Origin of the sequence: Aeromicrobium sp. REDSEA-S38_B2, assembly GCF_001628525.1 — a bacterium.
GTDB classification, from domain to species: Bacteria; Actinomycetota; Actinomycetes; order Propionibacteriales; family Nocardioidaceae; genus Aeromicrobium; species Aeromicrobium erythreum.
Genome location: NZ_LUNH01000029.1, coordinates 1 through 46,009 on the forward strand (window position 1 = coordinate 1; position 46,009 = coordinate 46,009).

The 46,009-nt window shown below is 71.7% G+C and carries 36 protein-coding genes and 1 tRNA gene; 20 read left to right on the forward strand and 17 right to left on the reverse strand.

The genetic code is table 11. The features are described 5' to 3' along the window. The 4 genes from gltB to A6Q81_RS07565 form a co-directional block, all read left to right on the forward strand. Positions 1-3,166 (forward strand): glutamate synthase large subunit (gene gltB / locus A6Q81_RS07550; protein WP_353681412.1); only part of this gene is annotated, 3,166 nt, incomplete at its 5' end. Then, entirely contained in the window at positions 3,159-4,628 is a 1,470-nt protein-coding gene (locus A6Q81_RS07555; RefSeq protein ID WP_286690057.1) for a glutamate synthase subunit beta, read from the forward strand. The genes gltB and A6Q81_RS07555, both read left to right, overlap by 8 nt. 193 nt (positions 4,629-4,821) lie before the next feature. Then, on the forward strand, positions 4,822-6,279 hold the full coding sequence (pyk, locus tag A6Q81_RS07560; protein WP_286690058.1) for a pyruvate kinase: 1,458 nt from the start codon (positions 4,822-4,824) through the stop codon (positions 6,277-6,279). Between the two features lie 55 nt (positions 6,280-6,334). After that, positions 6,335-6,610: a DUF3072 domain-containing protein gene (locus tag A6Q81_RS07565; protein WP_286690059.1), complete on the forward strand. Its 276-nt coding sequence runs from the start codon at positions 6,335-6,337 to the stop codon at positions 6,608-6,610. 16 nt (positions 6,611-6,626) lie between these two features. On the opposite strand, the gene A6Q81_RS07570 is transcribed toward A6Q81_RS07565, so the two are convergent. Next, positions 6,627-6,712 (reverse strand) — tRNA-Leu (locus A6Q81_RS07570). A gap of 74 nt (positions 6,713-6,786) precedes the next feature. Between A6Q81_RS07570 and A6Q81_RS07575 the strand changes: the two genes are divergently transcribed. Together A6Q81_RS07575 and A6Q81_RS07580 are read left to right on the forward strand one after the other, a co-directional pair. After that, positions 6,787-7,398: an ANTAR domain-containing response regulator gene (locus A6Q81_RS07575; RefSeq protein WP_286690078.1), complete on the forward strand. Its 612-nt coding sequence runs from the start codon at positions 6,787-6,789 to the stop codon at positions 7,396-7,398. A gap of 130 nt (positions 7,399-7,528) precedes the next feature. Beyond that, positions 7,529-8,803 carry an ABC transporter substrate-binding protein gene (locus A6Q81_RS07580; RefSeq protein WP_286690060.1) on the forward strand — a complete coding sequence of 425 codons (1,275 nt, stop codon included), beginning with the start codon at positions 7,529-7,531 and terminating at the stop codon, positions 8,801-8,803. A gap of 617 nt (positions 8,804-9,420) precedes the next feature. Here A6Q81_RS07580 and A6Q81_RS07585 read toward each other — a convergent pair. From A6Q81_RS07585 to A6Q81_RS07605, 5 genes are all read right to left on the reverse strand, one after another. Next, the gene (locus A6Q81_RS07585; RefSeq protein WP_083516390.1) at positions 9,421-10,245 is read right to left on the reverse strand and encodes an ABC transporter ATP-binding protein; all 825 of its coding nucleotides are present in this window, start codon (positions 10,243-10,245) and stop codon (positions 9,421-9,423) included. A 1-nt stretch (position 10,246) separates the two neighbouring features. Beyond that, positions 10,247-11,149: an ABC transporter ATP-binding protein gene (locus A6Q81_RS07590; RefSeq protein WP_286690061.1), complete on the reverse strand. Its 903-nt coding sequence runs from the start codon at positions 11,147-11,149 to the stop codon at positions 10,247-10,249. Next, positions 11,139-12,134 carry a branched-chain amino acid ABC transporter permease gene (locus A6Q81_RS07595; protein WP_286690062.1) on the reverse strand — a complete coding sequence of 332 codons (996 nt, stop codon included), beginning with the start codon at positions 12,132-12,134 and terminating at the stop codon, positions 11,139-11,141. Before A6Q81_RS07595 ends, A6Q81_RS07590 begins: the two co-directional genes overlap by 11 nt. Before the next feature lie 11 nt (positions 12,135-12,145). After that, complete coding sequence (locus A6Q81_RS07600) at positions 12,146-13,486, reverse strand: branched-chain amino acid ABC transporter permease (RefSeq protein ID WP_144433749.1); 1,341 nt, start codon at positions 13,484-13,486, stop codon at positions 12,146-12,148. A 120-nt stretch (positions 13,487-13,606) separates the two neighbouring features. Next, a complete protein-coding gene (locus tag A6Q81_RS07605; RefSeq protein ID WP_067858135.1) occupies positions 13,607-14,350 on the reverse strand; it encodes a DUF554 domain-containing protein in 744 nt (247 codons plus the stop codon). A gap of 96 nt (positions 14,351-14,446) precedes the next feature. Between A6Q81_RS07605 and A6Q81_RS07610 the strand changes: the two genes are divergently transcribed. Together A6Q81_RS07610 and polA are read left to right on the forward strand one after the other, a co-directional pair. Then, complete coding sequence (locus tag A6Q81_RS07610) at positions 14,447-15,058, forward strand: GNAT family N-acetyltransferase (RefSeq protein ID WP_067858134.1); 612 nt, start codon at positions 14,447-14,449, stop codon at positions 15,056-15,058. A 685-nt stretch (positions 15,059-15,743) separates the two neighbouring features. Next, positions 15,744-18,407, forward strand: a complete 2,664-nt coding sequence (polA, locus tag A6Q81_RS07615) for a DNA polymerase I (protein WP_286690063.1) — start codon at positions 15,744-15,746, stop codon at positions 18,405-18,407. Between the two features lie 594 nt (positions 18,408-19,001). On the opposite strand, the gene A6Q81_RS07620 is transcribed toward polA, so the two are convergent. Next, positions 19,002-20,201, reverse strand: coding sequence for a hypothetical protein (locus tag A6Q81_RS07620; protein WP_067858128.1), 1,200 nt, complete (start codon positions 20,199-20,201; stop codon positions 19,002-19,004). Positions 20,202-20,297: 96 nt separating this feature from the next. Here A6Q81_RS07620 and A6Q81_RS07625 point away from each other — a divergent pair, with 96 nt between their 5' ends. Then, on the forward strand, positions 20,298-21,977 hold the full coding sequence (locus A6Q81_RS07625) for an MmpA family trehalose lipid delivery protein (protein WP_286690064.1): 1,680 nt from the start codon (positions 20,298-20,300) through the stop codon (positions 21,975-21,977). A gap of 96 nt (positions 21,978-22,073) precedes the next feature. Continuing rightward, a complete protein-coding gene (locus A6Q81_RS07630) occupies positions 22,074-22,217 on the forward strand; it encodes a hypothetical protein (RefSeq protein WP_158509204.1) in 144 nt (47 codons plus the stop codon). Between the two features lie 109 nt (positions 22,218-22,326). On the opposite strand, the gene A6Q81_RS07635 is transcribed toward A6Q81_RS07630, so the two are convergent. Then, the gene (locus A6Q81_RS07635) at positions 22,327-23,412 is read right to left on the reverse strand and encodes a glycosyltransferase family 4 protein (protein ID WP_236749713.1); all 1,086 of its coding nucleotides are present in this window, start codon (positions 23,410-23,412) and stop codon (positions 22,327-22,329) included. Positions 23,413-23,556: 144 nt separating this feature from the next. On the opposite strand from A6Q81_RS07635, the gene A6Q81_RS07640 reads away from it, so the two are divergent. Both A6Q81_RS07640 and A6Q81_RS07645 read left to right on the forward strand, forming a co-directional pair. Continuing rightward, positions 23,557-24,288 carry a class I SAM-dependent methyltransferase gene (locus tag A6Q81_RS07640; protein WP_236749712.1) on the forward strand — a complete coding sequence of 244 codons (732 nt, stop codon included), beginning with the start codon at positions 23,557-23,559 and terminating at the stop codon, positions 24,286-24,288. Beyond that, on the forward strand, positions 24,255-28,286 hold the full coding sequence (locus tag A6Q81_RS07645; protein WP_286690065.1) for an alpha-(1->3)-arabinofuranosyltransferase domain-containing protein: 4,032 nt from the start codon (positions 24,255-24,257) through the stop codon (positions 28,284-28,286). Before A6Q81_RS07640 ends, A6Q81_RS07645 begins: the two co-directional genes overlap by 34 nt. Here A6Q81_RS07645 and A6Q81_RS07650 read toward each other — a convergent pair. Both A6Q81_RS07650 and A6Q81_RS07655 read right to left on the reverse strand, forming a co-directional pair. Beyond that, positions 28,187-29,449 carry an acyltransferase family protein gene (locus A6Q81_RS07650; protein WP_286690066.1) on the reverse strand — a complete coding sequence of 421 codons (1,263 nt, stop codon included), beginning with the start codon at positions 29,447-29,449 and terminating at the stop codon, positions 28,187-28,189. The two genes, A6Q81_RS07645 and A6Q81_RS07650, sit on opposite strands and share 100 nt — an antisense overlap. Then, positions 29,446-31,272 carry a hypothetical protein gene (locus tag A6Q81_RS07655; RefSeq protein WP_286690067.1) on the reverse strand — a complete coding sequence of 609 codons (1,827 nt, stop codon included), beginning with the start codon at positions 31,270-31,272 and terminating at the stop codon, positions 29,446-29,448. The genes A6Q81_RS07650 and A6Q81_RS07655 overlap by 4 nt, the downstream gene beginning before the upstream one ends. A gap of 89 nt (positions 31,273-31,361) precedes the next feature. Here A6Q81_RS07655 and pgfA point away from each other — a divergent pair, with 89 nt between their 5' ends. From pgfA to rpsA, 3 genes are all read left to right on the forward strand, one after another. Then, positions 31,362-32,366 carry a cell envelope lipid trafficking protein PgfA gene (gene pgfA, locus A6Q81_RS07660; RefSeq protein ID WP_286690068.1) on the forward strand — a complete coding sequence of 335 codons (1,005 nt, stop codon included), beginning with the start codon at positions 31,362-31,364 and terminating at the stop codon, positions 32,364-32,366. 78 nt (positions 32,367-32,444) lie between these two features. Then, a complete protein-coding gene (locus A6Q81_RS07665; RefSeq protein ID WP_286690069.1) occupies positions 32,445-33,710 on the forward strand; it encodes a M18 family aminopeptidase in 1,266 nt (421 codons plus the stop codon). Between the two features lie 196 nt (positions 33,711-33,906). Next, positions 33,907-35,352: a 30S ribosomal protein S1 gene (gene rpsA, locus A6Q81_RS07670; RefSeq protein WP_067858104.1), complete on the forward strand. Its 1,446-nt coding sequence runs from the start codon at positions 33,907-33,909 to the stop codon at positions 35,350-35,352. Positions 35,353-35,432: 80 nt separating this feature from the next. Here rpsA and A6Q81_RS07675 read toward each other — a convergent pair whose 3' ends face one another. Then, complete coding sequence (locus A6Q81_RS07675; protein WP_286690070.1) at positions 35,433-35,594, reverse strand: hypothetical protein; 162 nt, start codon at positions 35,592-35,594, stop codon at positions 35,433-35,435. Positions 35,595-35,687: 93 nt separating this feature from the next. Between A6Q81_RS07675 and A6Q81_RS07680 the strand changes: the two genes are divergently transcribed. Beyond that, entirely contained in the window at positions 35,688-36,641 is a 954-nt protein-coding gene (locus A6Q81_RS07680; RefSeq protein ID WP_286690071.1) for a GlxA family transcriptional regulator, read from the forward strand. A 147-nt stretch (positions 36,642-36,788) separates the two neighbouring features. Here the strand turns inward: A6Q81_RS07680 and A6Q81_RS07685 are convergent, their stop codons facing one another. Further along, positions 36,789-38,003: a class I adenylate-forming enzyme family protein gene (locus tag A6Q81_RS07685; protein ID WP_286690072.1), complete on the reverse strand. Its 1,215-nt coding sequence runs from the start codon at positions 38,001-38,003 to the stop codon at positions 36,789-36,791. Between the two features lie 72 nt (positions 38,004-38,075). Here A6Q81_RS07685 and A6Q81_RS07690 point away from each other — a divergent pair, with 72 nt between their 5' ends. After that, positions 38,076-38,984: a VldE C-terminal domain-containing protein gene (locus tag A6Q81_RS07690; RefSeq protein ID WP_286690073.1), complete on the forward strand. Its 909-nt coding sequence runs from the start codon at positions 38,076-38,078 to the stop codon at positions 38,982-38,984. A gap of 1 nt (position 38,985) precedes the next feature. Then, the gene (gene coaE, locus A6Q81_RS07695; RefSeq protein ID WP_286690074.1) at positions 38,986-39,582 is read left to right on the forward strand and encodes a dephospho-CoA kinase; all 597 of its coding nucleotides are present in this window, start codon (positions 38,986-38,988) and stop codon (positions 39,580-39,582) included. Positions 39,583-39,680: 98 nt separating this feature from the next. On the opposite strand, the gene A6Q81_RS07700 is transcribed toward coaE, so the two are convergent. Then, positions 39,681-40,625 carry a sigma-70 family RNA polymerase sigma factor gene (locus tag A6Q81_RS07700; protein ID WP_067858091.1) on the reverse strand — a complete coding sequence of 315 codons (945 nt, stop codon included), beginning with the start codon at positions 40,623-40,625 and terminating at the stop codon, positions 39,681-39,683. Between the two features lie 259 nt (positions 40,626-40,884). Between A6Q81_RS07700 and A6Q81_RS07705 the strand changes: the two genes are divergently transcribed. After that, positions 40,885-41,388: a hypothetical protein gene (locus tag A6Q81_RS07705; RefSeq protein WP_067858089.1), complete on the forward strand. Its 504-nt coding sequence runs from the start codon at positions 40,885-40,887 to the stop codon at positions 41,386-41,388. Positions 41,389-41,397: 9 nt separating this feature from the next. Here A6Q81_RS07705 and A6Q81_RS07710 read toward each other — a convergent pair whose 3' ends face one another. Continuing rightward, positions 41,398-42,693 (reverse strand): geranylgeranyl reductase family protein, encoded by a 1,296-nt coding sequence (locus tag A6Q81_RS07710; protein WP_067858086.1) that lies wholly within the window; start codon positions 42,691-42,693, stop codon positions 41,398-41,400. Positions 42,694-42,729: 36 nt separating this feature from the next. Here A6Q81_RS07710 and A6Q81_RS07715 point away from each other — a divergent pair, with 36 nt between their 5' ends. Then, positions 42,730-43,455, forward strand: a complete 726-nt coding sequence (locus A6Q81_RS07715) for a queuosine precursor transporter (RefSeq protein WP_067858083.1) — start codon at positions 42,730-42,732, stop codon at positions 43,453-43,455. Positions 43,456-43,482: 27 nt separating this feature from the next. Here the strand turns inward: A6Q81_RS07715 and A6Q81_RS07720 are convergent, their stop codons facing one another. Genes A6Q81_RS07720 through A6Q81_RS07730 form a run of 3 tightly spaced genes read right to left on the reverse strand, consistent with a single transcriptional unit; the run spans position 43,483 to position 45,911 of the window. Then, positions 43,483-44,790 carry a tRNA guanosine(34) transglycosylase Tgt gene (locus A6Q81_RS07720; protein ID WP_286690075.1) on the reverse strand — a complete coding sequence of 436 codons (1,308 nt, stop codon included), beginning with the start codon at positions 44,788-44,790 and terminating at the stop codon, positions 43,483-43,485. A gap of 31 nt (positions 44,791-44,821) precedes the next feature. After that, on the reverse strand, positions 44,822-45,481 hold the full coding sequence (locus A6Q81_RS07725) for a M50 family metallopeptidase (RefSeq protein ID WP_286690076.1): 660 nt from the start codon (positions 45,479-45,481) through the stop codon (positions 44,822-44,824). Between the two features lie 25 nt (positions 45,482-45,506). Further along, positions 45,507-45,911 (reverse strand): tetratricopeptide repeat protein, encoded by a 405-nt coding sequence (locus A6Q81_RS07730; RefSeq protein WP_067858074.1) that lies wholly within the window; start codon positions 45,909-45,911, stop codon positions 45,507-45,509. Between the last annotated feature and the right edge of the window lie 98 nt (positions 45,912-46,009).

Consider the following 46,009-nt stretch of genomic DNA (forward strand, 5'->3'; position numbering starts at 1 on the left):
GGCGGAGTTGCTTGCCAGAATGTGTTCTTTTGGTTACACCACTGAAACTTTAGAATTTATGTTGATGCCCATGGTTCATGATTTGCGTGATCCTTTAGGTTCTATGGGTGACGATTCAGCGTTGGCTGTTTTAAGTGACAAACCAAGAATGCTTTACGATTATTTCAAGCAGAACTTCGCCCAGGTCACCAATCCGCCGATCGATCCGATCCGCGAGGAATTGGTGATGAGCCTGATGTCGATGATCGGCCCACGCCCCAATCTGCTCGGGCGCGAGGCGGGATCGCACAAGCGCCTCGAAATCGCGCAGCCGATCCTGACCAACGAGGATCTGGCCAAGATCCGCTCGGTCGAAGTCGCGCTGGACGGTGCCTTCCGCACGGCGACCATCGACACCACCTGGGATGCCAGCACCGGGGCCGACGGCCTCGCCATGGCGATCAAGGAAATGTGCTGGGCCGCGACCGAAGCGGTGTTGCAGGACCACACGATCCTGATCCTGTCGGACCGCGAACAGGGGCCGGACCGGATCCCGATGCCTGCCCTGCTGGCGACCTCTGCCGTGCACCATCAGCTGGTGCGCCAGGGCTTGCGCATGCAGACCGGCCTGGTGGTCGAGACCGGCGAAGCGCGCGAAGTGCATCATTTCTGCGCGCTTGCGGGCTACGGCGCGGAAGCGATCAATCCTTACGTCGCTTTCGAGACGCTTGAGAATCTGCGCGCCACCAAGCTGCCGCAGCTCGATGCGAAAAAGGTCGAGGCGAATTTCGTCAAGGCCGTCGGCAAGGGCATTTTGAAGGTCATGTCCAAGATGGGCATTTCGACCTACCAGTCCTATTGCGGCGCGCAGATCTTCGACGCGGTCGGCCTCGCGCAGGATTTCGTCGACGATTTCTTCACCGGCACCGCCACCACGATCGGCGGCGCGGGGCTTGCCGAGATCGCGGAAGAAGCGGTGCTGCGCCACGGCCAGGCCTATGGCGACAGCCCGCTTTACGAAGGCATGCTCGATGTCGGCGGCATCTACCAGTATCGCCTGCGCGGCGAGGATCACGCCTGGACGCCCGAATCCGTCGCCAATCTCCAGCACGCGGTGCGGGGCGACAAGCCCGACAATTACGCCGCCTATGCCAAGGCGATCAACGAACAGTCCGAACGCCTGCTGACCATTCGCGGGCTGATGGAGCTGAAACCGGCGGACCAGCCGATCCCCCTGGACGAGGTCGAACCCGCCGCCGAGATCGTCAAACGCTTCAGCACCGGGGCGATGAGCTACGGCTCCATCAGCCGCGAGGCGCACACCACGCTCGCCATCGCGATGAACCGCCTCGGCGGCAAGTCCAACACCGGCGAGGGTGGCGAGGACCCCGAGCGGCTCTACGACCCGGAGCGTCGCTCGTCGATCAAGCAGGTCGCGTCGGGACGCTTCGGCGTCACCAGCGAGTACCTGAGCAACGCCGACGACATCCAGATCAAGATGGCGCAGGGCGCGAAGCCCGGCGAGGGCGGCCAGCTGCCCGGACCGAAGGTGTACCCGTGGGTGGCCAAGACGCGTCACTCGACGCCGGGTGTCGGCCTCATCTCGCCGCCGCCGCACCACGACATCTACTCGATCGAGGACCTCAAGCAGCTCATCCACGACCTGAAGAACGCCAACCCGTCGGCCCGCGTGCACGTCAAGCTGGTCTCCGAGGTCGGCGTCGGCACGGTCGCGGCGGGCGTCTCGAAGGCCAAGGCCGACGTCGTGCTGATCTCCGGCCACGACGGCGGCACGGGCGCCTCGCCCCTCACGTCGCTCAAGCACGCGGGCGGTCCGTGGGAGCTCGGCCTCGCCGAGACCCAGCAGACGCTGCTCGTCAACGGCCTGCGTGACCGCATCGTCGTGCAGTGCGACGGCCAGCTCAAGACCGGACGCGACGTCGTCGTGGCGGCGCTGCTCGGGGCCGAGGAGTTCGGCTTCGCGACCGCACCGCTCGTCGTCAGCGGCTGCATCATGATGCGCGTCTGCCACCTCGACACCTGCCCGGTCGGCGTCGCGACCCAGAACCGCCAGCTGCGCGAGAAGTTCTCGGGCAAGGCGGAGTACGTCGTGAACTTCTTCGAGTTCCTGGCGCAGGAGGTGCGCGAGTACCTCGCGGAGCTGGGCTTCCGCTCGATCGACGAGGCCGTGGGCCACGCCGAGGTGCTCGACGTCCGCCAGGCCGTCGACCACTGGAAGGCCCAGCACCTCGACCTCTCGCCGATCCTGTACGTGCCCGAGCTGCCGGAGGGTGCGTCGCTGCGCAACACCAGTGGCCAGGAGCACGGGCTCGACGTGGCGCTCGACGCGGAGCTCATCCGGATCAGCGCGGACGCGCTCGAGCGGGGCGAGCCGGTGCGTGCGCAGCTGCCCATCCGCAACGTCAACCGCACGGTCGGCACCATGCTCGGCCACGAGCTGACGAAGCGGTACCGCGGCGAGGGCCTGCCGGAGAACACCATCGACCTGACCTTCCTCGGGTCGGCGGGCCAGTCCTTCGGCGCGTTCGTGCCGCGCGGCATCACGCTGCGCCTCGAGGGCGACGGCAACGACTACGTCGGCAAGGGTCTCTCCGGTGGACGGCTCGTCGTGCGACCCCCGCGCGACGCGACGTTCGCGGCGGAGGCGCAGATCGTGGCCGGCAACGTCATCGGCTTCGGCGCGACCAGCGGCGAGATCTTCCTGCGCGGCAAGGTCGGCGAGCGGTTCTGCGTGCGCAACTCCGGTGCGTCGGCCGTCGTCGAGGGCGTGGGCGACCACGCACTCGAGTACATGACCGGAGGCACCGTGGTGATCCTCGGACCGACCGGCCGCAACGTCGCGGCCGGCATGAGCGGCGGTCAGGCCTATGTCCTGGACCTCGACCACTCGCTCGTCAACCCCGAGATGGTCGCGCTGAACACCGTCGAGGCGGGGTCGGAGGCGGCCGAGGCGCTGCACGCCCTCGTGGTCAAGCACCACGAGGAGACCGGGTCCGCCGTGGCCGAGCAGCTGCTCGGCGCGTGGGAGCAGTCGCTCGCACGCTTCACCGAGGTCATGCCCGTCAACTACCGCAAGGTGCTCGACGCCAAGGCCGAGGCCGAGGCCGAGGGCCTGTCCGAGGACGACACGACCGCACGCATGATGGAGGTGGCCGCACGTGGCTGATCCCCGAGGTTTCATCACGACCCCCCGCCAGGTGGCCCCGCGCCGCCCCGTCGAGGAGCGGGTGAACGACTGGAACGAGGTCTACCCCGGTGGACCGGGCAAGGCGCTGCTCCCGATCATCACGGAGCAGGCCGGACGCTGCATGGACTGCGGCATCCCGTTCTGCCACCAGGGCTGCCCGCTGGGCAACCTGATTCCCGAGTGGAACGACCTGGTCTGGCGCGACGACTGGATCGAGGCGATCGACCGGCTGCACGCGACCAACAACTTCCCGGAGTTCACGGGTCGGCTCTGCCCGGCCCCGTGCGAGACGGCGTGCGTCGTCGGCATCAACCGCGAGCCGGTGACCATCAAGAACGTCGAGGTCTCGATCATCGACCGCGCGTGGGAGTGGCGGAACGTGCGCCCCGAGCCGCCGGAGTACCTCACGGGCAAGACCGTGGCCGTCGTCGGCTCGGGTCCGGCCGGCCTCGCCGTCGCGCAGCAGCTGACCCGCGCCGGTCACACCGTCGCGGTGTACGAGCGCGACGACAAGGCGGGCGGCCTGCTCCGGTACGGCATCCCGGAGTTCAAGATGGAGAAGGTGCACGTCGACCGTCGCGTCGAACAGATGCAGCGCGAGGGCACCGTGTTCCGCACCGGCGTGCAGGTGGGCGACACGCTCACCGGCAGCCAGCTGCGCGACCGCTACGACGCCGTCGTGCTCGCCATCGGCTCGACCGTGCGCCGCGACCTCCCCGCCCCGGGGCGTGAGCTCGCCGGCATCCACCAGGCGATGGAGTTCCTGCCGCAGGCCAACCGCGTCGCGGTCGGCGAGGAGGTGCAGGACCAGATCCTGGCCACCGACAAGGACGTCGTCATCATCGGCGGCGGCGACACCGGTGCCGACTGCCTCGGCACGTCGATCCGCCAGGGCGCTCGCTCGGTGACCAGCCTGGAGATCATGCCGCAGCCCGGCGACGACCGGCCCGAGACGCAGCCGTGGCCGACCTACCCGATGGTCTACCGCGTCGCGTCCGCGCACGAGGAGGGCGGCGAGCGCAAGTACGCCGTCTCCACGAAGGAGTTCGTCGGCGACGACGACGGCAACGTCGCCGGCCTGCGCATCGTCGAGGTCGAGATGAAGGACGGCCGCTTCGAGGAGGTGCCCGGCTCGGAGAAGGTGATCCCCGCGCAGCTCGTGCTGTTCGCGATGGGCTTCACCGGCCCCCAGCGCGAGGGTCTCGTCGAGCAGCTCGGCGTCGACCTCGACGAGCGCGGCAACATCGTCCGCGACCGCGACTTCATGTCGTCGGTCCCGGGCGTGTTCGTGGCCGGCGACGCCGGCCGTGGCCAGTCGCTCATCGTCTGGGCCATCGCCGAGGGACGCTCCGCGGCCGCCGGGGTCGACGCCTACCTGACCGGCGGGCGCAGCCCGCTGCCGCGGCCGATCAAGCCGAACGACCGTCCGCTGATGGTCTGAGCGACGCGTGGGTGCCGGCGGCCCAGGTCGCCGCACGAAGGGGTCGGGAGCCGCAGCTCCCGACCCCTTCGTCGTCGTGTCCTGCAGGGGGATGCGCCGGGGGTCGCGGGCCCGGTGAACTCTCAGCGTCTTTTGTTGCGCGGGCCCACCAAGTGACTCGCCGGTACACCCCGGGTGTCGATAGGGTCGTGGGGTGCGTAGAGCCAAGATCGTCTGCACGCTCGGACCGGCCGTCGCGACCGCCGAGCGTATCCTCCAGCTGGCCGAGGCGGGCATGGACGTCGCCCGCCTCAACATGAGCCACGGCGACCATGCCGACCACGAGGCCAACCTCGGCTACGTGCGTGCCGCCGCCGAGCGCACCGGCAAGGCGATCGCCGTGCTCGCCGACCTCCAGGGTCCGAAGATCCGGCTCGGCCGCTTCGCCGACGGCCCCGTCGACCTCGCCGTCGGCGACCGCTTCACCATCACCACCGACGACGTCCCCGGCGACGCCGAGCGTGCGTCGACTACATACTCGGGGCTGCCGGGCGACGTCTCGCCCGGCGACGAGATCCTCATCGACGACGGCCGCGTGCGGCTGCGGGCCCTCGAGGTCACCGGGCACGACGTCGTCACCATCTGCGAGACCGCGGGACGCCTCAGCAACAACAAGGGCATCAACCTGCCCGGCGTCGCGGTCAGCGTCCCCGCCATGAGCGAGAAGGACGTCGAGGACCTGCGGTTCGCGCTGCGCCAGGGCGTCGACTTCGTCGCGCTCTCGTTCGTGCGCAACGCCCGCGACGCCGACGACGTCCGTCGGGTCATGCACGAGCTCGACATCCACCGTCCCGTCATCGCCAAGATCGAGAAGCCGCAGGCCGTCGACAACCTCGACGAGATCATGGACTCCTTCGACGGCTTCATGGTCGCGCGCGGCGACCTCGGCGTGGAGCTGCCGCTGGAGGACGTGCCGATCGTGCAGAAGCTGATCGTCGAGAAGGCCCGGCGCAACGCCAAGCCGGTGATCGTCGCCACCCAGATGCTCGAGTCGATGATCTCGGCCCCGCGCCCGACCCGCGCGGAGGCGTCCGACGTCGCCAACGCGGTGCTCGACGGCGCCGACGCGGTGATGCTGTCCGGCGAGACGAGCGTGGGGGAGTACCCGATCCAGACAGTGCGCACGATGGCGCGCATCATCGAGTCCACCGAGGACCACGGCCTGCCGCGCATGGCCGCCTACACGTGGCAGGCGAAGACCCGCACCGGCATCATCTGCCGCGGTGCCTCGCAGGTGGCCGAGGCGATCGACGCACGCTACGTCGTCGCGTTCACGACGATCGGCGGGTCCGCCCGCCGCATGTCGCGCTACCGCTCGCACATCCCGGTCATCGCGTTCACGCCCGACCCCATGACCCGCAACCAGCTCGCGCTCACGTGGGGCGTCGAGACGTTCCTCGTGCCCGAGGTCAAGCACACCGACGAGATGGTGCTGCAGGTCGACAAGCGTCTGCTCGAGGTCGCACGGTGCTCGCACGGCGACGAGGTCGTCATCGTCGCCGGCGCCCCGCCCGGCATCCCCGGCTCCACGAACGCGCTGCGGATCCACCGCATGGGCGACGCGATCAACCGCGTCGTGCCTGCCTACGAGCACCCCGCCGAGGAGGGCTGAGCCCGGCGCCGACGCTCGACGGGCGGGTGTCGGCGTCCGGACGTACGGTGGGGACATGACTGAATCGAACACGTCGTCGAACACGTCCCCTGGCCCCACGGCAGGCTCCACGCCCGACTCCGACGTCCTCGGCGCGGACGCTGGCGGCACCACCGAGAAGGACCCGCAGGACTGGGTCACCGGCGACGAGCCGATGACCGGCGCGCAGCGCTCCTATCTCGACACGCTCGCCCGCGACGCTGGCGAGACGCTCTCGGCCGACCTCACGAAGGCGGAGGCCTCGGAGCACATCGAGCGGCTGCAGGAGCAGACGGGGCGCGGGTCGGACTGACGGTCCGCGGTCGCGCTGGTGCCGACTGCGGGACTCGAACCCGCACGCCCTCTCGGACAACGGTTTTTGAGACCGTCGCGTCTACCATTCCGCCAAGTCGGCGCGCCGCACGTGCCCGCTAACCTTCTCACGTGACCAGCCGACCGACCGAGACGCCCCGCACCGACGACCCCTCTGTGACGGGCGAGCCCGCCGACCGTCCCCGCGTCGTCATCGCCGAGGACGAGGCGCTCATCCGGCTCGACCTCGCCGAGATGCTCGCCGAGGAGGGCTACGACGTCGTCGGGCAGGCTGCGGACGGTGTCGAGGCGGTCGAGCTCGCCACGGCCCTGCGGCCCGACCTGGTCGTCATGGACGTCAAGATGCCGCGCCTCGACGGCATCGCCGCGGCCAGCCGCATCGCGGGGGAGCGGATCGCGCCCGTCGTCATGCTGACCGCGTTCAGCCAGCGCGACCTCGTCGACCGGGCCCGCGAGTCCGGCGCGATGGCCTACCTGGTCAAGCCGTTCACGGCCTCCGACCTCGTCCCCGCCATCGAGATGGCCCGCAGCCGCTTCGCGGAGCTCGCCGCCCTGGAGGCGGAGGTCGAGGACCTCACCGACCAGCTCGCCACCCGCAAGGTCGTCGAGCGCGCCAAGGCGCAGCTCCAGGCTGCCCTGGGACTCAGTGAGCCGGAGGCGTTCGGCTGGATCCAGCGGACGGCGATGGACCTGCGCATGTCCATGCGCACGGTCGCCGAACGGGTCGTGGAGCACGGTGTGCCGGGCGCCGATCCCTCACCCGAGTGAGCGATCCGTATTACAAGTTGACTACGAAACAGGACTTTCACACGAGCCCGACCTGCGCGACCCCCGCGGCGACTAGTTTCGTCCTACGGCTCGACCCGTCGGGGGTCGGACCAGAGTTCCCGGAGGATCAATGAAGCGCAGTACCAGGACCATGCGGCTCGCCGCGGTCGCCGCGGCCGGCGCGCTCGTGCTCGCCGCCTGTGGTGGAGGCAGCGGCAGCGACGACGAGAGCAGCGACAGCGGCGACAAGGCCTCGGCCTCGAAGGCCGACGGCACGCTCACGATCGGTACCCTGCTCCCGCAGACCGGCAGCCTCGCGTTCCTCGGCCCGCCGGAGTTCGCGGGCGTCGACCTCGCGATCAAGGACATCAACGCCGACGGCGGCGTGCTGGGCAAGGACGTCAAGGGCGTCAAGGGCGACTCGGGCGACACCGACTCGGGCATCGCCCCGGCCGAGACCGACAAGCTGCTCGACGCCGGTTCCGACGTCATCGTCGGTGCTGCGTCCTCGGGCGTCTCGATGACGGTCATCGACAAGATCATGTCGGCCGGCACCGTGATGTTCTCGCCCGCCAACACGTCGACCGACTTCGACAAGGGCGACTACGCCAAGCCCGACCTGTACTTCCGCACCGCGCCCTCGGACATCCTCCAGGGTGCCGTGATGTCGAACCTGCTCGTCCAGGACGGTCGCCAGAACGTCGCGATCCTGGCCCGTCAGGACGCCTACGGCGAGACGCTGGCCTCGGAGATCAAGAAGGGCCTCGAGAACGCCGGCTCCAAGGTCGCCGCGACGGTCTTCTACGGCGAGAACGCGCAGTCCTACGACTCGCAGGTCCAGGAGATCGCCGACAGCAAGCCGGACGCGATCGTGCTCGTCGCCTTCGAGGAGACCACCACGATCATCCCGCAGCTGGTGCAGGCCGACGTCGGCCCGCAGAAGGTCCCGACCTACTTCGTCGACGGCAACACGGCCGACTACAGCGGCAAGCTGCCCGAGGGCACGCTCAAGGGCACGAAGGGCACCATCCCCGGCGCCGAGACGTCCGGTGACTTCAAGAAGCGCCTCCTCGAGGTCGACCCGAAGCTGAAGGACTACTCCTACGCGGCCGAGTCCTACGACGCGGTCATCGTGTCGGCGCTCGCGGCCATCAAGGCCGACAGCGACGCGGGCGACAAGATCGCCAAGGAGATCCCGGGCATCACCAAGGACGGCGAGAAGTGCACGACGTTCAAGGACTGCGCCGCGCTCCTGAAGGACGGCAAGGACATCGACTACGACGGTGTCTCCGGCCCCATCGAGCTGGGTGAGACGGGCAGCCCGACGGCCGCCTCCATCGGCATCTACGAGTACGGCGCCGACAACACCTACAAGGCGGTCGACTACATCAGCGGCACGATCTGAGCCACTGACGTCGAGCACGTCCCGCACGAGGCCCCCGGGTTCCCCCCGGGGGCCTCGTCATGTCTGGCGGTACCGCTGGTTCTCCTGACGTGAGGGGATTCCACTCACCTGCGGATGACACCAACGGTGAGCGAGATTCCCAGGTCGACCTGGGAATCTCTGCGACGCACGACGCTCGGATGTTCCCAGGAGGAGCGGCGCGGGCACCAGGCACGATTTCCTCAGGCAGGCACGGAAAGCTCTCCGTGCGTGGGTGAGAGAACCGTGCCTCGTGGGAGGAACCAGCGACCCAGGGTCGTTTGCTTCGACCACCGGCCGACTCCAGGGGCGGGTCGACGAGATTCCCAGGTCGAGCTGGGAATCTCGTCGACCCAGGACCGTAGGACGCCTCGTAGGCGGCGCGGCGCGAGCTCCAGGCACGATTTCCTCAGCCACGCACGGAAAGCTCTCCGTGCGTGGCTGAGAGAACCGTGCCTTGTGGAAGGAAACCGGGCAGCCAGGCAGCGAACCGTGCCTCGCGGGAGATTCCCAGGTCGACCTGGGAATCTCACCCCGCACACGTGGAAGGCCCCCGACGCTCGCGTCGGGGGCCTCCGGGGTCGAGCTGGGCGGAGCGGTCAGCTCGCCTTCTTGCCCAGCGTGCCGAGGTAGAGCTCGATGACCTTCGGGTCGTTGCCGAGCGAGCGGCCGGTGCCCGAGTAGGCGGAGCGGCCCTGGTCAAGGACGTAGCCGCGGTCGCAGATCTGCAGGCATCGCTTGGCGTTCTGCTCGACCATGATGACCGAGACGCCGGCCTTGTTGATGTTGCGCGTCTGCACGAACACCTCGTCCTGCAGGACGGGGGAGAGGCCGGCGGACGGCTCGTCGAGCAGCAGCACCTGAGGGTCCATCATCAGGGCGCGACCCATGGCGACCATCTGACGCTCACCACCGGACAGCGACCCGGCGCGCTGCTTGCGGCGCTCGCCGAGACGCGGGAACAGGTCGGTGACGAACGCGAAGCGCTCCGTGAACGTCTTCGGCGCCTGGTAGCAGCCCATCTCGAGGTTCTCCTCGATGGTCAAACTCGGGAACACGTTGTTCGTCTGGGGGACGAACCCGATGCCCTTGGTGACCAGCTGGTCCGCGCGCTGGTTGGTGATCTCCTCACCCTTCAGCGTCACGCTGCCCTCGTGGATCGTCACCAGGCCGAACAGCGACTTGAGCAGCGTCGACTTGCCGGCTCCGTTCGGGCCGATGATGCCGACGAGCTCGCCGGGCTGGCAGTACAGGTCGGCGCTGTTGAGGATGTTCACGCCGGGCAGGTAGCCGGCGATGAGACCGTCGGCGCGCAGGATGGCCCCGTCGGCGCCCTTCTGGTGCTTCGCGCGCTCCTCGGCGAAGTTCGCGTCGCGTGCGGCCTCGCGTCCGGCGTCCTGGCCGGGCTCGTGGATCTCTGCCATGTCAGGCCTCCTGGTCGAGCTCGGCCTCGGTGGCCTGCTCGAGCTCGGTCTCGTCCAGCTCGGTGATGTCGGTGTCGTGGTGCGCGCCCAGGTAGGCGTCGATGACGGCCTGGTCGGACATCACCTGGTCGGGGGTGCCCTCGGCGACGATCTTGCCCTGCGCCATGACGATGACCCAGTCGGAGATGTCGCGCACCATGTCCATGTCGTGCTCGACGAACAGCACCGTGCGGCCCTCGTCGCGCAGCGACTTCACGTGGCCGAGCAGCGACTGCTTGAGGGCCGGGTTCACGCCGGCCATGGGCTCGTCGAGCATGATCAGCTCGGGGTCCACCATGAGCGAGCGGGCCATCTCCAGCAGCTTGCGCTGGCCGCCCGAGAGGGAGCCGGCGAAGTCCTCGCGCTTGGCGTCGAGCTTGAACCGCGCGAGCAGCTCGTCGGCACGTGTCGTGATCGAGTCCTCCTGGCCGGACCACAGGGCACGGAAGGGGGCGGACCAGAAGCGCTCGCCGCGCTGGCCCGTGGCCCCGAGCCGCATGTTCTCGATGACGGTGAGGCGCGACAGCACCTTCGTCAGCTGGAACGTGCGCACCATGCCACGGCGAGCGACCTTGTAGGCCGGCACCTTCTGCAGCGACTGGCCGTTGAACGACCACTCGCCGGTGTCCGGTGCGTCGAAGCCCGTCAGCAGGTTGAACAGCGTCGTCTTGCCGGCACCGTTGGGGCCGATCAGCGCCGTGATGACACCGCGCTGGATCTCGACGTGCTCGACGTCGACGGCCTTCAGGCCGCCGAACTGCCGCGTGATGGAGGAGCCGACGAGGATCGCGTCGGGCTTCTTCACACCGGGCGTGTTCGCGACCCCGGCGAGCGGGTCGGTGGTGGGGGTGGTGTCAGCGGGCATCGATCGCCAGCTCCTTCCGGTCGCCGAAGATCCCCTGCGGTCGGTAGATCATCAGGAGCATGAGGCCCAGGCCGACGAGGATGAGTCGGACCAGGCTGGCCTGGATGTCGCTCATCGCCCAGTCGGGGATGAGCGGGTTCGAGCCGGACGTGGCCTGGCTGAAGAACGAGCCGATGCCGCCCATGAGGAGCCAGAAGATCATGGCGCCGATGACGGGACCGAGCACGCGGGCCGCGCCGCCGATGAGCAGCGCGGTGTAGGCGAAGAACGTCACGTTCGTGGAGTAGTCGCTCGGCACGACCGACGCCTGCTTCAGTGCGAGGAAGAGGCCGGCGAGACCACCGAAGACACCACCCAGCACGAGCGCCTGCATCTTGTAGGCGAACACGTTCTTGCCCAGCGAGCGGACGGCGTCCTCGTCCTCGCGGATCGAGCGCAGCACGCGTCCCCACGGGCTGCGCATGAGCAGCCACACGAAGAGGCAGCCGAGCGCGACCAGGACCCAGCCGACGGTCAGCGACCACAGGTCGTCCTGGCGGAACCGGACGACGCCGAGGTCGACGCCGCCGGAGTAGGGGTTGAGGTCCTGGAAGGTCTTGGCGAAGCCGGTGAGGCCGTTCGAGCCGCCGAAGACGTCCTTGGTCTCCACGGCGCCGAACACCAGACGCAGGATCTCCGCCGTCGCGATGGTGGCGATGGCGAGGTAGTCCGCCCGAAGGCGCAGCGTCGGCACACCGAGGACGAGCGCCAGCACCACGGGGGCGAGGAGCGCGACCACGACGCCGAGCCAGAACGACTGGTCGTAGGTGACGACCGTGACGGCGAGGCCGTAGGCGCCGACGGCCATGAAGCCGGCCTGGCCGAAGTTCAGCAGGCCGGTGTAGCCGAAGTGGATGTTGAGGCCGATGGCCGCGAGGGCGAAGACGATCGCCTGCGGTCCGAGGGCCTGCGACAGTGCGGCGTTGAGGATGGTTCCGAAGTCCATGGGAATCCCTTTCAGCCGATCCGCTCGGCGCGGCCCAGGATGCCCTGGGGCCTGATCAGCAGGATGAGGATGAGCACCACGAGGGCGCCGACCTCCTTGATGGACGACGGGACACCAGGCCAGATGCCGATCTGCAGCGTGCCGACCTCGACCATGATGCCGATGATCATCGACCCGACCAGCGCGCCCCAGATGGTGCCGAGGCCGCCGAGGGTCACGGCCGCGAACACGAGCAGCAGCAGCTTGAAGCCCATGAGGAAGTTGACCTGGCTGTTGACCGCCAGCAGGCCGCCGGCCAGACCCGTCAGGGCGCAGCCGAGGACCCAGACCGACCGCACGACGCCGTCGACGCGCAGGCCGGACGACGCCGACAGTGCCGGGTTGTCGGCGACGGCGCGCATCGACTTGCCGAGGCGGGTCTTCATGAGGACCACGCACGTGACCGTCAGCACGACGATCGAGACGAGGATGATCGCGATCTCCTTGTCGGCCAGCGCGAACGGACCATAGGACTTGCGCGTCTGGTTGACGTACTGCGAGAGCGACTCGCGCGAGCCGCCGAACGTGTACTGGAAGACGTTGCGCAGCAGCAGACCGAAGCCGATCGAGACGATCATCATCGCGATGATGCCGATGCCCTTGCTGCGCAGCGGCTTCCACAGGAACTTGTCCTGGAGCCAGCCGAAGGCCGCCGAGGCGAGGACCGCCACGACGATCGCGAGGATGACCGGCAGCCCGAAGGCGCGGTTGGCGACGTAGGTGGCGATCGCGCCGAAGGTGATGATCTCGCCGTGCGCGAAGTTGGTGAGCTTCGTGGTGCCGAAGATCAGCGACAGGCCGAGGGCGGCGAGCGCGATGATCAGGCCGAACTTCACGCCGTTGACCATGGCGCCCGCGAAGCGCTCACCGAGCGAGGGCCCGGCCTGCTCGACGACGCCGATCTGGAACTGGGCGAAGTTGCCGCCGTCCAGGAGCGCGTCGACGGTGCGCTTGTTGCTGCCGGCGAACTGGATCCCCGACGGCAGCGTGTCGGTGTCGAGGGTGACGACGTAGCTGCCCCGTTCCGGGATGGCGATGAAGGCGCGTCCGTTCGGGTCGGTCACCGCCTCGCCGACCTCGGTGCCGGAGGAGGAGGCGACGCTCAGCGTCGCTCCGGGGATCGGGGCCTTGTCGTCACCGCTGTTCTGCAGCGTGACGCCGATGTAGGCGCCGTCCGGCGGGGTGGCCGGCGCCGTGGGCGCCGTCGGGCTCGCGCTGGGCGTGGGCGTGCTGGTGGCCGAGGCGCCGAGTGGCACCAGGACGACCAGACACGCCAGGAACGCCGACACGAGGACCTTGGATGTCAGTCGCACGCAGGACTCCTGGAGTTCGGGCAGCGCTTGTGGCGCCGTCGTCCCGGGGACTATATCCCCGCCGGGGTCCGAGGTGGCCCCTTCGCGAAAGTCCACAGGTAACAGTTCTGTGAAGTCCGCTCAGGCCAGCGAGACGGCCAGCTGGGTGAGCAGCGGCGCCACGAGGAGTGCCGGCAGCAGGTCGGCGACCGGCAGGGCCTTCAGGTCGAGCAGACGCAGCGCCACCCCGACGAGGACCAGTCCGCCCGTGGCGCCCAACGCGTCGAGGTGGGCCGCCGGCAGCGCCTCGCCGAGGGCCAGCCCGACGAGCGTCAGCGATCCCTGCACGACCAGCACGGCCACGGCGGATGCCATCACCCCGACACCGAGCGCGGCGGCGAAGGCGAGCGACGCGAAGCCGTCGAGCGCCGACTTCAGGAGCAGCTGCTCCGCCCCACGGCCGAGGCCCTCGTTGATCGAGCCGAGGATCGTGAGGGGGCCGACGCAGAAGACGAGCGAGGCGACCACGAAGCCCTGGACGAAGCGGTCGCGGTCGCCGCCGTCGCCCCGCGACAGGGCTCGCTGCAGGACACCGCCGAACGACTCGAGCCGGTCCTCCAAGCGCAGGAGCGAGCCGACGACGCCACCCACGAGCAGCGAGCCGAGGACGATCAGCGTCGGCGCGCCCCGTGGCGTCGCGTCGACCAGGGCGTCGCTGCGGACCGCGAGGGCGGCGTCGGCGGCGATGAGTAGCGTCACGAGACCGAGCGCGGAGGTGACGGTCGTGCGCACCCGTTCGGGCAGCCGCTGGCCGACCAGCAGGCCGAGCCCGGACCCGACGAGCACGGTGGCCACGTTGGTGAGCGTGCCGCTACCCACGAACATGTAGGCTCCTCTCGCTCGTTGAAGATCGCACGACCCGACCGGGCCATGGTGACAGCCGTCCGTCCGGGGTCGCGCCCGACACCCGCCGAGGACGTCATGGCCACTCGCTCGCCGATCGTGATGCGCGACGCGGTGCCCGAGGACGCGGCCGAGCTCGTGGCCCTGTGGGCCGAGTCGGCCGCGGTGAGCGACGAGGAGGGCGCGGAGGCGTTCTCCTACCAGTCGCTGTTCCGCGAGCCGACCGCGACGGAGGCGGAGTCGGCGATCGAGCAGACCCTCGCCAAGCCCGGCAAGCGCATCATCGTCGCCCTCGTCGAGGACGAGATCGTCGGCGCGACGGTGTGCGACCTGAGCACCTTGACACCGATCACGCTCACCCCCATCCTCATCGTCACCGACATCCAGGTCTCCCCGCGCCACCGTCGCCGCAACGTCGCCGCGACGCTGCTGTCGGCCGCCGCGACGTACGGCGAGGAGAACGCCTGCGAGATCGTCGTCGCGGCCATCCCGCTCATGGCCCGCGAGCCGCACCGCTACCTGACGAAGATCGGGTTCACCCAGGTCGCAGCCGTCCGCGCCATCCAGGCCAGCCGCCTGCGCTCCCGGCTCAGCTCGAAGGCCACCCACTCCCGCGACACCGGCAAGCTCATCGCCGTCCGCCGCACGCTGCGCCGCCGCCAGGACGACCGCCGCTCCGGCCGGGTCTGAGGTCGGGGGCTCCTTCGTCCCTGCGCGTCGTGATTGTCCGGTGCGGTGGCAACGGGTCTTGGGCTGCTGGTGCGTTGCCTGCGTTCGTCGTGACCGTGCTGGTGCGCTGCCTCGGCCTTCGCTGGGGGCGGTCTTCGAAGGGGCCTCGACCGGCAGGGGGCCTGGGGCTGGCCTCGGGTCTCGGGGTCTGGCTGGGCCCGCCCTTGGATCCACGATTCTTCGATTCTGCGTTCAGGGGCCAAGGTTCTGCGTTCGTGCGTCCTGTCGGTGGATCTGCAACCGCAGGAGCGCTCCTGTGGTTGGAAATCCACCGATGGCGGGCTGAGCGGCGGAAGGATTCTTCCTTCGCGTGGAACGGTCCACACCACGGAAGAATCGTTCGTCACCCCCACGCAAAGTGCACCCACGATTCTTCATCCACGCGTGCGAGGCCGAACGCTTCTGCGTTCACGACGGGATTCCGTAGCAAACGCAGCATCGTTGGCCTTCACCCCTGCGGCAGCGCAGCAGCACGACGAGACCCCCTGCGGCAGCGCACCACCGAGCACACCGCTCCCGCGGCAGCGCACCAGCAGGTCCGAGGCGTCCGACGACAGCGCACCATCACGACGAGACCACCCCACGACCACGCACACGAGGCACACGCCGCAGGCCAGTGTCCGCCGGTGCGTCTAGAGTCGACGACGTGGATCGACTGCTGCTGATCGACGGTCACTCCGTCGCCTACCGTGCCTTCTTCGCCCTGCCCGTCGAGAACTTCTCCACGACCACCGGACAGCACACCAACGCGGTGTTCGGCTTCACCTCGATGCTCATCAACGTGCTGCGCGACGAGCGTCCGACGCACGTCGGCGTGGCGTTCGACGTGTCGCGGCAGACGTTCCGCGTGCAGGAGTACGCGGAGTACAAGGGCAACCGCAGCAAGAGCCCCGACGAGTTCAAGGGCCAGGTCGGCCTGATCAAGGACGTCGTCGCCGCGCTCGGCATCACCGCGTTCGAGAAGGACGGCTTCGAGGCCGACGACGTGATCGGCACGCTCACCACCCAGGCGCAGGAAGCCGGGATGGAGGTGCTGATCTGCACCGGCGACCGCGACGCGCTCCAGCTGGTCACCGACACCACCACCGTGCTCTACCCCCGCAAGGGAGTCTCCGACCTCGCGCGGATGACACCGGCCGCGGTCGAGGAGAAGTACGGGGTCACGCCCGAGCACTACCCCGAGATCGCCGCGCTCGTCGGCGAGACGAGCGACAACCTGCCCGGAGTCCCCGGGGTCGGGCCGAAGACGGCGGCCAAGTGGATCAACCAGTACGGCTCGCTCGAGGCCCTCGTCGCCGACGTCGACGCCGTGAAGGGCAAGGCGGGGGAGTCGTTGCGGGCCCACCTCGACGACGTGCTCCGCAACCGGCGCATCAACGCGCTCGTGCGCGACCTCGACCTCCCGGCCAAGCCCACCGACCTCGCGTTCAGCACCGAGTGGAACCGCGACGCCATCCACGAGGTGTTCGACGCCCTCGAGTTCGCGGCGCTGCGCACCCGCCTGTTCGAGTACCTGGGCGGTGGTGACGAGTCGAGCAGCGACGAGGCGGCCGTCGAGGTGGTCGTCGACCGTCCCGCCGCCGGAGCGCTGGCCGCGTGGCTCGACGAGCACACCGATCGCGAGCCGGTCGGCGTGGAGGTCACGGGCGTGCTGCGACCCGTCGGCGCACGCGTCGACATGCTCACCGTCGCCACGGCCGCTGGCCGTGCCGTGAGTCTCGCGCCGGAGTCGCTCGACCCGGCCGACGAGAAGGTGCTCGCCTCGTGGCTGGCCGACGCGGACCGCCCGAAGGTCATGCACGACGCGAAGGGTCAGCGGCATGCCCTGGCGGCGCAGGGCTGGTCGCTGGACGGGTTGGCGGCCGACACCGCGCTCGCCGCCTACCTGGTGCGTCCGGACCAGCGCTCCTACGACCTCGCCGACCTCGCGCTGCGCGCGCTGAAGCGCGACCTGAGCCCCGCCGACGACTCCGGCCAGCTGGCCTTCGACGACGACACCGCGGGCGTCGAGGGCGCCGCCCAGCGGGCCCGCGCCGCGCTCGACCTGTGGGGCGTGCTCGCGGAGGAGCTGGAGCAGCAGGAGGCGCTCACGCTGCTGCGCGACGTCGAGCTGCCGCTGGTGCACGTGCTCGCCGCCGCCGAGACCGCCGGCATCGCCGTCGACTCCGAGCACCTCGACGCGTTGCACGAGGAGTTCACCGGTCGCATGACGGCAGCGGCGGAGGAGGCCTACGAGGCGATCGGTCGCGAGGTGAACCTCGGGTCGCCCAAGCAGCTGCAGGAGGTGCTCTTCGAGCAGCTGGACATGCCGAGGACCAAGCGCACGAAGACCGGCTACACGACCGACGCCGAGGCGTTGCAGCAGCTGTTCGTCAAGACCGGCCACCCGTTCCTGGAGCACCTGCTCGCGCACCGCGACGTGACGCGTCTGCGGCAGACCGTCGAGGGCCTGCAGAAGACGGTGCAGCCCGACGGCCGGATCCACACGACCTACTACCAGACCATCGCGGCGACCGGCCGGCTCAGCTCGGCCGACCCGAACCTGCAGAACATCCCCATCCGCACCGAGTCGGGACGCCGGATCCGTGAGGCGTTCGTCGTCGGCGAGGGGTACGAGACCCTGCTGACCGCGGACTACAGCCAGATCGAGATGCGCATCATGGCCGACCTGTCCGAGGACGCCGACCTCATCGAGGCGTTCCGCTCCGGGCACGACTTCCACACCGTGATGGCGACGAAGGTCTTCGAGCGCGAGCCCACCGACATCGACGGGGGACTGCGGGCCCGGATCAAGGCCATGAACTACGGACTGGCGTACGGGTTGTCGGCGTACGGGCTCAGCCAGCAGCTGCAGATCTCCACGGGTGAGGCGCAGGGCCTCATGGACGACTACTTCGAGACCTTCGGCGGCGTGCGCACCTACCTGCACGGCGTGGTCGAGGAGGCCCGCCAGACCGGGTTCACCGCGACGATCCTCGGCCGCCGCCGCTACCTGCCGGACCTGCTCAGCGACAACCGCCAGCGACGCGAGATGGCCGAGCGGATGGCGCTGAACGCCCCCATCCAGGGCTCCGCCGCCGACATCATCAAGGTGGCGATGCTGGGCGTCGACGCAGCCCTGCGCGACCAGGGACTGACGTCGCGGCTGCTCCTGCAGGTCCACGACGAGCTCGTCCTCGAGGTCGCCGAGGGCGAGCGCGACGTCCTCGAGACCCTCGTGCGCGAGCAGATGGCGTCCGCGGCGCAGCTCTCCGTCCCCCTCGACGTCTCCGTCGGCACCGGCCGCACCTGGCACGAGGCCGCCCACTGAGCCGGAGCCGCCGACGTCGCTGAGCGCTCGCTCGACCTGCGGCTGCGCTGGCGCGGCGTCGACTCGTCCTGCGCTCCGCAAGGGCCTCGACCGGGCGGCTGGGCGGTCGCTGGTCTGGGGTCCCGGGCTGCGGGTTGCGCTCGGGGTGGACGCAGGATTCTGCGTTTCGCCCCCTGAGCGGTGGATCTGCCACCGCATCGCCCTCGGCGGTGGATCTGCCACCTTCTCAGCGCTGTACACGTGGAGAATCCACCGCCGACGGGGTCAGACGGGGCAGAGATTCTCCCTTCTCGTGGACCGTGCCACGAGAAGGGAGAAGCACTGCCCACCCCACCCCCAAGTGCACCCACGCTTCTTCCCTCGCGCGCGCGATGCCGAACGCTTCTGCGTTGGTGACGGGATCCCGTAGCCAACGCAGAAGCCTCGAGTCCCACGCACGAACGCAGATTCTTGAGTCCCACGCGAGCCACAGCCCGAGACCCCAGACCAGCGGGCCACCCAGCCGCCCGGTCGAGGCCCTTGCGGAGACCACACCAGCGCCAGCCGCGGCAGCGCACCAGCAAGCCCACGAAGGGCCGACCCGAGGACCGACCCTCAGCGTGGCGCGGTGGTGCGGCCCGGGACGAACCAGACGACCAGGGCGAGGGCAGCGGAGACGGTGGCGACGGTGGTGACGAGGCCGGTGAGGTGGACGTCGAAGCCGTAGGCGACGGCGACGACGAGGGCGGCGGCGATCCACACCAGGACGACGACGCCGTGGGCGTGGCGGGCGAGCGCGTCGAAGACCAGCAGGTGGACGACGGCGAGACAGGACCCGGCGAGGGCGAACAGCCAGAGCCGCCCGGCGATCTCCTCGTACTGCGCGCCGCCGACGAGCACGAGGGCGAGGCGGGGGAGCAGGGCCGTGGCGGCGACGGCGACCGCACCGAGGCCGGCGACCGCGAGCACCGCCTGCGCGCGGGCGCGGCGGGTCTCGTCGCGGGCGAGGTCGGGGAAGAGCACGACGCTGACGAACTGGGGCGCGAACAACGCGGCCTTCGACAGGATGAGTCCTGCCGCGTACAGGCCCGCCTCGTGCGCCTCGAACCGGTTGCGGGCCACGAGCGCGTCGAGGCTGCTCAGCACGAAGTAGGCGAGCAGGGCGTGCGAGCCGAGCACCGTCTCGCGGACGAGCGGGCGACGGCTCACCCCCTGCGCCGGCCGCAGGTGTCCGCGCAGCAGGGGCATCCCGACGAGCACGGGAGCCCACGCGCCGACGGCGATCCCGACCATCGCCGACGTCGCCGACGGGACGACGAGCACCGCGATGGTGCCGCACAGCAGCCGCCCGAAGCCGTTGGCGAGGTAGATGCCGGTGAGGGTGCGCCAGCGCTCCGACCCCTGCGCGATGCCCGCCTGCGCGCCCATGACGGTCAGGGGGACGAGGGTCGCGCCCGCGAGCACGACGGGCCAGGCCGAGTCGAGTCGCAGCAGCGGCACCAGCGCCACCGACGCCAGGGCGACGACGGCACCCACGGCGAGCGCGGCGGCGGCCGTCACCCGCAGCACCACGCCGATCACGTCGGCGCTGTCCTGCGGCGCCACGGCGATCCGTCGCGCGGTGACCGCCTGGATGCCGAGCGAGACGACGTTGCCCATGAGCAGGACGCCGAGCAGGGCCACGAGAGCACCGAGCTCCGCCGGCACCATGGTCCGCGCGGCCGCCACGGTGAACCCGTAGATGGCGACGTTCATGCCGACCATGCCGAGCGCGACCGTCGAGCCGCTCGAGAGGCGGTGGCTGGTGCTCGTCACCGGGTCACCCTAGCCAGCCCCTGGTCCCGTCGCCCGACGGAAGCATCGGCGCGGGGCACCCTCGACCTCTAGGGTGAGGCTCGAACGAGGAGGACCATGAGCCGGTGGCGCGACGCGATCGTCCTGCAGTGGAGCGCCCTGCTGGCGGTGCTGGTCGGCCTGCCCTGGTTCCGTCCCGGCTACGTCCTCTCCTACGACATGGTCTGGGTGCCGCACCTCGCGCTCGACCGCGACGACCTGTGGGGCCTCGGCAGTGCACTGCCGCGCGCCGTCCCGTCCGACGCGGTGGTGGCGTTGCTCGGTGCCGCGATCGACCCGCAGGTGGTGCAACGGCTCGTGCTGCTCGGTGCGCTCGTGCTGGCCGGTGTCGGTGGCGCGCGACTCGTCCCGACGCTCGGAACGACCGGTCGGCTCGCCGCAGCGGCCTTGGCCGTCTGGAACCCGTACGTCCTGGAGCGCCTCGCGATCGGGCAGTGGCCGATGCTGCTCGGCTACGCGGGGCTGCTCTGGCTCGTCGGCGAGCTGCGACGCGACGACCCCCGCCCGCGCGTGGTGGTGCTCGCGCTGGCCGGCGCCGCCCTCACGCCGGCCGGGGGAGTGATGGGCCTGGTCGCGGGTCTGCTCGCCGGACGTCGGTTCGGCTACCTGCGGGTCGTCGTGCTGGCGGTGGTCCTCAACGCGCCGTGGGTGGTCACGTCGGTGCTGCGTGGTCCGGTCGACGCCGACCCGCTCGGAGTCACCGCGTTCGCCCTGCGGGCCGAGGGGGCACTCGGGCACGTCGGCACGGCGCTGTCGCTCGGCGGCATCTGGAACGGCGACGTCGTGCCCGACGGCCGCGGGACGGGCCTCTCGCTCGTGCTCACCGTGGTGCTCTGGGCGGTCGCCCTCGGGGGGTTGGTCGTCCTCGCGCGGACCGACCGCCCGACGCTCGTCACGCTCGCGCCGGTCGCGGTGGTCGGCCTCGTGGTCGCCCTCCTCGGCTGGGCCGCGCCGGAGCTCGTCGAGGACCTGGTGCGACGCGCGGGCGCCGTGGCCCTGCTCCGCGACGGCTCGCGGTACCTCGCCCTCGTCGCTCCGCTGCTCGTGGCGGCGTTCGCGGTCGGTGTCGACGCGCTCGTGCGGGTCGCCGCCCGACGTCGCCTCGCCGCGGTCCCGGCCGTCGCGGGGGTCCTGCTGCCGCTCGCGCTGCTGCCCGCCCTCGCGAACGGGATCGGCGGTCGGCTGGAGCCCGTCCGCTACCCGGCGTCCTGGGAGACGGCGCGCGAGCTCGTCGCCCGGTCGCAGGTGCGGGGCGACCTGCTGGTGCTCCCGTTCACCGCCTACCGCGCACCGGCGTGGAACGACGGACGTCCCGTCCTCGACCCGGCCGGCCGCTACTTCGACCGCACCACCCTGACCGACGACCGGCTCGTCGTCGGCGGGCGGACGGTGGCGGGGGAGGACCGCAAGGCGGCGCAGGTCCGTCAGGCGCTGCGCTCGCGCGACGTCCCGCGTGCGCTCGCGCGCCTGGGCGTCGGGCTCGTGGTGCTCGACACCACCGCGCCCGACGCCGACCGGGCGGCGCGGCAGGTACGGGGTCTGCAGCGGGTCGGCGGCACCGACCTGCGCGTCCTGGCGGTCCGAGACGCGCGCGTGCGCCAGGTCGACGACACCGACCGACTCGCGACCACGGCCGCCTGGGGCGTGTGGGGCGTCGCGGTCGTCGTGGCGCTCGCCGCCACGGCCGGCGCGGCCGTCGGTGCGGTGCGCGTGCGCCGCCCCCGACCACGCGCCTGAGCCTGTGGTCCGACGCGACGAGACCTGTGCCACGTGTCCGGCCCCGCGTGGTCTCCCTGCCTGGTATCCTGACGTGGTCTCGAGGGAGGACAAAACGTGGGAACTTCAATCGTGGGCGGCGTCGTCGCCTTCTTCGTCGGATGCGGACTCGCCGCGGCTACCGCCGTCGGCGTGGTGCAGTCGCAGCAGAGCGCGGGCACCGAGCCCGTCCAGACCAGCACGGTCAGCTACGGCAACTGACGCATCCAGCACAGCAACGACGAGGGGCCCGGTCTTCTGACCGGGCCCCTCGTCGTTGCTGTGCGTGCTGCGTGGTGTCTCGTGAGCCGGGTGGTGCTGACCGTCGGGCTCAGTCGTCCAGCGCCGCGGCGAACGCGGCCTGCGAGGCGCCCCACGTGAACGTGGCCGCCTTCGTGCGAGCGCCCTCGCCGAGGAACGTGCGCCACTCGTGGTCGGTCACCAGGTCGCACGTCGCCCGCACCAGCTCGTCGCGGTCCTCGACCAGCAGGCCGGAGTCCTTGTGGTCGATCGACTCGGTCGTGCCGCCCGCCGACGCGTAGGCGACCGTGGGCGTGCCGTGCGCACCCGCCTCGCCGACGACGATGCCCCAGCCTTCCTTCAGCGAGGGCAGCAGCATGATCCAGGCCTGCGCGAGCAGCGCGTGCTTGGTGGTGTCGTCGACGTGGCCGTGGAAGACGACGGCGTCGGACACGCCCGCCTCACGTGCGTAGTCGTGCAGCTGCTCGTCCCACCAGCCCGACCCGACGACGTCGAGCACGGCGCCCGGGTGGGTGCGTCGCACGGCCACGAGGGCGTCGATCGCGTGCTCGACCTGCTTGTGCGGGACCAGGCGGCCGAGCACCACGAGGCGCGGGACGTCGGAGCGCTCGACGTCGACGCGCGGCGCCGGGTCGTTGCCGTTGTGGACGATGCGGATGCGGTCGCGGTCGACGCCGAGCTCGACCAGCTCGGCCTTGCTGGCGGCGGAGACCGTCACGTAGCGGCTACGGCGGTAGAGGCGGGGCGCGAGGCGGCTCTCGATCCACCACCCGACGCGACCGACCAGGCCCGGGTAGACGACGGGCCACTGCTCACGGTGCACGTGGTGCACCAGCACGACGACGCGCGCGCGGGTGGCCCAGCGGGTGAAGAACGGCAGACCGTTCTGCACGTCGACGACGAGGTCGACGCGCCCGTAGCGGCGGGTCAGCAGCCGCAGGAAGGTCAGGACGTAGATGTCGAGCTTGCTGCCGCGCCGGACGAAGCGGACGCCGTCGACGACCTCGTCGTCAGGCGCGCCGTCGTGGCGGGCGCAGGCGATCGTGACCTGGTGGCCGCGCTCGACGAGGCCGCGAGCCATCGTCTCGACGTAGTGCTCGGAGCCGCCGCCCTCGGGGTTGCGCGTGTCGCGCCAGTTGCAGAAAAGAATGTGCACGTGTGCCCCGGCGTGGTTAGCCGGTCCCTCCTCGTGCCGGCCGCGGCCGACGCTCCCTCGACGCCAGGGCGCCGTCCGTGTCCCTCAACACGGTGATCGCAGTCTACGTCAGGAATGGACCTCCGTGGGGGGTATCGTGCCCTGGTGCCTGCGCCGTTCCGTCCCACGCTGCGCCGCTCCTGGCGGCTCTTCCGGGCGTTCCAGGTGGAGCAGACCGACCCCGACCGCTTCTACGGTGCGCTCGCGGCCGACTCCGTCGCGCACGTGCAGCACTTCGCCGACCTCGACGGCGCGTGGGTGCTCGACGTCGGCGGCGGACCGGGCTACTTCGCGCGCGCCTTCCGCGGGGCGGGCGCCCGGTACACCCCGCTCGACGCCGACCTCGGCGAGCTGTCCGGGCTGGGGTCGCCCGAGCCGGGCACCGTCCTCGGCAGCGGCATGCAGCTCCCGTTCGCCGACGGCAGCTTCGACGTCACGTACTCCTCGAACGTCCTCGAGCACGTCCCCGACCCGTGGCTCATGGCCGACGAGATGGTCCGCGTGACCCGTCCCGGTGGGCTGGTCTTCTGCTCCTACACCCTCTGGTGGGGACCGTGGGGCGGTCACGAGACGGCTCCCTGGCACTACCTCGGCGGCCACCGCGCCGCCCGACGCTACGCCCGGCGCGAGGGGCACCCCCCGAAGAACGTGTTCGGCACGTCGTTGTTCGCGGTCACGGCCGCGGCCGGACTGCGCTGGGCACGGTCGCGACCCGACGTGGAGGTGCTCGCGCTTGTGCCGCGCTACCTGCCGCGCTGGGCGTGGTGGGTGCTGCGCGTGCCCGTCGTGCGTGAGGTGGTGACGTGGAACCTCGCGATCGTGCTGCGCAGACGCTGAGGGGGGACGGTCGCCGACGCACGCGCCTGGTCGCGTGGTCCGCGGTGCTCGTGGCGCTCGCGTTCGCCCAGGCCCCCGGTCGGGTCGTCACCGACACCAAGCTCGACCTCACGGTCGACCCGTGGGGCTTCCTGGGCCGGGCGCTGACGCTCTGGGACCCGTCGGGCGCGTTCGGTCAGGTGCAGAACCAGGCGTACGGGTACCTGTTCCCGATGGGCCCGTTCTTCGGGCTGGGTGACCTCGCGCAGCTGCCCCCGTGGGTCGTGCAGCGTGCGTGGTGGGCCGTGGTGCTCGTGGTGGCGTTCGTCGGGGTGGTGAAGCTGGCCGAGGCCCTCGGCATCGGCTCGGACGCCTCGCGCATCGTCGCGGCGCTCGCCTTCGCGCTGTCGCCGCGCATGCTGTCGGTGCTGGGGCCGTCGTCCATCGAGGTGTGGCCGTCGGCGGTGGCCCCCTGGGTGATCCTCCCGCTCGTCCTCGGCGCTCGCCGTGGCGACCCGCGCCGGTACGCGGCGCTCAGCGCCCTCGCCGTGGGCGCGGTCGGCGGCGTCAACGCGGTCGCCACCTTCGCGGTCGTGCCGCTCGCGGGCTGGTTCCTGCTCGTCGGGACGAGCGGGCCGCGACGTCGGGCGCTGCTGCTGTGGTGGCCGCCGCTCGTGCTGGCCGTGACCTGCTGGTGGATCCTGCCGCTCCTGCTGCTGGGCCGCTACAGCCCGCCCTTCCTCGACTACATCGAGTCCGCCCCGACCACGACGTTCGCGGCGACCGTCCTCGACGCGCTGCGCGGCACGACCAACTGGGTGCCGTACGTCGACCTCTGGTCCGACGCCGGACGCCTCCTGGTCACCGACCGGCTGCTCGTCCTCAACGGCGTGCTCGTGCTGGCGCTCGGTCTCGTCGGACTCGCGCGGCGCGACGTGCCGCACCGTCGCTACCTGGTCACCGGGCTGGTGCTGGGGCTCGTCGCGGTCACCGCCGGCCACGTCGGCGCGACGCGGGGCCTCGGGGCGACCGACGTCCAGGCGCTGCTCGACGGCGTGCTGTCGCCCGTGCGCAACACCCACAAGTTCGACGTGCTCGTGCGCCTGCCGCTCGTGCTGGGACTCGCGCACCTGCTGGGCGTGCTCCTGGCGCGAGGGTCGGGTGCCGTGCGACGCACGAACGCCGTCGGCGTGGCCGTGCTGGCCTGCGCGGCACTCGCCGGAGCGACGGCACCGGCGTGGACGGGTCACGTCGCTCCGCGCGGCAGCTACGTCGACGTCCCGCAGTACTGGACGCAGACCGCCGACTGGCTCGCCGACAACGCACCCGGCCGGGCCCTGCTGCTGCCGGCGACGACGTTCGGCGAGTACGCGTGGGGTCGCACGAACGACGAGCCGCTGCAGCCGCTCGCGCGGTCGCCGTGGGCGGTCCGCAACGTCATCCCGCTCACGCCGGGCGGCACCATCGAGTGGATGGACGCGGTCTCGGCGGCGCTCGAGTCCGGACGCGGCGACGCCGGTCTCGCGGCGACCCTGCGACGCGCCGGCGTGCGCACGTTCGTCGTCCGGTTCGACGTCTCCCGCTCCGGCGACGTGCTGTCGCCGGAGACCGTGCGGTCGACGCTGCTCAGCACTCCTGGCGTGCGACGCGCGGCGGGCTTCGGCCCGGTGATCGGCGGCGGGCCCCGGCTCGACGGCGCCGACGGACCAGGACCCTTCGTCGACGCCGGGCTGCAGGCCCCGCGGCAGGCCGTCGAGGTCTTCGTCCTCGACGGCGTCGACCCACCACGCACCGCCACGTCGACGTCGCGCACGGGTGTGCTGGTCGGCGACGCGCGGTCGCTGCTGCGTCTGGAACAGCGCGGTGCAGCGCCCCCGACGACGGTGATGGCGCAGGACGTGACGGGCGACGAGCTCGACGACGCGCCGGTCGTGCTGACCGACGGCAACCGGCGCCGCGAGGCCGACTTCGCGGCCGTCCGCGACAACCGGTCTGCCTCGCTGACCCGGCAGGAGCCGTGGCGCGCCGACCGGCCCGTCCACCGGTACTCCCAGGACGCCGTCGAGCCGTGGTCGACCGTGCCGGTGCTGCGCGGTGCCAAGGCGCTCACGGCGTCGTCGTCGCGGTCCGACGCCGGTGCCTCGCCGTGGACCGACCCGTCGGCGAGCCCGTGGGCCGCGTTCGACCGCGACCCGACGACGGCGTGGACCGCGGATCCCGGCCGGTTCGACCGGACGGCCTGGCTCGACCTCGACCTCGGCCGCGAGGTCGACCTCGGCATCGTGCCGATCACCGCGGCCGGCCGCGACGGCGAGGAGCGCCGGGTGCGGGTGACGACGCAGGACGGGCCACGCGACGTCGTGCTCCGCGACGGTCGTGCCGTCCTCGTGGAGGTCGGCCGGGTCTCGCGGCTGCGGATCAGCGGAGCCACGAGCGCCGAGCGCCCCCTCGCCCTGCAGGAGGTCGGCATCCCGGACGCGGTGGGCCTCGCGCGACCGCTGCGTCTCCCGCTCCTACCCCGAGGGTGGGCGGCGCCGGCCACGGTGCTCCTGCAGGCCGACGTGGGCGCTGCCGACGGCTGCTCCGTCGTCGAGGGCGTGCAGAACTGCTCGGACCGTCACGTCCGCGAGGTCGAGGACGCCGGCGCGCTCGACCGGCTCGTCCCGCTGCGCACCGCGGCGCGCTACCGCCCGTCGATGACCGTCACCGGACGTGGCGGCCAGGCGCTCGACGCCCTCGTGCAGCGCGGCCGGCTCGCCACCGTGGAGGTCTCCTCGCAGCAGGGCACGTCGGGGCGGGGCGGGGCACTCGCGCTCGCCGACGGCGACCGCTCGACCGGATGGGTCGCCGCGGCCGACGATCCCGACCCCACCGTGACCCTGCGCTGGGCGCGCCCGGTCCGCCTCGACCGCGTCCGTCTGCAGACGTCCGTCGACCTGGCCGCCACGCCCGTCCGGTCGGTGCGGACGGTGCTCGCCGACGGCACCACCCGCACCGTGCAGGTCCGTGACGGGGTGCTGCGGCTGCCGCGCGTGCGCACGACGTCGGTCGAGCTGCACCTGTCGCCGCAGGCGCCCCGTACCGACCTGGACTTCACGGGCACGGCGCGCGCCCTTCCGGTGGGCCTCACCGAGCTCTCGACGCCCGGCGTCGCCGGACTCCCGGTACGCCTCGACACGGTCGACGTCACGGTGCGGTGCGCCGACGGGCCCACGGTCGTCGTCGACGGCACGGTGCGACGCACCCGTCTGGCCGTCGACGCCCGCACGCTGCTGTCGGGCCAAGCGGTCCCGGTGCAGCTCTGCTCCGACGACGACGTCGCGCTCACCTCGGGCGAGCACCGCGTGGTGGCGGCGGGCACGACGGCACTGCGCCCGGCCGACCTGCTGCTGCAGCGTCAGGTCGCGACGCCCGACTCGGCGACGGTGGTGCTCGCCGAGCGGTCGAACACCAACGCCGGCTGGGAGGCCACCGGACCCGACGGGGCGGCGCTGCGGCCCACGGTCGTCGACGGCTGGCGGCAGGCCTGGTTCGTGCCGGCGGGTGCCGCGGCGCAGGTGAGCACGAGGTTCGCCCCGCAGTCGCTCTACACGACCGGCCTCGGCGTCGGTGTGCTCGCGTTCCTGGCCGTGGTCCTGCTCGCAGCGCTCCCGTCACGCCCGGGTCCGCCCGCGCGCCGCCGTGTCGAGGGCGCGTCCGGCGAGACCGTCGTCCTGGGCGGCTGGGTGCTGGCGGCGGCCTGGCTGGCCGGAGCGCCGGGCGTGCTGACCGCCCTCCTGGCCGTCGTGGCGACGTGGGCGGCCCGGCGACGTGTCCCGCCCGCTGCCCTCGTCGGGCTGCTCGTCGCCGTGGCCGGCGGGATCGCGGTGCTGCGCCCGTGGGGACAGTTCAGCACGTGGTCGGGCGACCTCGCGCTGCCTCAGCTGGCGGCGCTCGCCGCCGTGTCGGTCGTGGTGGCCGCCGGCGCGCGCCGACCGAGGTTCTTGAGGCGGAGGAACGGGCGCTCGACCAGTCGGTAGAGCAGCTCCGAGACGGGCAGCGACACGGCAAGGACCAGCACGACGACGAGCGGGAACGACGCGTTGAAGAGCGTGAGGTCGAGCCGGTCGAACAGCACCCACAGCACGATCACGTGGCAGCAGAAGAGGCTGTAGGACACGTGGCCGAGGTGCCGCAGCCACGGGTGCGCCATCCAGCGGGCGTAGGGGGTCTCGGCATCCCCGAACACGCTCGGGAGCACCACGAGCGCGGCGACGACCGCGTACGCCACGGCGCGCACGAGCGACTCCGACGACGTGCGCGCGAAGAGTCCGGCCGCGCCGCCGAGCGGGGTCGACGCGACGACGAGCACCGCCCCTGCCAGGAGCCAGCAGGCACCCGGGGCGGACGCCACCGACTCGAGGCGGTGCGCGACGCGCGACGGGCGCCCGGGCAGCGGATGGCGGCGGTCGACGTCGACGACGGCGAACGCGATGCCGACCGCGAACCAGCCCAGGAAGGCCGGGAGCGCCTGCGTCGTCCAGGGACCTAGTGGCACGAGCGGGCCGCCGATCGAGGCCGCCGACGTCCAGACGAGCGACAGCACGGCGAGGACGGAGAGCAGCGTGAGCACCCGCCTGACGCGCAGACCGTGGGTGCGTCGACCCAGCAGCACGACGAGGATCAGGGGCAGCGCGGCGTAGAACGCGACCTCGGTCGCGAGGCTCCACATCTGCGAGAGGCCCTCGGGCAGCGCCGGCTCGCGGTAGAGGTCCACGAGCGCGAGGTTCTGCACCCAGCGGTCCAGGCCGAGCTCGCGGTTCTGCCGCACGATCAGCAGCGCCAGCACGACGGTGACCCAGTAGACGGGCAGGACGCGCAGCGCGCGCTTCCAGGCGTACCGCGCCACCGAGTCGTGGTGCTCGCAGGTGCGCGCCGCGGTGAGCCAGGGATGCGCGAGCAGGAAGCCGGACAGCACGAAGAAGACGGCGACACCGACCTCGAGGCGCTGCATCGCGGCTCCGAGCAGACCCTCGTCGTAGAACCCGGCCCAGAACGCGCAGTGGGTGAGCACGACCGCGAGGGAGGCCACCGCGCGCAGCGTGTCGAGGCCCGGGTACACGGGTGCGACGGCGCGTCCGCCCGACGTCCGGTCGGCGGGTGCCGCGGGGGAGGTGGGGGAGCCGGGAACCGTCGCCGTCATCGCAGGGCCTCCAGCGTGCCCGCCGCGACGCGGTCGACGCAGACCGTCAGGCCGGGCGTCGTCACGTCGACCTCGAGCGTCGAGTAGGCGCCGTCGCCGTTGACGAGGTAGGTGTGCGGGCCGCTGAGGACCTGCATGCGTACGGGCTCGCGGCCGTCGAAGCGCAGCACGGCCTCGCCGTCGACCGACGCGGCGTAGTTGATCGTGGTCCACGGGAAGTCGGGCATCTGCGCCCGGTCGAGCGCGATGCGCCCCGGCTCACCTGGTACGACCTTCGTCCCGCAGCCGGCCACGGGTCCGGGAGCGCTCTCGGCGCCGCGCACGAGCGGCTGGCGCGCCGTGCCGTCGGTGTCGAGCACCGCGAGGTCGTTGCCCTGCCTGCGTGCGTCCACGAGATCACCGTACGGCGCGAGCACGTGCGACGGCAGGTTCCGCGGGTAGTGCAGCCCGAGCTGCACGAGCTCCGGGACCTCGAGGTCGGCGACGGGGCGCGGGTCGGCGAGCAGCGACGCGCGCGCGTTCTCGACGTAGCGACGCGCGGGGAAGTCCTCGTGCCACGGTCGCGCGTAGGCGGCCGCGTTCACCAGCGACGCGACGAGCACGACGGAGAGCGCGGCTCTCTGCGCTGCGCGCGGCACCGAGGGCAGACGGGGCAGCAGCGGACGCTCGCGCACGGTCGGTGCGTCGGGCACGCGCACCGGCAGGACAGCAGCGGCCAGCGCCAACGGCAGCACTGCGGCGAGGTCGGGCAGGTAGCGCGTGAACTGGCCGGCGACGGCCCCGACCTGCAGCCCACGGCCGAGGGCGATCGCGACGTAGGTGCCCGCCACCTGCACGAGCACCACGACGACCGCACGCCACGTGGTGCTCGGGTGCCGACGCCACGCGACGGCGACGACCACCAGGACCGCGACGGCAGCCACCACGCGCACCGCGAGCAGGGGGTCGGGGACCGACAGCGGGTCCGCGGCGACGTCCCAGCGCCAGGGTCCGCCGACCAGCCCGGGCAGCACGGACGACAGGAGGAGCCGGTCGGCGACGCCGAGCCACGGCGTGGCACCGGTGACCTGCACCGGCGGGGGCGTGGTGGCCCGGTAGAGCACGAGGTAGGCGACGCCGAGCGCGGCGAGCGGCGCGACCACGGGGCCGTGCCGGCGTACGACCCGGCCGAGCGTGCTCCGTCCGGTCCCGGAGCAGAACAGGACGACGAACGCGCCCACCGGCAGGGCCATGAGCAGCGCGCGGGGTCCGCTCGCCGCGCCGAGGAGGTAGGCCAGCACCACGAGCGCAGCCCAGCGCGGCCGTCGGTCACGGGTCCAGAGCACGAACCCCGTGACCACGAGGAAGAACGCCACCTGAGCGGGGAGCGCGTTCAGCGCGACGGCCCACCAGGAGCTCGCGTCGGCGGCGAGGGGGAGGAAGCAGAAGAGCGCGAACGGCACGAGGACGAACGGGCGCGGACCGAAGACCGTGCGCAGCATGAGCCAGCACGCGGCCGTCGCGGCGGCCGACAGCACCAGCACCGACGTCGCGGCAGCCCACCACGCGTACGGTCCGGCGGCGGCGACCAAGGCGGCGACGACGCGCCCGAGCGGCATCAGCTGGCTGTCGTTCGGCTCCAGGAGCACCGTGTGCAGCGGCCGCGCTGCGTCCTCCAGGAGCAGCAGGTCGTCGGAGTAGAACCAGCCCGGGACGACGATCCAGGCACGCCAGGCGAGCTGGGCCAGGAAGAGCACGAGAGCGGCGCCGGAGACGAGCTCCCGGGTGCCGACGCCCTCGTCGCGCAGGGTCCCGAGCAGCCGGCGCGTGACAGGTTCGACCACGACTCATCCTCACACACGTCGGGTGCGGCTCCGATGACCCTACGGACTGGTAACGTGCGCCTGATCACAACAGCGGAGGGAGCCCGACTGTGGGTAAGAAGCTGGGACTGGTGGCGCTCGTGCTGGGCGCCTTCCTGGTTCTTCTGGCAGGACTGAGCAAGTTCTACATGTACGACCGTCTGGCCGTGGTGCCCGACAACAACGAGACCACGAGCATCTCGCAGACGGCGCCGGGAGAGGACGCTGAGTACCTCAACGTCGGCGCCGAGGGCGGACCCGCGGTCGAGACCGGACCCCTGAAGTCCACGCGTATCGTGCAGGGCAACGTCGACCTGAGCGAGAAGGCCTCCGACGAGCTCGGCCGCGACGTGGCCGTGTGGGACACCTACACGTGCACCGACACGCCCGACTTCGACTGCGCCAGCGGGCAGACGCCGCTCAGCAGCACGAAGGACCGCGTCGCGTTCGACGCCCACACCGGCGAGACCGTCTCGTGGAGCGGCTCGACCACGGAGACCGGTGGCGAGGAGTCCGAGGGCGCCTTCAAGGGCCTGTACTTCAAGTTCCCGTTCGGGACCGAGAAGAAGACGTACGACTTCTGGGACGGCACCCTGAAGAAGGCCACCCCGGCCGTCTACAAGGGCGAGACCACGATCAAGGGTCTCGACGTCTACGAGTTCGAGCAGGTCATCGAGCCGACGAAGACCGGCACGATCGACGTGCCCGGCTCGCTCGTCGGCGAGGACGCCTCGCAGGTCACGGCCGACCGGATCTACGCGAACACGCGCAGCTTCCTGGTCGAGCCCGTCACCGGCGTCATCATCAAGGGCGGGGAGGCACAGGACTCCTACCTGGAGGTCGACGGCGAGCGCAAGCTCACCACCACGAAGGCGACGCTCGGCTACACCGACGCCTACATCCAGGACACCGTCGATGAGTACAAGGGCAAGGCGACGCTGCTGAAGGCCGTGGACACCACGTTCCCGATCGTCGGCGGCATCGTCGGACTCGTCCTGCTGGTCCTCGGCGTCGCGGGCCTGGCCCGTGGTCGCAAGGCCGCAGGTCGCCAGGACGGCGGCACGCACACCGCCTGAGCCGCAGGCACCTTCGTCCGGCGCGTCACCCATGGGTGGCGCGCCGGACGTGCGTCCGCAGGTCGCTACGGTGGGGCCATGGGTGCCGCCGACGACCTCTGCCGCTTCGTGGACGCCTCGCCGTCCCCGTTCCACGCCGTCGCCACCGCGGCCGCCGCGCTGGAGTCGGCGGGGTGGTCGAGGGTCGACGAGCGCGCCGCGTGGCCCGCGCCGGGTGGTCGCCGCTACGTCGTGCGCGGCGGGTCGCTCGTGGCGTGGGACGACACCGCCTCGTCGGCCGCCTCCGACGCGTTCAGGATCGTCGGTGCGCACACCGACAGCCCGACGCTGCGCCTGAAGCAGCACCACGACCGACGCTTCGAGGGCACCGACGTGCTCGCGCTCGAGCCCTACGGCGGCCCCCTGCTCACGACCTGGCTCGACCGCGACCTCGGCGTCGCCGGCCGCGTCGTGCTGCGCGACGGCGAGGAGCGGCTCGTGCACGTCGACGAGCCCGTGCTGCGGGTGCCGAACCTGGCGATCCACCTCGACCGCGACGCCGCCGGCGCGCCCGACCGTCAGCGTCACCTCGACGCGATCTGGGCGCAGCGCGGCACCCCGTTCCTCGCGTGGCTGGGGGAGCGGGAGGGCTTCGGCGCCGACGACGTGCTCGGCTTCGAGCTCATGACGGCCGACGTCGTGCCCAGTGCGCGCGTGGGCGTCGACGGCTGGCTGGTCGCGGCACCCCGCTTGGACAACCAGGCCACCTGCTTCGCCGGGCTGCAGGCGCTGCTCGACTCCGCGGCCGGCGGCAGGGCGCCGGTGGACGGCCAGCGGTCGGTGCTCGTGCTGTTCGACCACGAGGAGGTGGGCAGCTCCTCCGAGCGCGGCGCCGCCTCGGACCTGCTGCTCACGGTGCTCGAGCGCATCGTCCTGGCCGCCGGTGGCGACCGCGACGACCTGCACCGCGCGGTCGCGGGCTCGGTCTGCGCGTCCGGCGACATGGCGCACGCGACGCACCCCAACCACGCCGAGCGTCACGAGCCGCTGCACCACGTGCGCCTCGGCGCCGGACCGGTCCTCAAGGTCAACCAGAACCTGCGCTACGCCACCGACGCCGTCGGCGCCGCAGTGTTCGCACGGGCCTGCGAGCACGCCGGGGTGCCGCTGCAGCGCTACGTCCACCGGGCCGACCTGCCGTGCGGCTCGACGATCGGGCCGATCAGCGCCGCACGCACCGGCATCACCACCGTCGACTTCGGTGCCCCGCAGCTGGCCATGCACTCCGCGCGGGAGACGATGGCGGCCGCCGACGTCGAGCACTACGTGCGTGCGCTGACCGCGTTCTTCGCCCTGCCCGCCTGAACGTCGTCCGGCCGTCCCTCACGACGCCCCCGGTGGTCCGGGAACGACGGGGATCGCGTACCCTGAGAGGTGCGCTGGTGACCTGTGCGTTCCTCGGACCGAGCAGGAGCGCTCCTCGCACGCCCTCACGGGGCGTCCGAGGCACGTCCGCCGGCCGCTATCCCTACATCATCCATCCATCGGAGTCCATCTACCTATGAGCATCGCACCCTCTGCGGCACCGCAGGTTGCGGTCAACGACATCGGCACCGAGGAAGACTTCCTCGCGGCCATCGACTCGACCATCAAGTACTTCAACGACGGCGACATCGTCGACGGCACCATCGTCAAGGTGGACCGCGACGAGGTCCTCCTCGACATCGGCTACAAGACCGAGGGCGTCATCCCCTCGCGCGAGCTGAGCATCAAGCACGACGTCGACCCGCACGAGGTCGTCGCCGTCGGTGACAGCGTCGAGGCCCTCGTCCTCCAGAAGGAGGACAAGGAAGGCCGTCTGATCCTGTCCAAGAAGCGCGCCCAGTACGAGCGCGCCTGGGGCGACATCGAGAAGATCAAGGCCGAGGACGGCGTCGTCGAGGGCACCGTCATCGAGGTCGTCAAGGGCGGCCTCATCATGGACATCGGACTCCGTGGCTTCCTGCCCGCGTCGCTGGTCGAGATGCGCCGCGTGCGCGACCTCGACCCGTACATCGGCCAGAAGCTCGAGGCGAAGATCATCGAGCTCGACAAGAACCGCAACAACGTGGTCCTGTCGCGCCGTGCGTGGCTCGAGCAGACCCAGTCGGCCGTGCGCCAGAAGTTCCTCGACGAGCTCAAGAAGGGGCAGGTCCGCAAGGGCGTCATCTCCTCCATCGTCAACTTCGGTGCGTTCGTCGACCTCGGCGGCGTCGACGGTCTCGTCCACGTCTCCGAGCTGTCCTGGAAGCACATCGACCACCCGAACGAGGTCGTCCAGGTCGGCGACGAGGTCACGGTCGAGGTGCTCGACGTCGACCTCGAGCGCGAGCGCGTGTCGCTGTCGCTCAAGGCGACGCAGGAGGATCCGTGGCAGCACTTCGCCCGGACCCACCAGATCGGCCAGATCGTGCCCGGCAAGGCCACCAAGCTCGTCCCGTTCGGTGCGTTCGTGCGCGTCGAGGAGGGCATCGAGGGCCTCGTGCATATCTCCGAGCTGGCCGAGCGTCACGTCGAGATCCCCGAGCAGGTCGTCCAGATCGGCGACTCGGTCATGGTCAAGATCATCGACATCGACCTCGAGCGTCGTCGCATCTCGCTGTCGCTCAAGCAGGCCAACGAGACGCAGGCCGCTGCGGCCGACGACTTCGACCCGACGCTCTACGGCATGACGTCGTCCTACGACGAGCAGGGCAACTACATCTACCCCGACGGCTTCGACCCGGAGACCGGCGAGTGGCAGGAGGGCTTCGAGGAGGCCCGCGCTGCCTGGGAGAAGCAGTACGCCGAGGCTCACGAGCGCTGGGAGGCGCACAAGAAGCAGATCGAGGAGGCCGAGAAGGCCAACATCGAGGCCGGCGAGGTCAGCAACTACTCCGCCGGTGGCGACGTCGAGACGGGCGAGGGTTCGCTCGCGTCCGACGAGGCCCTGCAGGCCCTGCGCGAGAAGCTGACGGGCGGCGAGTGATCCTCACCCGCTGAACGACCGCACGACGAGACCCCCGGCCGATGGTCGGGGGTCTCGTCTTGTCGGGGCGAGGGCCGGGGTCACCGGACGGGCAGGTCGTGGTCGTCGGCCCGCGACGGCTCGAACGGGTCGCGTGGGCGGCTGCGCGGCCCGGGACGGCTGCCGTAGCCGTCGAGGGAGACGCAGATCGCGAGGGCGATGACGAGGGCGGACAGGGCCAGGAGGATGAGCAACAGGAACATGGCAGAAAGTCTCGTCTCCGTCTGATCCTGCCACCAGTGGCAGAAAAGCCAGTCATCCTCGATAAACCGCCACACCTGTGGCAGGCTGGGTCCATGAAGAAGGTCGCGGTCGTCGTGCAGGACGGGGTCGAGGCGTTCGGCCTCGGAGCCATCTGCGAGGTCTGGAACGAGCCCTACCACCCCGAGGACGACAACCCCGTCTTCGACTTCACGATCTGCACGCCGGAGCCAGGGCGGGTCCGTGGCTCGAGCGTCGACCTGCACGTGGAGGCCTCGCTCGACGCGACCGCCGACGCCGACCTCGTGTGCGTCGCACCGAAGCGCGGCTACCGCCACCACCACCCGGCCGCCGTCGAGGCCGTCCGCGTGGCGGGGGAGCGCGGCGCCTACGTCTCGGCGCACTGCACCGGCGCGTGGCTGCTGGGCGAGGCGGGCCTGCTCGACGGGCGGGAGTGCACGACGCACTGGCGCTACGGCACGGAGCTGCAGGAGGCCTTCCCCACGGCGGTCGTGCGGCCGGAGGTGCTCTACGTCCTCGACGGCAACGTGCTGACCGGGGCCGGCTCTGCCGCCGGCATCGACGCCTCGCTGCACCTCGTGCGGCGGGTGTTCGGGGCGCGCACCGCCGCGACCACCGCACGGCGCATCGTCATGCCGCCGCACCGCACGGGCGGGCAGGCGCAGTTCGTGCGCACCCCGGTCGGCCAGGTCGAGGCCGAGACGTTGTCGCCGGTGCTCGAGTGGGCGCTCGAGCACGTCGACGAGCCGCTGCCCGTCGACCGGCTCGCCGCGGTCGCGCACATGTCGCCGCGCACCTTCGCCCGGCGCTTCCGCGACGAGACCGGCACCACCCCGCTGCAGTGGCTCACCAGCCAGCGCATCGCTCTGGCCGAGCAGCTGCTCGAGGGCTCGACGCTCTCGGTGGAGCAGGTCGCGTCCCGCGTCGGCTTCGGCAACGCCGCCACGCTGCGCCACCACTTCACCCAGGCGCTCGGCACCACGCCCCAGGAGTTCCGCCGCACCTTCGCCTGCGCCGACGCGGGCTGAGCGATCCGTCGCTCGTTGCTGATCCCCATCTGGTGGCACTCACCATGGTTCTTCCTCACTCACCGGCGGGATCAACCGCAGGTGAGTGAGGATTCCCCTCGGGTGATGGGAATCCTGGGACGGTTGCGACGGACGGGGTCGGGGAGCTCAGAGCTCGGTCCGGCGCACCTTGCCGGTGGCGGTGCGGGGGAGGGCGTCGAGGCGCAGGTACTCCTTGGGCCGCTTCGGCGGCGCGAGGCGCTCGAGGGCGCGCGCCCGCAGGGTCTCCTCGTCCGCGTCGCCGACGTAGGCCGCCACCACCCGCTGGCCCCACCGCTCGTCCGGCCGGCCGAACACGGCCACCTCGAGCACGCCGGGCAGGTCCTCCAGCGCCGCCTCGACCTCGGCGGGGTAGACGTTGACGCCACCGCTGATGACGAGGTCGCTGCGACGGGCGTCGAGGTAGACCCAGCCGTCCTCCACGCGGCCCAGGTCGCCGACCGTGAACGCCGGGCCGTCCGGGGTGTCGCGCCAGGCCTGCGCGGTCTTCTCCTCGTCGCGCCAGTAGGTGAAGCGTCCCCAGCGCGGCACGACGCACCACAGCTGGTCCTCGTCGTCGACCGTCACCACCCGGCCGGGCCGGGCTCGGCCGACGCTGCCGGGACGCTCGTGCCACGCGTCACCGCGACAGGCCGTCCACTGTCCCTCCGTCGACCCGTAGAACTCCCACACGGTCCGCTCGCCGAACTGCGCGTGCGCGCGGCGTCGGACGGGCTCGGGGCACGGTGCGCCGGCGTGCGCCACGAGCCGGAACGACGAGAGGTCGGGCTCGTCGCCCGTCTCGTCGAGGTGCTGCTGCAGGCGCTGCAGGTGCGCCGGCACGCAGAACATGGTCGTGGGACGAACCTGCGCGACGGCGTCGACGAAGGCGGCCGCGTCGAAGTGCGGCAGCACCGCGATGCTCCCGCCGGCCAACAGGGTGCCCGTGGCGAAGCGCAGGGGAGCGGAGTGGTAGATCGGCGAGACGACGAGGTCGACGTCGTCGGCCCGGAAGCCCCAGAGCTCGCGCTCCTCGACCACGAGGTCGCGCGCGTCGTCCGGCTCGAGCAGGCCCGACCACACACCCTTCGGTCGACCGGTCGTGCCCGACGTGAAGTGCATGGGCCGGCACAGCGGGTCGGGCGCGAGGTCGACGGGTGGTCCGTCCAGGAGGGCCCGCAGGGCGGCCGAGTCGTCCACGACCAGCGCGGCGTCGAGGTCGCCGAGGACCCGATCGCGCTCCCAGGCGGTCAGGCGCGGGTCCAGCGGCACCGGCACGACGCCCGACCGTGCCGCGCCGAGCACGACGCTCGCGTAGGCCGGCTCCCCGGGGCACAGCAGCACGAGCCATCCACCCGCCCAGTATGCTGCAGGGGTTGGTCGGTCCTGTTCCCCACCACCTGAAGGTGATCGTCTGTGGCTTCCTCGCGCCACAAGCACGCCGTGCCGCGGCGTGCCGGACGCGGGTCGAGCGGACCGCGGACGCCGGGCGGGGCCCGACGCAGCAGCCGTCACGCGGCGCCGTCCTGGCAGCGTCGCGCCGTCACCGTCGTCCTCCCTGCCGTGAGCGTGGTGGCGGTGCTGGGCGCCGCTGTCGCCGTGGTGCAGGCCCAGAGCCCCGACCCTGCGACCACGGCGCCGCGCGCAGCCGCCGCGCCCGTGCAGGACGACGTCATCGCCGAGGCCTTCGAGGAGGCTCCGGAGGTGAACCGCAGCGCAGAGCGTCCCGAGCTGCCCGTGGAGGGCACCGTGCAGGTGGTCGTCAAGGGCCAGCAGGTCGCGCTCGACGACGGCGTCGCCGTGCACGCCGACGCCGACTCCGCGTCGCCGGTGCTGAAGCGGCTCGAGCGCGGGCAGAAGATCGACGTCACGGGCCGGACCCGCGACGGCTGGACCGAGGTGGTCCTCGCCGACCTGCCCCGCTGGGTGCCGTCGCGGCAGGTCGCCGACGACCTCCCGCTCGGCACGCAACCCTGCAACAAGATGTCGGAGGCCGGTCTGCAGCCCGACACCGTCAAGGTGTTCCGGGCCGTGTGCGAGCGCTTCCCCCAGGTCGGCGAGTACGGCGGCATCGCCGGACGTGGTGAGCACGCGACCGGTCAGGCGCTCGACATCATGGTGCGCGGCTCGCTCGGCGACGAGATCGCCGCCTTCCTGCAGGAGCACCGCAGCGAGCTCGGCATCGAGTACCTGATCTGGGAGCAGCGCATCTGGCGGCCCGCCACCTCGGCCAGCTGGCGGCCCATGAGCGACCGCGGTGGCGACACCGCCAACCACGTCGACCACGTGCACGTGACCACCTACGGCAGCGCGGCGACGGGCTGACATGACCCTGCACGTCGGCCTCACGGGCGGCATCGGCTCCGGCAAGAGCACCGTCAGCGCGCGGCTCGCCGAGCTCGGCGCGGTCGTCGTCGACTACGACCTGCTCGCGCGCGAGGCCGTCGAGCCCGGCACCCGCGGGCTGGCAGCGATCCGCGAACGGTTCGGCGACGCCGTGGTCGCCGCCGACGGATCGCTCGACCGCCCGGCCCTCGGTGCCGTCGTCTTCGCCGACGAGGCCGCCCGACGCGACCTCGAGGCCATCACCCACCCCGCGATCCGCGAGCTCGCCGCGGCCCGGGTCGCCGCGGCGCCCGATGACGCCGTCGTCGTGCACGACCACCCGCTGCTCGTGGAGATGGGCATGGCCGCCGCGTGCGACGTCGTCGTGGTGGTCGACCTGCCCCCCGAGCTGCAGGTGCGAAGGCTCGTCGAGCAGCGCGGCATGGCCGAGGACGACGCCCGCGCCCGCCTGGCCGCCCAGACGAGCCGTGAGCGGCGGCTCGAGGCGGCCGACGAGGTGCTCGACAACCAGGGCAGCCGCGAGGACCTCCTCGCGGCGGTCGACGCCCTCTGGGCGCGCCTCACGTCCGACCGCTGAGCAGCGCGTCGGCGCTGGACAGGACGAGGCTCTGGGCACGACGAAGCCGCCCTGTCGGGGGTGGCAGGGCGGCTTCGGGCTGGCGGTCCGAGGGGGTGTCAGGCCGCCAGGTCGGGGTCGGCGATCTTGCGCAGCGTGACGAGCGCCTGGCGCTCGAGCTGGCGCACGCGCTCGGCGGAGATGCCGTGGCGCTTGCCGATGTCGGCGAGCTTCTGCTGACGACCGTCGAGCAGGCCGTAGCGGGCCCGCACGATGTCGGCCTCGCGGGCTCCCAGGTGGTCGATCAGCGAGCTGATCAGGTGCTTGGTCTCGTCGTCCAGGACCGCCAGGTCGGGGCCAGGCTGGGTCTCGCGGGCGATGAGGTCACCGAGCGAGGTGTCGCCGTCCTCGTCGACCGGGGTGTCCAGGCTGACGTGGTCGCGACCCCAGGACAGCAGGTCGATGACGCGGTCGACGTCCATGCCGAGCTCGTCGGCGATCTCCTGCGGCTCGGGGTCGTAGCCGAGCGTGCGCTCGAGCGTCCGGCGTGCCGCCGTGACCTGGTTCAGCTCCTCCACCACGTGCACGGGCAGCCGCACGACGCGCGCCTGCTGCGCGATGCCGCGGGTGATCGCCTGACGCACCCACCAGGTGGCGTAGGTGGAGAACTTGAAGCCCTTCGCGTAGTCGAACTTCTCGACGGCGCGGATCAGGCCGGTGTTGCCCTCCTGCACCAGGTCGAGCATCGGCATCGCGGAGCGGCCGTACTTGCGCGCGATCGAGACGACCAGGCGCAGGTTGGCGTTGATGAACTCCTGCTGGGCGCGCTCGCCCTCGGCCGCGATGAACTCGAGCTCTTCGCGGGTGGCCCGCTTGGGTGCGCCGCCCTTCGCGCGGCCGATGCGTCCTTCGTCGAGCAGGTGCTGGGCGTAGAGGCCCGCCTCGATGCTGCGGCTGAGCTCGACCTCGCGGGCGGCGTCCAGCAGCGGCGTCCGGGCGATCTCGGCCAGGTACATGCCGACGCTGTCCTTGCCCTCGGCGCTCTCGTGCCTCGTTGACGTCATGTGAATACGCCTCCCATCGTGTCTGTACCAGTGCAACGCACCGGACACACCGGGGATTCCACTCTCAGCCTCTTCTTGGCAGGTGTTCGCCGGGGTCTCAGGCCCATCTCCGGACCGCCCGCAGGAGGGTCACGGAAGGGTCCGGCGCGCCGCGGACGGGTGCGCACGGTCTCACACCGCGAGCCTGTTCCCCTCAAGTGGGACGAGGGACTAGGTTGTTCCCGTTCTTCATCCTTTTCTCAGCAACGGAAGGTTCCCCATGGCAGCCGACTTCAAGGCGCTCTCCAAGTTCGACCAGGGTGCCCTGGTCGCGGGCGCTGTCGCGATCCTGTTCTCGTTCTTCGACGCCTTCGTCACGGCCTCGGTCAAGGGCAGCGGCGACTTCGCCGTCAACACCTCGGCCGGCCGCAACGCCTGGTACAGCTTCGCGACCCTGGGCATCCTGCTCGTCATCGTCGCGGTCGCCGTCGTCGCGGTGAAGGCCTTCGCCGCGCAGAACCTCCCCGACGGCGTCCCGTGGCGCCTGGTGGCGCTCGCGACGGCCGCGCTCGGCACGATCCTGCTCGTCCTGCGTCCGCTCACCGAGGGCGGCGACGTCCCGTCCGGCATGGGCGTCGACGTGAGCGTCGGCCCGGGCTGGTCCGGCTACATCGTCTGGATCGCCGCGATCGCGCTGACCGTCTTCACGGCACTGTCGTTCAAGGACTCCGGCGAGAAGCTGCCCGAGGTCAACAAGAAGTCCGACCCGCCCGCCGCCTCCTGAGCGCAGCGGTCAGGCGGTGAACGGCGGTCGGTCGTCGAGCGCGACCGACCGCCGTCCCGCCCACCTCCACAGGCGCGCGGTGACGTCGCGGTCCTCGTCGGTGACGAGGTTGCCCATCACCCGCAGCGCCACGGTCATCAGGGTCTGCGAGCGCATGCCGAGCGGTCCGAACGTCGGCAGCAGCCGCGGCACCGTGAGCAGCCCGGCCAGACGACGCGCGATCGAGAACGCCTCGCCGTAGTGGCCGGTCAGCAGCTGGGGCCACGCCTCGGCGACGTCGGTGCGTGAGGCGAGGAGCTCCGCGCCGACGCGTCCCGTCTCCAGGCCGTAGTCGATGCCCTCGCCGTTCAACGGGTTGACGCACCCCGCCGCGTCCCCGACGAGGATCCAGTTGGGTCCGGCGACACCCGACACCGCACCACCCATCGGCAGCAGGGCCGACGTCGGCAGACGCAGGTCGGGCCCGAGCTCCCACTCCTCGCGCCGCAGCTCGGCGTAGTACTCCATGAGCGGACGGATCTGCAGCGCCGCCGGCCGCTTGGCCGTGGCCAGCGCGCCGACGCCGAGGTTGACCTCTCCGCCCTCGCCGGCCGTGCCGAGGGGGAAGATCCAGCCGTATCCGGGCAGCAGAGCGCCCTTGTCCTTCGCCGCCCGTGGCCCGGCACCCCCGCCGGGCGCCGCCCTCAGCTCCAGGTGGGAGGAGATCCACGGGTCGTCGAAGCGCCCGGACTTGACGTAGGAGCGGCCGGCGACCCCGTAGGCGGTGTCGCGATGCCACTCCCGCCCGAGGACCTTGCCGAGCGGCGACCGCACACCGTCGGCGACCACGAGTCGTTCGCAACGCACGACGTGCCGCTGCTTCTCGGGACCGACGACGAACACGACGGCGCTGACCCGGCCGGAGCCGTCGCGCTCGACGTCGACCGCCCGCGCGCGGTCCAGCGGCTGCGCACCGTCGGCGAGCGCGACGTCGCGGATGCGCGCGTCGAGCTGCGTGCGGGGCACCGCCGAACCGTGGTCGGGCAGCGAGCCGCCGGGCCAGGGGAGCAGGAGCTCCTGGCCGAAGCCCGCGGCGCGCAGGCCACGGTTCGTGCCGAACGAGCGGGTCCAGTCGCCGAGGCCGAGGCGGTCGAGCTCGGCGACGGCGCGAGGGGTCAGGCCGTCGCCGCACGTCTTGTCGCGCGGGAACGCCGCCGCGTCGGCCAGCAGCACGTCCGCACCCGCCCGGGCCGACCAGGCTGCCGCGGCAGCGCCGGCGGGCCCGGCACCCACCACGAGGACGTCGGTGCGGTCGGGCAGGCTCATGGGGCGATCATCCCATCCCGTGCCAGGATGTCGCTCATGACCTCGTCGTCCTCCGCGCCCTCGCAGGCACCGGGCCAGGAGGTCCGGTTCGCGTCCTCGGGCTCGTCGGCCTACGCCGTCGTGCTCGCGCTGTTCGCCACCATCGTGGTCGTCTCGAACGTGGTGGCCACCAAGCCGATCGAGGTCGGCTCCGGCTCGCTCACGCTCGGGCCCGTGCAGCTGTGGCCGCTCATCATCGACGGGGGAGCGGTGCTCTTCCCCCTCGCGTACGTGCTGGGCGACGTGATCTCGGAGGTCTACGGCTTCCGCGCGGCACGTCGGGCCGTGCTCACCGGCTTCGCCTGCGCCCTGCTGGCCGTCCTGACGTTCACCGTGGTCGCCCGTATCCCGGGCGCCTCGTTCTACGGCAACGACGAGGCCTTCTCGACCGTCCTGGGCCCGGTGGCGCAGATCGTGCTGGCGAGCGTCGCCGGCTACGTGTGCGGGCAGCTGACCAACGCCTGGGTGCTCACCCGGATGAAGGCGCGGACGGCCGAGCGCGCGCTGGTGGCGCGGCTCGCGTCGTCGACCGGTCTCGGCGAGCTCGTCGACACCTTCCTGTTCTGCGCGATCGCGGCGAGCGCCATCGGCATCACGGGCACGGGCGGGTTCCTCAACTACTTCGTGGTCGGGGTGCTGTTCAAGGTGGCGGTGGAGCTGCTCGTCATGCCGGTGACGGTGCTCGTGATCGCGCGGCTCAAGGCCGCCGAGCCCACGTACTGAGCCCTGCGGCGCGGTCCGGCGCTCGCCTCAGCGGGAGGAGCGGATCCGGCCCATCGTCTCGGCGCGCAGCTCGTCGAACGTGCCGTCCTCGAGGGCGGCCCTCATGCGGTCGACCAGGCGCACCACGTAGCGCTCGTTGTGGATCGTGGTCAGGGTCGCGGCGAGGTACTCCTTGGCCTTGAACAGGTGGTGCAGGTAGGCGCGCGTGTAGTGCGCGCAGGTGTAGCAGTCGCAGTCGTCCTCGATCGGCTCGAAGCGGCGGCGCGACCGGGCGACGAGCAGGTTCTCGCGTCCGTCGGCGGTGTACACGCGCGAGGAGCGCGCCACCCGCGACGGGCCGACGCAGTCGAACGTGTCGGCACCCGCCTCGACCGCGGCGAACAGGTCGTCGGGCTCGCCGATGCCGAGCAGGTGACGGGGCTTGTCGTCGGGGAGCTCGTCGGTGACCCAGCCGACGATGGTCGCCAGGTTCTCCTTCTCGATGGCGCCGCCGATGCCGAACCCGTCGAAGCGCGTGCCGTCGACCTCGAGCTCGGCCAGGTGCCGTGCGGCGCGACGGCGCAGGTCCTCGTGCTGGGCGCCCTGCACCACCCCGAACAGGGCAGGTCCAGCGGGCCCGGCGGGGGTGCCGGGCTGGGGGCGGCGAGCGGGCCCGGTGGGGGTGCCGGCGAGGGTGCCGGGCTGGGGGCGGCGAAGAGAAGAGAGGCGGCGGTGCTCGGCGAGGCAGCGCGCGGCCCACGCCTCGGTGCGGGCCAGCGACTCCTCCTGGTAGGCGCGGCTGTCCAGGAGGGTGGTCAGCTCGTCGAACGCGAAGATGACGTCGGCGCCCAGGCGGTGCTGGATGCCCATGGACACCTCGGGGGTGAACCGGTGGGTCGAGCCGTCGAGGTGGCTGCGGAAGGTGACGCCGTCGTCGTCGACGTGCGCCAGGCGGTCCTTGTCGGTGGCGATGACGTCGGCGGCCTCGGACGTGGAGTCCATCGACAGCGTCTTGCGGAACCCGGCGCCGAGGCTCATGACCTGGAAGCCGCCGGAGTCGGTGAAGGTCGGGCCGGACCAGCCCATGAACCGGCCGAGCCCGCCGGCCTCCTCCACGACGTCGTCGCCGGGCTGGAGGTACAGGTGGTAGGCGTTGGCGAGCAGGGCCTGCGCGCCGAGCTCGGCCATCGCCTCCGGCAGCACCGCCTTGACGGTGGCCTTGGTGCCGACGGGGACGAAGGCGGGCGTGCGGATCGTGCCGTGCGCGGTGGTGAGCGTGCCGGTGCGGCCGGCGCGGTCCCCGAGGCGGGCGCCGACCTCGAAGAGCGGCGGGGTCGTGGTGGGCGAGTCGGTCACGGGCTCATCCAAGCAGGCGACGGGCCCTGCGTCAGCGCAGGGCGGTGAGGTCACGCAGCAGCGTCCAGGCGGGGACGAGGGCGCCGAGGGTGAGCAGCACGAAGCCCGCGTTCCAGGCCGCGGCGGGCAGGGGCGTGAGCCGGGCGAGCACGTCGGCGTCGCTCGTGCGCGACCGCGACCTGCGCCGCGACGACCACAGCTCGACCGTGGTGCGCGGTCCGCCGACCAGCAGGAACGTGGAGAGCGCGACGGCGGCGAACCCCTGCGCCGACGGGTCGGTGCGCCACACCAGCAGCGCGACGCCGGCTCCGGCGAGTCCCACCACGAGGAGACCGAACACGTTGCGGATGAACACGAGCATGCCGGCGACGACAGCGAGCGCGGTCCACAGGGCCCAGGCGGTGCGATCGAGCGACACGAGCGCGAGCAGCCCGAGGCCGAGGGCGCTCGGTGCGAGGTAGCCCGCGGCGGCGGTGGCCGCCATGCCGGGGCCGGTGGGCCGGCCCACCGAGGTGGTCAGCCCCGAGGTGTCGCGGTGCAGGCGGACCCCGTTCAGGCGCCGACCGGTCAGCACGGCGACCAGCGCGTGGCCCGCCTCGTGCACGAGGGTGACGACGTGCCGGCCGGCCCCCCATCCCCACGGCAGCAGCGCCAAGGCGGCGCCGACCGCCGCGGGGACGTAGGGGCTCATCGGGCGGCTCCGGCCGGACCGGGGCTCAGACGACCGGTCGGTCGACGAGCTGCACGCGCGAGGCGTCGCGGGCCGACTCGCCCATGGCGGCCGCCATGCGGTGCATGAGCGCACCCTCGCGGTGACGGCTCTGCCGGTCGAGCGTCAGGCCGAGCGCGGTGTGCGCCCAGCCGCTCGTGGGCTCCAGCTCGACGAGCCGACGGAACGCCTCCTCCGCAGGCCGCAGCTGGGCGGCCGCGAAGTGGGCACGAGCGAGCAGCTCCCACGCCGACGCGTTGTCGGGGGAGTCCTCGACGACCCGCCGCAGGACGCGCGCGGCGTCGCGGGGGTAGCGCGACTCCAGCAGCTCCTCGCCGAGGCGGAAGGCGTCGAAGACGTCCATCGCCGCGATCTGGTCGTCGGAGATGTTCGGGGTCAGGTAGATGGTCATGGGGCTCCTCCTCCCGGGGCGTGCTGGTCGGGCTCGTCAACGGCGTCGTCGTCCGGTTCATTCCCGCGCTCACGGGGCCGGCGCGGGGTCCTGCTGGT

Coding starts and splice junctions, on each gene's coding strand:
- A6Q81_RS07595 (WP_286690062.1), bottom strand. CDS start 12,134: ATGGACTTCGGAACCATCCTCAACGCCGCACTGTCGCAGGCCCTCGGA.
- A6Q81_RS07625 (WP_286690064.1), top strand. CDS start 20,298: ATGAGCCGGTGGCGCGACGCGATCGTCCTGCAGTGGAGCGCCCTGCTG.
- A6Q81_RS07580 (WP_286690060.1), top strand. CDS start 7,529: ATGAAGCGCAGTACCAGGACCATGCGGCTCGCCGCGGTCGCCGCGGCC.
- A6Q81_RS07705 (WP_067858089.1), top strand. CDS start 40,885: ATGGCAGCCGACTTCAAGGCGCTCTCCAAGTTCGACCAGGGTGCCCTG.
- A6Q81_RS07610 (WP_067858134.1), top strand. CDS start 14,447: ATGGCCACTCGCTCGCCGATCGTGATGCGCGACGCGGTGCCCGAGGAC.
- A6Q81_RS07565 (WP_286690059.1), top strand. CDS start 6,335: ATGACTGAATCGAACACGTCGTCGAACACGTCCCCTGGCCCCACGGCA.
- A6Q81_RS07730 (WP_067858074.1), bottom strand. CDS start 45,911: ATGACCATCTACCTGACCCCGAACATCTCCGACGACCAGATCGCGGCG.
- A6Q81_RS07665 (WP_286690069.1), top strand. CDS start 32,445: ATGGGTGCCGCCGACGACCTCTGCCGCTTCGTGGACGCCTCGCCGTCC.
- A6Q81_RS07650 (WP_286690066.1), bottom strand. CDS start 29,449: ATGACGGCGACGGTTCCCGGCTCCCCCACCTCCCCCGCGGCACCCGCC.
- coaE (WP_286690074.1), top strand. CDS start 38,986: ATGACCCTGCACGTCGGCCTCACGGGCGGCATCGGCTCCGGCAAGAGC.
- A6Q81_RS07710 (WP_067858086.1), bottom strand. CDS start 42,693: ATGAGCCTGCCCGACCGCACCGACGTCCTCGTGGTGGGTGCCGGGCCC.
- rpsA (WP_067858104.1), top strand. CDS start 33,907: ATGAGCATCGCACCCTCTGCGGCACCGCAGGTTGCGGTCAACGACATC.
- A6Q81_RS07725 (WP_286690076.1), bottom strand. CDS start 45,481: ATGAGCCCCTACGTCCCCGCGGCGGTCGGCGCCGCCTTGGCGCTGCTG.
- A6Q81_RS07680 (WP_286690071.1), top strand. CDS start 35,688: ATGAAGAAGGTCGCGGTCGTCGTGCAGGACGGGGTCGAGGCGTTCGGC.
- A6Q81_RS07590 (WP_286690061.1), bottom strand. CDS start 11,149: ATGCCCGCTGACACCACCCCCACCACCGACCCGCTCGCCGGGGTCGCG.
- A6Q81_RS07700 (WP_067858091.1), bottom strand. CDS start 40,625: ATGACGTCAACGAGGCACGAGAGCGCCGAGGGCAAGGACAGCGTCGGC.
- A6Q81_RS07605 (WP_067858135.1), bottom strand. CDS start 14,350: ATGTTCGTGGGTAGCGGCACGCTCACCAACGTGGCCACCGTGCTCGTC.
- A6Q81_RS07585 (WP_083516390.1), bottom strand. CDS start 10,245: ATGGCAGAGATCCACGAGCCCGGCCAGGACGCCGGACGCGAGGCCGCA.
- A6Q81_RS07675 (WP_286690070.1), bottom strand. CDS start 35,594: ATGTTCCTGTTGCTCATCCTCCTGGCCCTGTCCGCCCTCGTCATCGCC.
- A6Q81_RS07715 (WP_067858083.1), top strand. CDS start 42,730: ATGACCTCGTCGTCCTCCGCGCCCTCGCAGGCACCGGGCCAGGAGGTC.